This window comes from Serratia sp. T13T92 (assembly GCF_047530105.1).
In the GTDB taxonomy this organism is placed as follows: domain Bacteria; phylum Pseudomonadota; class Gammaproteobacteria; order Enterobacterales; family Enterobacteriaceae; genus Chania; species Chania fonticola.
Map to the genome: position 1 here is coordinate 1 of NZ_JBLJAK010000035.1, position 49,475 is coordinate 49,475.

At 53.4% G+C, this 49,475-nt stretch carries 46 protein-coding genes; 17 read left to right on the plus strand and 29 right to left on the minus strand.

The genetic code is table 11. From position 1 onward, the window contains the following. Nucleotides 1-708: 708 nt before the first annotated feature. Entirely contained in the window at nucleotides 709-1,053 is a 345-nt protein-coding gene (locus ACMV5I_RS22600; protein ID WP_021805874.1) for a YejG family protein, read from the plus strand. Between the two features lie 9 nt (nucleotides 1,054-1,062). Here the strand turns inward: ACMV5I_RS22600 and yejF are convergent, their stop codons facing one another. The 8 genes from yejF to ACMV5I_RS22640 all read right to left on the minus strand — a co-directional run bounded on the left by yejF (nucleotide 1,063) and on the right by ACMV5I_RS22640 (nucleotide 11,371). Then, nucleotides 1,063-2,658, minus strand: a complete 1,596-nt coding sequence (yejF, locus tag ACMV5I_RS22605) for a microcin C ABC transporter ATP-binding protein YejF (protein WP_414825303.1) — start codon at nucleotides 2,656-2,658, stop codon at nucleotides 1,063-1,065. A gap of 1 nt (nucleotide 2,659) precedes the next feature. Beyond that, nucleotides 2,660-3,685, minus strand: coding sequence for an ABC transporter permease (locus ACMV5I_RS22610; RefSeq protein WP_121607326.1), 1,026 nt, complete (start codon nucleotides 3,683-3,685; stop codon nucleotides 2,660-2,662). After that, on the minus strand, nucleotides 3,682-4,776 hold the full coding sequence (locus ACMV5I_RS22615; RefSeq protein WP_141132568.1) for a microcin C ABC transporter permease YejB: 1,095 nt from the start codon (nucleotides 4,774-4,776) through the stop codon (nucleotides 3,682-3,684). The genes ACMV5I_RS22610 and ACMV5I_RS22615 overlap by 4 nt, the downstream gene beginning before the upstream one ends. A gap of 10 nt (nucleotides 4,777-4,786) precedes the next feature. Beyond that, nucleotides 4,787-6,595 carry an extracellular solute-binding protein gene (locus ACMV5I_RS22620; RefSeq protein WP_024484954.1) on the minus strand — a complete coding sequence of 603 codons (1,809 nt, stop codon included), beginning with the start codon at nucleotides 6,593-6,595 and terminating at the stop codon, nucleotides 4,787-4,789. A 134-nt stretch (nucleotides 6,596-6,729) separates the two neighbouring features. Beyond that, nucleotides 6,730-8,319 carry a cyclic di-GMP phosphodiesterase gene (locus ACMV5I_RS22625; RefSeq protein ID WP_202809857.1) on the minus strand — a complete coding sequence of 530 codons (1,590 nt, stop codon included), beginning with the start codon at nucleotides 8,317-8,319 and terminating at the stop codon, nucleotides 6,730-6,732. A 331-nt stretch (nucleotides 8,320-8,650) separates the two neighbouring features. After that, nucleotides 8,651-9,232, minus strand: coding sequence for a bifunctional murein DD-endopeptidase/murein LD-carboxypeptidase (mepS, locus tag ACMV5I_RS22630; RefSeq protein ID WP_414825304.1), 582 nt, complete (start codon nucleotides 9,230-9,232; stop codon nucleotides 8,651-8,653). Nucleotides 9,233-9,646: 414 nt separating this feature from the next. Beyond that, nucleotides 9,647-10,351, minus strand: coding sequence for a phosphatase PAP2 family protein (locus tag ACMV5I_RS22635; RefSeq protein WP_202809858.1), 705 nt, complete (start codon nucleotides 10,349-10,351; stop codon nucleotides 9,647-9,649). Nucleotides 10,352-10,396: 45 nt separating this feature from the next. Further along, nucleotides 10,397-11,371 (minus strand): CobW family GTP-binding protein, encoded by a 975-nt coding sequence (locus ACMV5I_RS22640; protein ID WP_121607323.1) that lies wholly within the window; start codon nucleotides 11,369-11,371, stop codon nucleotides 10,397-10,399. A gap of 315 nt (nucleotides 11,372-11,686) precedes the next feature. Here ACMV5I_RS22640 and ACMV5I_RS22645 point away from each other — a divergent pair, with 315 nt between their 5' ends. Then, nucleotides 11,687-11,995 (plus strand): type 1 fimbrial protein, encoded by a 309-nt coding sequence (locus ACMV5I_RS22645; protein ID WP_024528050.1) that lies wholly within the window; start codon nucleotides 11,687-11,689, stop codon nucleotides 11,993-11,995. A 319-nt stretch (nucleotides 11,996-12,314) separates the two neighbouring features. After that, the gene (locus ACMV5I_RS22650; protein ID WP_121607322.1) at nucleotides 12,315-12,626 is read left to right on the plus strand and encodes a type 1 fimbrial protein; all 312 of its coding nucleotides are present in this window, start codon (nucleotides 12,315-12,317) and stop codon (nucleotides 12,624-12,626) included. 61 nt (nucleotides 12,627-12,687) lie between these two features. Here ACMV5I_RS22650 and ACMV5I_RS22655 read toward each other — a convergent pair whose 3' ends face one another. After that, nucleotides 12,688-14,169, minus strand: a complete 1,482-nt coding sequence (locus tag ACMV5I_RS22655) for a mannitol dehydrogenase family protein (protein ID WP_202809860.1) — start codon at nucleotides 14,167-14,169, stop codon at nucleotides 12,688-12,690. Nucleotides 14,170-14,510: 341 nt separating this feature from the next. Here ACMV5I_RS22655 and uxuA point away from each other — a divergent pair, with 341 nt between their 5' ends. Then, nucleotides 14,511-15,701 (plus strand): mannonate dehydratase, encoded by a 1,191-nt coding sequence (gene uxuA, locus ACMV5I_RS22660; RefSeq protein WP_024484962.1) that lies wholly within the window; start codon nucleotides 14,511-14,513, stop codon nucleotides 15,699-15,701. Nucleotides 15,702-15,739: 38 nt separating this feature from the next. On the opposite strand, the gene yeiP is transcribed toward uxuA, so the two are convergent. The 7 genes from yeiP to ACMV5I_RS22695 all read right to left on the minus strand — a co-directional run bounded on the left by yeiP (nucleotide 15,740) and on the right by ACMV5I_RS22695 (nucleotide 20,941). Next, nucleotides 15,740-16,312, minus strand: coding sequence for an elongation factor P-like protein YeiP (gene yeiP, locus ACMV5I_RS22665; RefSeq protein ID WP_021805861.1), 573 nt, complete (start codon nucleotides 16,310-16,312; stop codon nucleotides 15,740-15,742). 122 nt (nucleotides 16,313-16,434) lie between these two features. Next, complete coding sequence (gene mtr / locus ACMV5I_RS22670; RefSeq protein ID WP_414825305.1) at nucleotides 16,435-17,679, minus strand: tryptophan permease; 1,245 nt, start codon at nucleotides 17,677-17,679, stop codon at nucleotides 16,435-16,437. 526 nt (nucleotides 17,680-18,205) lie between these two features. Further along, nucleotides 18,206-18,502, minus strand: a complete 297-nt coding sequence (locus ACMV5I_RS22675) for a DUF1240 domain-containing protein (RefSeq protein ID WP_414825311.1) — start codon at nucleotides 18,500-18,502, stop codon at nucleotides 18,206-18,208. 123 nt (nucleotides 18,503-18,625) lie between these two features. Further along, complete coding sequence (locus ACMV5I_RS22680; protein ID WP_349775020.1) at nucleotides 18,626-19,195, minus strand: DUF1240 domain-containing protein; 570 nt, start codon at nucleotides 19,193-19,195, stop codon at nucleotides 18,626-18,628. Continuing rightward, nucleotides 19,086-19,565, minus strand: coding sequence for an Hcp family type VI secretion system effector (locus tag ACMV5I_RS22685; protein WP_024484964.1), 480 nt, complete (start codon nucleotides 19,563-19,565; stop codon nucleotides 19,086-19,088). Before ACMV5I_RS22685 ends, ACMV5I_RS22680 begins: the two co-directional genes overlap by 110 nt. A gap of 25 nt (nucleotides 19,566-19,590) precedes the next feature. Next, on the minus strand, nucleotides 19,591-19,986 hold the full coding sequence (locus ACMV5I_RS22690) for a DUF1240 domain-containing protein (RefSeq protein WP_284121298.1): 396 nt from the start codon (nucleotides 19,984-19,986) through the stop codon (nucleotides 19,591-19,593). A gap of 1 nt (nucleotide 19,987) precedes the next feature. Next, nucleotides 19,988-20,941 carry a hypothetical protein gene (locus ACMV5I_RS22695; RefSeq protein ID WP_284121299.1) on the minus strand — a complete coding sequence of 318 codons (954 nt, stop codon included), beginning with the start codon at nucleotides 20,939-20,941 and terminating at the stop codon, nucleotides 19,988-19,990. A gap of 144 nt (nucleotides 20,942-21,085) precedes the next feature. Between ACMV5I_RS22695 and ACMV5I_RS22700 the strand changes: the two genes are divergently transcribed. Then, complete coding sequence (locus tag ACMV5I_RS22700) at nucleotides 21,086-21,340, plus strand: YkgJ family cysteine cluster protein (protein WP_024484966.1); 255 nt, start codon at nucleotides 21,086-21,088, stop codon at nucleotides 21,338-21,340. Here the strand turns inward: ACMV5I_RS22700 and ACMV5I_RS22705 are convergent. From ACMV5I_RS22705 to ACMV5I_RS22720, 4 genes are all read right to left on the minus strand, one after another. After that, entirely contained in the window at nucleotides 21,304-22,515 is a 1,212-nt protein-coding gene (locus ACMV5I_RS22705; RefSeq protein ID WP_024484967.1) for a sugar efflux transporter, read from the minus strand. The genes ACMV5I_RS22700 and ACMV5I_RS22705 overlap by 37 nt on opposite strands. A gap of 161 nt (nucleotides 22,516-22,676) precedes the next feature. Then, entirely contained in the window at nucleotides 22,677-25,157 is a 2,481-nt protein-coding gene (torA, locus tag ACMV5I_RS22710; protein WP_024484968.1) for a trimethylamine-N-oxide reductase TorA, read from the minus strand. Nucleotides 25,158-25,169: 12 nt separating this feature from the next. Further along, nucleotides 25,170-26,330, minus strand: coding sequence for a NapC/NirT family cytochrome c (locus tag ACMV5I_RS22715; protein ID WP_414825306.1), 1,161 nt, complete (start codon nucleotides 26,328-26,330; stop codon nucleotides 25,170-25,172). 227 nt (nucleotides 26,331-26,557) lie between these two features. Then, entirely contained in the window at nucleotides 26,558-27,019 is a 462-nt protein-coding gene (locus ACMV5I_RS22720) for a nucleotide triphosphate diphosphatase NUDT15 (RefSeq protein WP_390900796.1), read from the minus strand. 209 nt (nucleotides 27,020-27,228) lie between these two features. Between ACMV5I_RS22720 and fruB the strand changes: the two genes are divergently transcribed. From fruB to fruA, 3 genes are read left to right on the plus strand one after another with little or no spacing between them, the layout of a single operon-like run. Next, nucleotides 27,229-28,362 carry a fused PTS fructose transporter subunit IIA/HPr protein gene (fruB, locus tag ACMV5I_RS22725; protein WP_024484971.1) on the plus strand — a complete coding sequence of 378 codons (1,134 nt, stop codon included), beginning with the start codon at nucleotides 27,229-27,231 and terminating at the stop codon, nucleotides 28,360-28,362. Then, entirely contained in the window at nucleotides 28,359-29,297 is a 939-nt protein-coding gene (gene fruK, locus ACMV5I_RS22730; protein WP_414825307.1) for a 1-phosphofructokinase, read from the plus strand. The genes fruB and fruK overlap by 4 nt, the downstream gene beginning before the upstream one ends. A gap of 14 nt (nucleotides 29,298-29,311) precedes the next feature. Continuing rightward, nucleotides 29,312-31,000, plus strand: a complete 1,689-nt coding sequence (fruA, locus tag ACMV5I_RS22735) for a PTS fructose transporter subunit IIBC (protein ID WP_121607316.1) — start codon at nucleotides 29,312-29,314, stop codon at nucleotides 30,998-31,000. Between the two features lie 61 nt (nucleotides 31,001-31,061). Here the strand turns inward: fruA and nfo are convergent, their stop codons facing one another. Then, nucleotides 31,062-31,901 (minus strand): deoxyribonuclease IV, encoded by an 840-nt coding sequence (gene nfo, locus ACMV5I_RS22740; RefSeq protein WP_024484973.1) that lies wholly within the window; start codon nucleotides 31,899-31,901, stop codon nucleotides 31,062-31,064. A 107-nt stretch (nucleotides 31,902-32,008) separates the two neighbouring features. Then, the gene (locus ACMV5I_RS22745) at nucleotides 32,009-33,088 is read right to left on the minus strand and encodes a YeiH family protein (RefSeq protein WP_121607315.1); all 1,080 of its coding nucleotides are present in this window, start codon (nucleotides 33,086-33,088) and stop codon (nucleotides 32,009-32,011) included. 259 nt (nucleotides 33,089-33,347) lie between these two features. Between ACMV5I_RS22745 and yieE the strand changes: the two genes are divergently transcribed. From yieE to ACMV5I_RS22760, 3 genes are all read left to right on the plus strand, one after another. Beyond that, nucleotides 33,348-34,235, plus strand: coding sequence for a DNA-binding transcriptional regulator YeiE (yieE, locus tag ACMV5I_RS22750; protein WP_024484975.1), 888 nt, complete (start codon nucleotides 33,348-33,350; stop codon nucleotides 34,233-34,235). 134 nt (nucleotides 34,236-34,369) lie between these two features. Next, nucleotides 34,370-35,851, plus strand: a complete 1,482-nt coding sequence (locus ACMV5I_RS22755; RefSeq protein WP_414825308.1) for an amino acid permease — start codon at nucleotides 34,370-34,372, stop codon at nucleotides 35,849-35,851. 392 nt (nucleotides 35,852-36,243) lie between these two features. Next, nucleotides 36,244-37,419 (plus strand): IS4 family transposase, encoded by a 1,176-nt coding sequence (locus tag ACMV5I_RS22760; protein ID WP_414825309.1) that lies wholly within the window; start codon nucleotides 36,244-36,246, stop codon nucleotides 37,417-37,419. A 98-nt stretch (nucleotides 37,420-37,517) separates the two neighbouring features. Here the strand turns inward: ACMV5I_RS22760 and ACMV5I_RS22765 are convergent, their stop codons facing one another. The 7 genes from ACMV5I_RS22765 to ACMV5I_RS22795 form a co-directional block, all read right to left on the minus strand. Next, nucleotides 37,518-38,762 (minus strand): vWA domain-containing protein, encoded by a 1,245-nt coding sequence (locus ACMV5I_RS22765; RefSeq protein ID WP_414825310.1) that lies wholly within the window; start codon nucleotides 38,760-38,762, stop codon nucleotides 37,518-37,520. Nucleotides 38,763-38,955: 193 nt separating this feature from the next. Next, a complete protein-coding gene (locus ACMV5I_RS22770) occupies nucleotides 38,956-39,531 on the minus strand; it encodes a TerD family protein (protein ID WP_021807716.1) in 576 nt (191 codons plus the stop codon). 72 nt (nucleotides 39,532-39,603) lie between these two features. Continuing rightward, the gene (gene terD / locus ACMV5I_RS22775; protein ID WP_021807715.1) at nucleotides 39,604-40,182 is read right to left on the minus strand and encodes a tellurium resistance membrane protein TerD; all 579 of its coding nucleotides are present in this window, start codon (nucleotides 40,180-40,182) and stop codon (nucleotides 39,604-39,606) included. A gap of 57 nt (nucleotides 40,183-40,239) precedes the next feature. Continuing rightward, nucleotides 40,240-41,283 (minus strand): TerC/Alx family metal homeostasis membrane protein, encoded by a 1,044-nt coding sequence (locus ACMV5I_RS22780; RefSeq protein ID WP_121608142.1) that lies wholly within the window; start codon nucleotides 41,281-41,283, stop codon nucleotides 40,240-40,242. 23 nt (nucleotides 41,284-41,306) lie between these two features. Further along, nucleotides 41,307-41,762 (minus strand): tellurite resistance TerB family protein, encoded by a 456-nt coding sequence (locus ACMV5I_RS22785; RefSeq protein ID WP_202671624.1) that lies wholly within the window; start codon nucleotides 41,760-41,762, stop codon nucleotides 41,307-41,309. A 23-nt stretch (nucleotides 41,763-41,785) separates the two neighbouring features. Beyond that, on the minus strand, nucleotides 41,786-42,952 hold the full coding sequence (locus ACMV5I_RS22790; protein WP_121608144.1) for a TerD family protein: 1,167 nt from the start codon (nucleotides 42,950-42,952) through the stop codon (nucleotides 41,786-41,788). Continuing rightward, entirely contained in the window at nucleotides 42,952-43,539 is a 588-nt protein-coding gene (locus ACMV5I_RS22795; protein WP_021181601.1) for a TerD family protein, read from the minus strand. The genes ACMV5I_RS22790 and ACMV5I_RS22795 overlap by 1 nt, the downstream gene beginning before the upstream one ends. Nucleotides 43,540-43,864: 325 nt before the next feature. Between ACMV5I_RS22795 and ACMV5I_RS22800 the strand changes: the two genes are divergently transcribed. The 6 genes from ACMV5I_RS22800 to ACMV5I_RS22825 are packed head-to-tail and all read left to right on the plus strand — an operon-like array spanning nucleotide 43,865 to nucleotide 49,342. Further along, nucleotides 43,865-44,929: an ATP-grasp domain-containing protein gene (locus tag ACMV5I_RS22800; RefSeq protein WP_202811430.1), complete on the plus strand. Its 1,065-nt coding sequence runs from the start codon at nucleotides 43,865-43,867 to the stop codon at nucleotides 44,927-44,929. Nucleotides 44,930-44,932: 3 nt separating this feature from the next. Then, nucleotides 44,933-46,063: a phosphoribosyltransferase domain-containing protein gene (locus ACMV5I_RS22805; protein ID WP_024485076.1), complete on the plus strand. Its 1,131-nt coding sequence runs from the start codon at nucleotides 44,933-44,935 to the stop codon at nucleotides 46,061-46,063. After that, on the plus strand, nucleotides 46,056-46,829 hold the full coding sequence (locus tag ACMV5I_RS22810; protein WP_024485077.1) for a hypothetical protein: 774 nt from the start codon (nucleotides 46,056-46,058) through the stop codon (nucleotides 46,827-46,829). Before ACMV5I_RS22805 ends, ACMV5I_RS22810 begins: the two co-directional genes overlap by 8 nt. A 1-nt stretch (nucleotide 46,830) precedes the next feature. After that, entirely contained in the window at nucleotides 46,831-47,910 is a 1,080-nt protein-coding gene (locus tag ACMV5I_RS22815; RefSeq protein WP_024485078.1) for a cysteine protease StiP family protein, read from the plus strand. Further along, entirely contained in the window at nucleotides 47,910-48,866 is a 957-nt protein-coding gene (locus ACMV5I_RS22820) for an HpcH/HpaI aldolase/citrate lyase family protein (RefSeq protein WP_024485079.1), read from the plus strand. Before ACMV5I_RS22815 ends, ACMV5I_RS22820 begins: the two co-directional genes overlap by 1 nt. Nucleotides 48,867-48,868: 2 nt before the next feature. After that, nucleotides 48,869-49,342: an HTH domain-containing protein gene (locus ACMV5I_RS22825; RefSeq protein ID WP_024485080.1), complete on the plus strand. Its 474-nt coding sequence runs from the start codon at nucleotides 48,869-48,871 to the stop codon at nucleotides 49,340-49,342. Nucleotides 49,343-49,475 lie beyond the last annotated feature (133 nt).

A 49,475-nucleotide genomic window follows, 5' to 3' on the forward strand; every position in this document is an offset into this window, starting at 1 on the left:
TGGCCGTAATTTGAGAAACATAGCAGGCTGATTTTAAAGAGAATTTTTCCGAGTGCCCTATTGATTCGCTTGAAATAATTCCCATAAAAAACAGTAAGATGCCGAGTTGTGTATAAGAGACAGCTCCTTGGGGAGAGGGTTAGGGTGAGGGAGATCAAATGCAATTAGACCCCAATCTACCTGCTTGCAAGTTTAAGTTTGTTGCTAAATATATGCAGGCTAACTAAACGGCAATCAAACGAACTGTAGTTTTTTTGTTAAATATGGCAGAGTTATTTTCCCAGGTGGCCAGAGGTGCAACCCGCTGGCTAACAGGGCGTTTCCTTGGCGGTTAATCGGGCTAATATTGTTTTAAATCAAAATATTATTGATTTAACCTGCCTCAGGTGTTTGAGCGAGATGTATGCACAATGTAAAATTATACCGATTGTAAAGTAACCGCATTGCAAGAAAAAAATGTTGAGATCGCGGCGGGAAAGGGTTACATATAACGCAAAAATGCGAGCTGAGTCGCAAAACGCCGTGAGAGAACCTTCTACGGTGGAGAAAAACTGAGTGATATCAGCAAGCCCAGGATGTGGTTAATTGTTTGTTGCAAATTTTACTTTAAAATAACATTTGTGGGCGGCAAAGTCGGATGATCCCGGCTATAACTAAGACATCCTGTGATGTAAAAAGTGTTTCATCTTTTCATACTAGGGATTTCATGTGGATAGTTTCCAGCTTTCGGTAGTGCATCGCTTGCCGCAAAGTTATCGTTGGCTATCAGGTTTTACCGGCAGCAAGGTTGAACCGATTCCGCTTAGCGGCATAGACGAAGATAACGATCTGATCGGCCTCAAGCTGCTCAGCCATGACGGGCGCGAAGCCTGGCGGGTCATGCAGCAGCTCAACCTGTCTCTGCAAGAGATCCAGGTCAACTGTTCCATCGTTGAATGGGAAGGCGAGCCTTGCCTGTTCGTTCATCAATGTGATGAAAGTGCCGCTATGTGCCGCTTGAAAAACGTCGGCGCGGCGATTGCCGAGCAGCTCAGCGCGCAGTACCCCTTCTGAATGATGCCGCTAATCAACCAACTGCAATAACTGCTGCGTATAGGCAGCAGCAGGTGTGTTGAAAATCATCTGGCAGTCACCCTGCTCCACGACTTCTCCCTGACGCAGTACGATCACCTGATGGCACAACGATCGTACCACCTGCAAATCATGGCTGATAAACAGATAGGCCAGCCGGTGACGAAGCTGAAGCGACTTCAGCAGCGTCAGGATCTGCGCCTGCACTGATTTATCCAACGAGGACGTCGGTTCATCTAGGATCAACAGCTGTGGTTGCAGGATCAGTGCGCGGGCAATAGCGATACGCTGGCGCTGCCCACCCGAAAACTCCGTGGGATAACGATAGCGCAGGGCCGGATCCAATCCGACTTCCTCCAACGCCTCAATCACCCGCTGTTCGCGTTGCTCGGCGGTCAGTTGCTGATGGATCTCCAGACCTTCGGCGATGATTTGCAGCACGTTCAGGCGTGGATTCAGCGCGGAATAGGGGTCCTGGAACACGATCTGCATCCGGCTGCGGTAAGGCAGCATCTGCTGGTTATTGAACTGATGCAGCGGTTGGCCATCAAACCAGATCGCACCTTTGGAGCTCAACAGGCGCAGTAGTGCCAGGCCAGTCGTGCTCTTGCCTGAACCCGATTCACCCACCAGCCCCACACTTTCCCCAGGCTGTATTTCGAAGCTCAGATCTTTCAGCGCGTAGTTCTGATCGACAATGCGCCGTAACAGGCCACGTTTGATCGGGAAGCTGACCTGCAGGTGTTCCACTTTCAGCAGCGGCATGGGCTTATCGCTGGCCGGTAGCGGCAGAGGCTTGCCCACGTCTTCCGCAGCCAATAGCTGACGGGTATAGGCGTGCTGTGGGGCGCTAAACAGGCCGTCACGGCTATTTTGCTCTACGCACAACCCTTGGCGCATTACCGCCACGTTATCCGCCAACCGGCGCACGATGTTCAGGTTGTGGGTGATGAACAGCAATCCCATCCCCAGCTCCTGCTTTAACTCTTTCAGCAGCATCAGGATCTGCGCTTGAATGGTCACGTCTAGCGCGGTGGTCGGCTCATCGGCAATCAACAGCTTGGGCTTGGTCAACACCGCCATGGCGATCATTACTCGCTGACGTTCTCCGCCGGAGAGTTGATGGGGATAGTCCTTCAGGCGCCCTTTGGCGTTACGTATTCCCACCCGATCCAGGCACTGAATAATTTCGGCGCGGGCGCTGTCACGGCGCATACCCATGTGGAGCATCAGCACTTCGGCCAGTTGCTTTTCGATGGTGTGCAGCGGGTTGAGCGACACCATCGGCTCCTGGAAAATCATCGAGATCTGGTTGCCACGTACTTTGCGCAGTTCGGCTTCCGATGCATGTAACAGTGAGTTGCCGTTAAACAGAATATCCCCACCGGGATACACCACCGGCGGGGAGGGCAACAGCCGCAGCACGGAGAGCGCGGTGACGCTTTTGCCTGAGCCTGATTCACCCACCAACGCCAGCGTTTCCCCTTGTTCCACCTGTAACGAGACGCCGTTGACCACCTGATTCAAGCTGCCTCCCTGGCGGAAGGCGATGCTGAGATCCTGAATAGCGAGCAGAGGAGTGGTCATATTAATGCGCCTTGCTTGGGTCGAAGGCGTCGCGCACCGCTTCGCCGATAAAGATTAACAGTGAGAGCAGCACCGCCAGTACCAGGAAGGCGGTAATGCCCAACCACGGAGCTTGCAGGTTGTTTTTGCCCTGTAAAAGGAGCTCACCCAACGAAGGCGAACCGAGCGGCAAGCCGAAGCCGAGGAAATCGAGAGAGGTGAGGGTGGTGATCGAACCGCAAAGAATAAACGGCAGGAAGGTCAGCGTGGCCACCATGGCGTTAGGCAGCATATGGCGATACATAATCACGCGATCCGGCACGCCCATCGCTCTGGCGGCACGAATGTAGTCGTAATTGCGGGTACGCAGGAATTCGGCACGTACTACGCCCACCAGGCTCATCCAACCAAACAGGATGGTGATGCCTAACAGCCACCAGAAATTGGGTTGGATGATGCTGGACAACAGGATGATCAGGAACAGCGTCGGCATCCCCGACCAGACCTCGATCAGCCGTTGCCCCCAAAGATCGAATCGGCCGCCGTAATAGCCCTGCGTCGCTCCCGCACAGATACCAATCACGCTGGAACACAGCGTTAGTGCCAACCCAAACAGCATTGAGATACGGAAACCGTACAGCACCCGGGCCAGCACATCGCTGCCATTACTGTCGGTGCCGAGTAGGTTCTGGCGTGACGGTGGGGACGGGAAGGGCACTTCAGTGGCAAAGTTGATGGTGTTGTAGCTAAAGCGGATCGGGGCCCAGATGGCCCAGCCGTGTTGCTCAATCTGCTTGATAACAAAGGGATCCTGAAAATCGGTAGTGGTATTCAGCTCCCCGCCGAAGGTCTTTTCGCTATAGTTGACCATAAAGGGTACATACAGCCGGCCTTCATAGCGCACCAGCAACGGCCGGTCGTTGGCGATCAGGTTGGCGGCCAGGCTGAGCGCAAAGGCAGCCAGAAAAATCCACAGCGACCAGTAACCACGGCGGTTGCTGCGAAAACGTGCCCAGCGGGCCTGATTGATGGGGCTTAAGCGGCTCATTGACGGCCCTCGAAATCAATGCGCGGATCGACCAGGGTATAGGTGATATCGCTGACGATATTCAACAGCAGGCCGATCAGGGTAAATATGTAGAGCGTTCCGAACATCACCGGATAGTCGCGTTGCAGGGTAGCATCGTAGCCCAGCAGACCAAGGCCGTTGAGCGAGAACATCACTTCGATCAACAACGAACCGGTGAAAAACATGCTGATAAAGGTGGCCGGGAAACCGGCGATCACCAGCAGCATGGCGTTACGGAACACGTGGCGGTAAAGGATCTTCTTCTCGTCCAGCCCTTTGGCGCGGGCGGTGACCACGTACTGTTTGCGGATCTCATCAAGAAACGAGTTTTTGGTCAGCATGGTCAGGGCGGCAAAGCCACCGATCACCGTTGCCAGCACAGGCAGGGTAATGTGCCACAGATAATCGGTGATTTTACCGTACCACGGCAGCGTGTCGAAGTTGCTGGAAACCAGCCCGCGCAGCGGGAACCAGTCCAGATAGCTGCCACCGGCGAATAGCACGATCATCAGGATGGCGAACAGGAATGCCGGAATGGCGTAGCCGATGATAATCAGCGTGCTGCTCCAGGTGTCAAAGGCGCTGCCGTTGTGGATGGCTTTGCGGATCCCCAGTGGGATCGACACCAGATAGATGATCAGCGTACTCCACAGCCCCAGGGATGCGGAGACTGGCAGGCTCTGGCCGATCAGTTGCATGACCGAGGCACCGCGGAACAGGCTATCGCCGAAATCGAGGCGCATATAGTTCCACAGCATGGTGAAATAGCGTTCGTGCAGCGGCTTGTCGAAGCCGTAACGCTTGGTGATCTCGGCGATCACCTCGGGATCCAGGCCGCGTGAGCCACGGTATTGGCCTTCGGCCACGTTGCCCGCGCCAGCCTTCATATGCCCAAGGCCTTCACCCGCGCCACCGCCGCCAAATCCGCTGGTTTGCCCCATCTCAATGGAGGCAATGGCCTGATCGACCGGCCCACCGGGGGCGATTTGCACAATGAAAAAGTTAATGGTGATGATCGCCCACAGCGTGGGGATCACCAGCAGTAATCTGCGTATCAGATAAGCGGCCACCTGAGGCTCCTTATTGCCGTTGCGCCGGCAAGCGTGCCGCCTTGTTGACGTCGAACCACCAGTTGTCGAACCCGATCGAATAGGCCGGGCGTACCGCTGGCGAAGAGAATTTGTCCCAATAGGCGTAACGGTCGTGATTGGAGTACCACATCGGCAGCATATACATGTTCCAGGTCAACACCCGATCCAGTGCGCGGCCAAGGGACAGCAACGCTTTTTCATCCCCTTGATGCTTCATGATCTGCTCTATCAGGGCATCGACGGCTGGATCGCTGACGCCAGGGCTGTTGTAGCTGGAATTCAGATATTCTGTGGCCCAGTAGATCTGCAGGTTGGAGTTGGGGAACGGCATAGCGGGGTAGACCCTCGGCATCATATCAAAATCACGCTCGCGCATACGGCGGGTGAATTGGCTGATGTCGATCTCACGGATCTGCATATCGATACCCAACCGCTTCAGGTTGTGCTGGAAAGGCAGTACATATTGGAAATTGCTGCCACTCGGCAACATCAGTTCAAAGGTAAAGGGTTTACCGGTTTGACTGTTAACCAACTGCTGGTTTTTCACTTCCCAACCGGCCTGTTTAAGCAACTCGGTGGCTTTCAGCAGGTTAGCCCGGTCATTGCCGCTGCCGTCGGATGTTGGAGGCTGATAGATCGAGGTAAACACTTCTGCTGGCACTTTGCCTTTCAGCGGGGCCAGCCAGGCCAGTTCCGCAGCGTCTGGGTAACCGGTGGCCGCGTATTCGGTATTCTGGAAATAGCTGTTGGCGCGCTGATAGGCATCGTAATACAGCGCCTTGTTCATCCAGTCGAAGTCGAAGGCCAGGGTAATGGCTTCCCGAACCCGGCGATCGGCGAAAATTGGGCGCTGGATATTGAACGCTAACCAGCGGGCATTCTGTGCCGCCTGATTGGTTTCATCCTGTTTGATGATGAAGTTGCGAGCGAAGTTGCCGCCCTGATACTGGGTGGCCCAGCTTTTTGGCGAGCCTTCGACGCGGAAATCGTAAGCCCCGGCTTTAAAGGCTTCCAGCGCCACCTTATCGTCCAGGTAATAGTCGTAACGCAGCGTATCGAAGTTATAGCGCCCACGATTCACCGGCAGATTGGCGGCCCAATAGTCACGTACGCGCTCATAGGTAATATATTGGCCCAATCGGTAGCTGCTGATTTTATAAGGGCCACTGCTTAGTGGGGGAACAGTCAGTGGCTCATTCAGTTTATGGTCTTTCCAGAAGCTTTCTGGCATCACCGGCAGGCTTAAAAGGCCGAGTAGCTGATCTCTATCCGGTTTGGGAAGTTCTATGCGAACAGTCAGACGGGAGATGGCCTTGACCGTGACGCCTTTATAAGACGAACGGAATTGCGGCACCCCTTCGGTCATAAATTTGTTGAAGGTGAAAGCCACGTCGGCGGCGGTGATCGGGCTGCCATCATGGAAGCGCGCGCGTGGGTTGATATCCAGCTCCATCCAACGCATATCTGCCGGGTAACGAGCCGATTCCGCAATCAGCGGATAATAGCTGGAAGGTTCATCGTCCGAGCTGGTGAACAGCGTATCGTAGAGTTCCCCGGTTCTTTCACCGGGTACACCGCGCAAGGCGAAACGGTTGAAGTTATCATAGGTGCCGATGGCTGCCAGCCGAACGTCGCCGCCCTTGGGGGCCGCTGGGTTCACGTAGTCAAAATGGCTAAAGTCGGTGGAATATTTCGGTTCACCGAGCGTGGCGAAAGCGTAGCTTTCATTAAGGGTTTCGGCCTGCATGCTAAAACTGAGTGCCGAAAGCACCAAGGCAGCAAAAATGCGTACGGACATCTCTACGGTAAGCTCCTGCTAGCTATACCCGTCGCCTTTCAAGCCATGGCTTGAAATACGTCGGATATAAGTCAATTAATCCAGCCGGTAGCATAGCATTTCAGGCTGGTTTTCTGAGTAAAGAAGTTTAAATATCAGGGATTAACTGCGGCCCGATAATCAAAAACGGCCTTATTCTGGCAAAAGGCCACAAACTCCTCAATACCCAGTGGCTTACTGAAATAATAGCCCTGCATAAAATTAACGTCGCGTTCTTGCAGAAAATTCACCTGTTCGGCGGTTTCAACGCCTTCCGCCACGGTCAGCATTTTCAGTTTTTTAGACAGCGAGATCACAGCGTCCAGGACGGGAGCGGTCGCCGTATCCTGGCCGATGGTATTGACGAAACCGCGGTCGATCTTGAGGTAATCCAGGGTAAAGCGTTGTAGATAGATTAAGGCGCTGTGGCCGGTACCAAAGTCATCTACTGCGATTTCAACCCCTTGGCGATGTAGCCAATCAAACTCTTCCAAGGCGTTTTGTTCTTCCACCATACCGCGCTCGGTGATTTCAAACACCACGGTGAAATAGTCGGCCGGCAACTTAGCCAGCAGCTCGGTGATATCGTCATGGAACGAAGGCGCATTAAGGTGGGAAGGGGCAAGATTGATGCCCAGTTTTGCTCCCCGTGGCAGAGCTTGCACCAATTGCGGGATATCGGCCACGATCCTACGGAACAGGTGGCGGGTCAGCGCTACGATCAACCCTTCGCTTTCGGCATAGGGGATAAACAGATCGGGTGGAATGCGCCCCTCTGTGGGATGTTGCCAGCGGATCAATGCCTCAAGGCCGGCGATGGTGTTGGTTGCGGAGTGGAACACCGGTTGATATTCAACAAAGATCTCATTGTGTTTGATGCCTCTCATCAGCGCGCGTTCGGGGCTTTGACGCAGTATCTGCATGTAGTAATACAGCACGCCCACCATCAGGGAAAGCACCAGGCTACCCAGTACGGTCAAACGGATATCGTTAGCCGTCAGGGATTGGTGATAGAAGATCATACTCAGTGGATAGCCCGGGACGGCTAGCTGGTTGGCGTGGCTTTTAGGTAATTGCGCCAGTGGCAGCATATTCGAACTGAAGGTGGTTACCGCATGCCCTCCAATCACGATGGCAAATCCGGGAGTATCTCTATCACGTGAACTGAGCAGCAGGTAGGGGGCCAGGGTGAGATCCAGCGTGGCTAATATGCCGGTATTGCCTGGCCCTGGTTGGCGCAGCCACACGGCAATCGCCGGTTTTCCGGGCACCATCGGCGTGCCTTGTTGTAATGCCATATCCAGTGGTTTATGCCAGTCGATCTCGGAATAAATATGGCTCATCCGCAGCATCATGTTACCGGTTGCCGAGGAGCAATAGGCAAAACCGTCTTTTACCAGAACAAAGGTGCGTACACCGGCGGTAAAAGCGGCACGGTAGGTCAGATCGGACTGGGCCTGTTCGCAGGGTTTACCGGTAAGCGGCATGATTTGTTGCATCATTTCTTGCAGATGATCGAGGTAATTAACGGCAAATTTTTGCGTACGGTTTTCGATTTTATGCTGATATTGCGAGCGTTGATGATTGATCAGAAATAAAGTAACAGAGGTAAACACAATGAAGAAAACGACCGCGACAATAGCGCTTTTAGTCAGGCTACGCCGTGTGTTGGACGCATGGCGTGCAAATGCTCCCTTCAATCCCATTACTCGCCCCCTGAGCGCAGCATAAAAATATTATTGTTATATTGCTGGTGATTAATATATCCCACCGATCCTGCCTGCGTCATTATTCGTTTGGCTCGCACTGAGGCTGTCTGTTTAGACATAGCGTAAATAGCGCGTTACGAAATGGCATGTCACTTGACGATAATAGGCTATTTTTTCAACCGTTGCGTGGTTTATGGCACTGTGATAATCGAAAATAGCGATGCGGGTTTGTTCGGCGCCAGCGTTACAGTGAAAAAAAACGCTGCCCTGGGGCAGCGTTCTCGTCTCGTTTGTTTGGCTTTCAGGACCAGATTCAGATACTACGCCGTTAGCTGGAACTTTTACCCAGTAACCGGCGGCCTTCACGATAACGTTTATCCCAATAGTTATCCGAAAGGCTAGAGATTGTCACACCACTGCTGGTAGAGGCATGAACGAATTTGTCGTTACCCAGATAGATGCCGACGTGGCGGCCAGTAGAACCGGCGCGGAACAGCACTAAATCACCTGGGCGCAGTTTAGCTCGCTGGATTTGCTTGCCCATATCTTCTTGCTGATAGGTTGAGCGGGGCAAATCCATACCAAACTGTTCGCGGAAGGTACGTTGCACAAACGCCGAGCAATCAATGCCTCGCTTGCTTTCACCGCCTAAACGGTAGCGGACGCCTTTCCAGTCAGCATACTGGTCCATAATCTTTGACTTGACGTCAACGTTACGCACCATCGCTTCGAATTCATCCTGAGAGGCTTGCAGTAAAAGACCGTTTTTGTCATTAACTGCATGCATCTCAGTTTGTGATCTATCTAACTTCGAAGTGTTTGTTGAGCTACAGGCGGAGAGCACCAAGGCTGCCGCAATTGCAGGTAATACCCGCAAAAAATATCTCAGAAAAGGTTGAGATTTGACCATTGTAATTGTTTTCCCTTGAAGTCCTTAACGACGCAAGTCGTTATCTGAAAAATACCAAACGAAACGAGACTAGTTGGCACCGGCAGGAAGGACAATCAGTTAGCATCGGAAATGTGCAGGAACGCACAGTTTTCGGATTTTTACTAACGAGCCAAGCTAAACCAGGCACAAACGCATCCGAGAGTACCGGAATGACGTGAGGATTGCGAGCCTTTTCCCGACATTCTTTATATGAAATTGTGATGTAACATAATGTAAATCTTCATATAAAAAATCGCGGTTCGGCGGTTATGTTGGATTGACGTTAATTAATGGGGTAGGCATGTTAACGGTGTGGTTGTTGAGTAAACAAGATGCGACAGGTAAATAACCGAGAGGCGCGGGCCTCCCGGCTATCATAATCTAAAGTTATGGCTACGTTGGACGATACTTACCGGGTAGTTTGCAGTTCAACCAGTGGATCACAACATCGCTGGCCGGTGTCATCAGCCACCAACTGGTACCGACCATCACCACCGACAGCGAGCCGACGGCAATATCGGTGAACCAATGTGCGCCGATCATGATGCGTGGCAGGCAGAAGACCAGGGTGATCAGCAACGCGATGGCAAATGCCGTGCGGTTAAAGTAGCGCAGCATAAAGCAGGAGAAAATCATCAGCATCATGCCATGATCGCCAGGGAAGCTGTCGCTGGAGGCGTCTTTGGTGGGGATGCCGGTGAGTTCGCTGACCCGGTTGATATTGTCAAAGGTCAGGGTGGGGCTGGCGTGTTTTACCGGCAGCAGGTGACCAAACTGGTTGAGCACCACCCCCGTTAACAACATCACGACGCCGGTAACGATCAGACGGCGGCGGCCAAAGGCATCCTGCTTGAGGTAGAAGTAAAGGTACAGCAGCCCCATGGCGATGAGCGAAATGACGTCGAATATCCGATTGTTGGTGATCGCCACCATTCTCAGAAACCAGGCATCGCTGGCCAGATGTTGGTTGAAGAAGAAAAAGATTGCTGAGTCAATCTTGAACCAGAACCCGTGATCCGTGGGTAAATACCAGGAAAGAAATAGCACGATGCCCAAGACGTTGAGCATGAGGATGAAGGGTAAATTGCGGCGTGTCATGGCTAACCTGTAAAAAATCAAAAAATAATGCCAACGTTAAAAGCATTAACTTAAACGGATGTTAAACAAGGCCGATTGCAAAGCATTCCAGTTGGCCTCGTCGCTGTGGATCAATTCGATACGGCTGTCGAGCGGAGCTGCGGGGCGCGTCTCGATACTGAGATCCTGCCCTTGGCGGTTGATCAGCAAACTGCCTTCGGCAATGCGAACCACCGCCTTGGCCCGATCAACCGGTGCTAACCTGATCCATTCCATCATGCCGACGGTATCAAAGACGGTTTCCCCATCGAAAATCCAGCCGCAGCTGGTGAATCCTTGGCCTTGATTAAGGGCGCGGCGCCAGCGGGAGTTTTCAGGCAAACGCAACGCTGCCAATCCTTGGGTCTTGGCGTGGCTATGATGATGCTGTGCGTCCGGCAATTCTGTGCAATTGGTGCGTGGCCGATCCAACAGCTTGATATCCATGCGCCCTTGCTCGATGGAAAAGACCGGCCGCTGCTGGCCATGCAGCGTTTGCCAGGCTTCCAATGCCTGGACATCTTGCGGCTGCCAGGTATCCATTTTATTGGCGATGATGACGTCGGCTGCGGCCAGCTGATCGCGGAAATTTTCATTTTCGCTATAGCGAGATTCGTTGAGTTGGCGGGGATCAAGCACACAGATCGTTGCCAGCAAATCGATCCATCCGCCATAGGTTTCCTGGGTCAACAGCGCCAGGATCTGCTTAGGGTGACCTAATCCAGTGGGTTCAATCAGTAACCGATCGGGTTTGGCCTGTTGCAGCAACATATTCAACCCTACCTGCATAGGTAGTCCGTTAACGCAACACATGCAGCCACCGGGGATCTCTTTCAATATCGCTCCGCTGTCGGCCAGCAGGGCGCCATCGATACCAATCTCGCCAAACTCGTTGACCAGCACGGCCCAACGCTCATTTTCCGGCTTATTGGCCAACAGGTGTCGAATAGTGGTGGTTTTCCCGCTACCGAGAAAGCCGGTGATCAGATTGGTTTTTGTCATTTGGAAATTCCCGTTAATGATGTTTTCAATTGATTAAAAGTGGGCAATTATTTGCTTTTTTATCGCTATTGGCCAATAGGAGGGGCAGATCACAAATTTAAACATGAAAACCGCCCATTTTTGGCGTTTTTTTTTCGCTAAAAAGTTAGGACTTTTCCCATAAAAAACGTGGCATTAACAAAGTCAATTGTACCGTACCGTATTGTTTCCACGACCTTAATGTACCGATTAGCCATGAAAAAAACCGCCTATCCTTGCGATTATTCCTAAAAAAATAACCTATCTTTAAAGTGGCTTAACAAAAGTGAGGTTGCCATGAATAGCTTACGGTTAATTATGATCGCAGGAGCGTTGTTTTCATGGATGGCAGCAAGTCATGCGGGTTCCACAGGTGGTGTTATCAACTTCGTGGGTGCCATTGTCGAAGGGCCTTGTACGGTAGATGTTAGTAACTCAACGGCGAATACCCAATGCTATCGTAACGGGCATAACTACACAGGCACGCAAAGGCTGGCAAGTTTTGATGCCAGCAGTAAAGAACTTCCGCTGAATATCGGTACCACCGAAATGCGGTGGGTAGATCAGCAAAAAAAACTCGCAATAATGACGGTAATTTATCGTTAAGTCCTCTAGTCATGCCGAGTGGGGCTCGGCATGACTTCCCCAGATCCCGCATGTTGATTCGTTTTCTCCACACCTTTCATAGCCTAACCGACTGACCAGGATTGCGCACGTCAAGCCGTCTTCACAGCAGGCCGTTGCTGGATATCAAATTAAGATTTTTCCGGCTTGAAATCTGTATTTTGCAGCAATAAATTATGCGCCGCCAGAGAGGTGGTGTTTCATCTAACTAGATGATAAATAGATAAAACCTCTCTAACTTGCGTTTAATCCAAGAACTTTTTTTCAGGTTTATATTGGTTTAATAACAAGTGAGGTGACCATGAAAAGCTTACGGTTGTTTTTGATCGCAGGAATGTTGTTTTCATGGCTGGCAGCAGGCGTGGCCAATGCAGCTACCGGTGGCGTGATCCACTTCTATGGCGCCATTGTCGAAGGCCCTTGCACGGTGGAAGTCGCTGACTCAACGGCGCAAACGCAATGCCATCGCGATGGGCAAAACTACACCAGCAAACATCAGTTAGCGAGCCTGGAGAGCGGTAGCAAAGAGCTGCCAATGAATCTCGGCAAGAGCGAGATCAAGTGGTTGGATCAGCAGAAAAAACTCGGAATAATGACGCTGGAATACCGTTAATCTAAATTCAAACGTCAGGTGGCCGTCATGCCTGGCAGATTGGCATGGCGGCCGATAGGGATCAATTCAACTGGGTGTTTACCCAATCTTTTACCGTCTGGCGTGCCCCTCGATCGCGCAATGACAGATAGGCCTGTGTGACCTCCGCCACAAACGCACTATCCGCTGGCAACTGCTCGCCAAACACGCTTTTCAACGCCAGCAACGCGGCCACGCGGGGTTCACCGTCCTGTGAGCTGCTAACGGCCTGCTGCAACGTGGCCAGCATTGGGTCGCGGATATCAATCGGTTGCCCGGCGTCATCAATCCCTCCGACATAACGCATCCAGCCCGCTACGCCAAGCGCAAGCCCCGCATGGCTGCCGCCATATTGCCGATGCCAACGGATCGACTCCAGCAGGCGCTGAGGCAACTTTTGCGTGCCATCCATAGCGATCTGCCAAGTGCGGTGTTGCAGTGCCGGGTTGCTGTAACGTTCGATCAACTGCTCCGCGTAGGCGGCCAGATCGATGCCAGCGACCTGCAGCGTTGGAGCCTGCTCGTTCAACATCAAATGGTGCGCGGCGCGGCGATAATTCTCATCCGCCATGCAGTCAACAATGTATTGGTAACCCGCCAGATAGCCGAGGTAGGCCAGGAAGGAGTGGCTGCCGTTGAGCATCCGCAGTTTCATCTGCTCGAACGGCAGAACATCGTCCACCAGTTGCACACCGGCATCCTCCCAGCGTGGGCGGCCAGCAACAAAATTATCTTCCACCACCCATTGAATGAAGGGTTCACAGGCGATAGCGCATTCATCACGCACGCCACCCAGGGCTGTAGCAATTTCATCCAGCGTTTCTGGCGTAGCGGCCGGAACGATGCGATCGACCATGGTGCTGGGGAAGGTGACGTGTTGAGCGATCCACTCGGCCAGCTGTGGATCGCGCGCTTTGGCCAGCCCGGTCACCGCATTGCGCACCACGTGCCCATTCTCTGGAATGTTGTCGCAGGACAGCACGCTAAAGGCAGGTAGATGGCGCTCTCGACGTCGGCGCAGTGCTTCCACCAGGATCCCCGGCACCGTGGTGGGGTGGATCGGATTAGCCAAATCGGCTTTGATCGCGTCGTGTTGCAGGTCCAATTGGCCGCTACCCGGTTCGATGCAGTAGCCTTTCTCCGTTATGGTCATAGAGACTATCGCTACCTGCGGCTCGGCCAGCTTTTCCAGTACGGCGTCGATGCCTTCCAATTTGCGATGTACGCTTTCGTGAACGGCCCCCACCACGATGGCCTGATCGCCCGCCGCGCCCTTTTCCAACACGGTGTAAAGATGATCCTGATCGCGCAGGGTCTGGAAAAGTTTATCTCCGCCGAACAGGCTGATCTCACAAATCCCCCAATCGCCGCCGTTACGGTTGAGTACCCTGTCGGTCAGCAATGCCTGGTGAGCGCGGTGAAAAGCCCCAAAACCCAGGTGAACAATTCGGCTGCGCAGGCTCTGGCGATCGTACTGGGGCAGTTGTGTCTTGGCGGGCAACGGTGAGTTGGCGATAGTTTTCATTAATGGCTCCATGACGAGAGCAAGGGCAGGTTGATCGCTTGCATAAAGCTATCAGACCAGTTAGCTGCAGGTGTATGCCCGGCTCTCGCGTATCTGTTAACAACCGCCAGTGTAGAGCGGTAGAGAGGTGAATAAAATTGGTCAGTCCAAAATATCCCAGGATCGTGAGTTGGATCAATCAATCGACGTTTCTGTTTTGACAGCATGCCGCTAATCAGTAAGGTTAAAGATGAATGATATCTACTGCAATGTGGTATAACAGGATTGATTTGATTTTGCGATCTACCTCACCACTGATACCGCTTCAACGATGACAGAGCGACTTTTACAAGGATAAATCAATGGAACAAACATGGCGTTGGTATGGGCCGAACGATCCGGTTTCGCTGGATGATGTGCGTCAGGCAGGTGCGACCGGCGTAGTGACCGCGTTACACCATATCCCAAATGGCGAAGTGTGGCCGGTTGAACAGATCAAGGCGCGTCAGGCTCTGTTGGCGGAAAAAGGGCTGGTGTGGTCGGTGGTGGAAAGTATTCCGGTGCATGAGGAAATTAAAACCCACAGCGGCAACTACCAACGTCATATCGCCAACTATCAACAATCGCTGCGCAATCTGGCGGAATGTGGCATTGATACCGTGTGCTACAACTTTATGCCGATCCTCGACTGGACGCGTACCGATCTGGAATACCAACTGCCAGATGGGTCCAAGGCCTTACGCTTTGATCAGATCGCCTTTGCGGCCTTCGATCTGCATATCTTGTGCCGTAGCGGGGCGGAAAAAGATTACACCGACGAAGAGCAAGCCCAGGCACAACGCTATTTCAAGGCGATGAGTACGGCAGATATTGCCAAGCTGACCGGTAACATCATTGCCGGCTTACCTGGGGCGGAAGAGGGATACACGCTCGATCAGTTCCGTGCCCGGCTGGCGGAGTACGATCATATCAATAAGGCGCAACTGCGTGAAAATATGGCCGTCTTCCTGCGCGCTATCGTGCCGGTAGCGGAAGAGGTGGGTGTCAGGTTGGCAGTGCATCCCGATGATCCACCTCGTCCAATCCTTGGCTTGCCACGTATTGTTTCCACCATCGAAGATATGCAGTGGCTGAAAGAGACGGTAGATAGCATCTATAACGGCTTCACCATGTGTACCGGTTCTTACGGCGTGCGCGCGGATAACGATCTGGTGCGGATGATTGAAACCTTTGGCGATCGCATTCACTTTACCCACCTGCGCGCTACCTGCCGCGAGCAAAACCCTAAAACCTTCCATGAAGGGGCGCACTTACAAGGGGATGTGGATATGGTAGCGGTGGTTGAAGCTATTCTGACTGAAGAACAGCGCCGTCATAAAGCGGGTGATCTGCGGCCTATCCCAATGCGACCAGACCATGGTCATCAGATGCTGGACGATCTGAAGAAGAAAACCAATCCGGGCTATTCGGCCATCGGTCGGTTGAAAGGTTTGGCGGAGGTTCGTGGGGTCGAGTTGGCGTTGAAGCGGCGGTTTTTCCCGGAATTACTCTAGCAAAGCAGGGCGCACTCAGGTTGCGCCCCCACCGTTGACTAATCTGCGCGGCTCATATAGCGGCGTTCTGCAATATGAATGCGGATTTTATCACCGCTGCTCAGGTACTCAGGTACCAGAATGGTCAGGCCGGTCGCCATGGTGGCCGGTTTGTTACGCGCACTGGCAGAAGCCCCTTTGATGCCCGGAGCGGTTTCAACAATTTCCATATCCACGGTCTGCGGCAGTTCCAACGCCAGCACCTGGCCATCCAGCGTCAGTACCTGCATACCCGGCAAGCCCGCTTCAGGGATGAACAGCAGCTCATCTTCGATCTGATCTTTCTTGAAGATATAAGGGGTGTAGTCTTCATCGTCCATGAACACATACTCTTCGCCGTCAATATAGGAGAAGTTTACCTTGCGGCGGGACAGGCTGATGGTGTCCAGAATATCATCACCTTTAAAACGCTCTTCTACCTTCAGCCCGGTACGGACATCGGAGAAGCGCATTTTATACAGCGTGCTGGCACCACGGGCGCTTGGGCTCTGGACATCGATGTCCTTTACCAGCAGCAGTTTGCCGTTGTAATTGATTGCCATACCGCGCTTGATTTCGTTCGCTCTTGCCATTGGAATACCCTGTCAACATAGATTTTAGGAAGTTGCGACAAGTTACTCGCGCCGTGCTTTTCAGGCAAGAGCCGCGCGCAAAAAGAGTGGGGAAAACGGGCGGCCGTGGCCGCCCCTGAGGCTTATTTGAACACCGGCAGCAGATCCAATAGCGTTAGCACGTGGGCCACGGCGTTAATCGCCCCAAACAGGATGATGAACAGGATCATGCCTTGGCCACCGGGAGCACGGTAGCTGGCCTGTGGGAAACGGCGGCGGCTGGCGCGTGCCATCATGGCAGGAACGATCACAGCCCAAATGGTGGCGGCCAGCCCAGCAAAGCCGATGGCGTACAGGAAACCGTTCGGGAACAGTAACGCGGCCAGGGTTGGCGGCACGAAGGTCACCAGTGCCGATTTGGTGCGGCCTGCCTGGTTATCCTTGAACTTGAAGAAGTCGGCGAGGAAATCAAACAGCCCCAGCGACACCCCCAGGAACGAACTGGCCAGCGCCATATAAGAGAAGGCGTTAAGCAGTTGGCCTACCGCATAGCTACTGGAAACGTTACCCATCTGCTTGAGCAGGCTGCCGATGTTGCCCCCTTCGGCGATCACCTGCTTGAAGGCATCACGGGCGATATTGCCCTGGATCACATACTGCCACAGGATATAAATCGCCAGTGCCAGTAAGGTACCGTATACCAGGCTGCGCACCACGGCACCGCTGTCTTTCTGATAATACTTCACCAGGCCGGGCACGTTGCCGTGGTAGCCGAACGAGGTCAGCAGGTAAGGCAATGCCGCCAGTGCATAGGGCAGGTAGTTGGCGTCGCTGCCACCCTGGTTGAACAACACGGCAGGCTGCACGTGGGTGAACATATCACCGACGGACAACACAAAGGTGATCACCATACCGCCGATCAGAATGGTGCTCAGGCGATCCACGGCACGGGTGGATAACCAGACGATAAAGGCCACGACGATGGCAAACACCAATCCAGACAAGGTTTGGTTGGACCCAAAGACACCTTCCAGCGTATGGGCGATGATCGAGCCGCCCGCCGAGATATAGGCATAGGTCAGAATATAGAGTACGAAGGTGATCGACAGGCCGTTAAGGGTATTCCAGCCTTTACCGAGCAGATCTTTGACCACGGTGTGGAAGCTGGCGCCCGCCGGATAATTCATGGTGGCTTCCAGGATCATCAGCCCGGAGATCAGCATACAGAACCAGGTATAAATCAGCAGCGCCACGGAGCCGCTGAACCAGACGCCAGAAGTTACGATAGGAATAGAGAACATACCTGCACCTACGGCGGTGCCGGCAATGATCATCGCGCCACCGAGTACGGAAGGGCGGGAAAGCTTCTGGATGGTGTCCGCAGACATTATTGCTCCTGATTGGCCGTTGGCCTTGAGTTCTTTTGTACTAGCTCAATGGTACGTGCGCGATATGTGCATGTAAAGCGGATATTTGGGGGGATTGGTGCAATCTTCAGCGGTTAGGAGCGCTATTTTGGTGGTTTTTCCCTTCACCCCAGCCCTCTCCCACAGGGAGAAAGGGCTGTAATAGCGTTGTGGTCAGGAGCAGAAGTCTGTCTGTGGCAGGTTCAACATTCCGATATGCAAGATGGCGTTATTGCACCTCCGAGCTCGATTCACGCTTTACCCCTATCCCGAAGAGCGAGGAATTGGTACGGCGTTTTGTTCAGGTGCGGGAGTCAGCTTGTGGCATGTTAAAATTTGTCCCATGCAAGATGGAGCTTTTGCGGTGCCGAGGCCAGTTGCTGACGTTAGTTTGTAGCACATTCAGTCCCCTCTCCCTGTGGGAGAGGGCTAGGGTGAGGGGCATCACTTTACATATCGTGATGTATTTCTTTGCTTAATTGGCGGGTATAGCGGGAAATGCCACTCATCAACAAAGTGATAAATCTTTCACATAAGTCGTTGGTGACATCCAAGAGATTTTATCGCATGTGAAATAGCCATCATGTATGAGTTTGTAGTTTACATACAGAGATATAGGAATACTAAAAATTAATGATGCGAACGCTATCATGATTAAATACTTGCTGATTATTGTATTATATTTAGGCTGCCTGTCAAAAATAAAGAAAAAAACAGAGCAAGAAAAAGTATAGAGTATCAAAGGCGTTGCAAAAAAGCAGATTAATACAGAGGCTGAAAATGTTATTTCATCCTCCATCAACATCAATGAAATAATGTAACTGTAAATCAATAGCGATAAGCATATGAATATTGCCAGCAATGCTAATGCCCCTAATATTTTCCAGTATCTGTTTTTCACACGACTATCCTTAGCTTATCGAAAACATCACTGGCAAAGTGATCGATTGGTGACATAAGTTGTTGGTGATTGCCATGATATCCTGTCACATGTTAAATAACCGGTATGCTTTAGTTTATAATCAACATATAAAGCAATGGGTAAGCTGATAACAAATGAGGTAAACATTAGATAAACCAAATATCGAGTGATTCCTTTGTCGTATTTTGGGCGCTTATTGAAAATAAAAAAATATATACCGCTAAGCATGGCATATATTAGCAGTGGGCTGGAAAGGAAAACCATAAGAACAGATGCGGAAAATGTTATCTCATCTTCCATGAATACTAATGATACTACATATTGATAGGTTAGTAATGCTGCGAATGAACATAGTATAAAGAGCACTGTTGCTAGCAATATTTTAACGTATTTATTATTCATAGTAGTCTTAATGTTGATATGTTCAATAAGTAGCCACCAGAAAATCTGCTGGCTATTCACTAAATCAATAAACTCTCTCATCCCATATACTATAGCCCGATGTGCCTGAAATATTATGCTGCCAATCAATGCTTGTGTAGGATAATGAAATGATCTCGTAGGGCTGACCATCATTTTGTGTAAGTGCATTTGGGCAGTGCTGGGTGATGTCTGAGATATAGGCATCCTTAAGCTTTATAGTATAAAAAACTTCTAGAGTCCCAGCAGGATTGACACGGTACATGTATAATGCAATTTGTAATTTTTCATTATTTGATATTGCCATTCCAAGCAAGGGCGATGATTTGTCAATCGGCTTGGTTATTCTGACTGGCTGGTGGGATACATTTTGCATTCTGGATATATTGTGATCGAAAGCAAGAATGTAAACTTGATCCTCATGTCCTTTTTGACATCGATTGCCAATGGAGTCAAGAGTCGAGCAACCAGCGGATATCAAGCCTTGCTTAATACCGTTGATACTTGCATAAATCAAATTAGCCATAAATCCCTCTATGTTATAGTAAACATCATTTGCAAAGTGATAAATCTTTTACATAAGTCGTCGGTGACATCCAAGAAATTCTGTCACAGGTCAAGTAGCCATCATGTTTAAGTTTGTAGTTTACATACAAGGAAACCGGTAAACTAAAAAGGATTGATGCCAGTGTTAGCTTAGTCAAATAGTTGATCGTTATCTTATTATGCTTAGGTAATCTATCAAAAACAAAAAAATAAACAGAACCAGATAAAACATAGATTAACAAAGGTGAAGAAAAGAAAACAATAAATACAGATGAGGAGAATTTTATTTCACTCTTCATTAATATTAACGAAATTACGTAACTGCATATAAATAAAGATATGCCAGTAAATATCACCAGTAATACTATTGTGCCGAATATTTTCCAATATTTATTTTTCATGTTACCTCCCTAAACTATTAAGGATGTGTTGGAAGTTTGCTTCAGGTGTTCGTGGCTTCACTTTCATTCTTTCTTTCAGTAACGCTATAATTTTATTACTTAGGCCATAATGTTCATCTATATTGTCTAAAGTTAAAACTATTGCAAAGCTAATGGCGAACAATACTGCTGCAATCACAATAATGCTTCCACCTACAATTGCTGTTGCAGTCAATGCTACACCTAGAGCATAAGATGCAACAGTGGTAATGGCGAGTTTAGCCATATCCACAGTTATATTTCCGATAAAGTCGGCCATAGTATATTCATCTTTGAAAATACTTTCTAAAATGCGATATCCCACAGAGAAAAGGATACAAAAGCGTGCGCCTCTTACTATCCCTGTATTAATGCCTTGCTGCCCAATACCCATCGCTAACATTTGTGGGTGGTTGGCCGCATACCGTGTGCCAGTAATGGTTCGTCTAAGGCCAGCATAACCTGAAATATGAATAAGGTTCACGCCATTTGCCCCTGTGAACAGCGTGGCCGTTATGCCTATTCTCTTGAACTCGATGATGACATCATATAACCCACGCGCATCATAGATATTACCGGCATAAGTAGAAATAGGATCTGTCACTTTAAAGACAGAGGAGACGACATTTTTGGGTTCAATACCTCTGGCGAAGGCATCGCCAGGACTGGTACTCTGGTGCTCAAATCCTCTGGCGAACGCCTCTCCACGACCCAGGCTTGGGCTTTTTGGGCGGCGAGAGTCGAGGTCTTCAAGGAGTCCTTTTGCCTCAGTGAGGGTGAGAACGACGTGATATTGCGTGTTATCGCTTAATGCTTTCTCTAAGCCGATAGAATCAAGGAACTCATGCTGGGGTTTTAGCTGGTTGATCCCGACATTACCCTTCAGGAAGTCCCCCATGTAGCCTTCCCAACTTGGGTTGAAATTTTTATCTGACATGATCTCACTCCATTGATAGTTCTAAGCTTTCCACTCCTTGAAAAATAAACTCTAGCACTATTGGTAAGAATTGTGAATGAGTATAACTTAATGCGGCGTTCTGCTATTGTCTCAACCACATAATCAGCCCCCATAGGATCGCAGATGGACTGCCGTGCCGACTGTGGTGCCTGCTGTATCGCACCTTCGATTTCCAGCCCGATCCCTGGTATGCCCAACGGCAAACCGGCCAATACCCGTTGCATCCATCTGGACCAGCAACTGCGCTGTGGAATATTTCATTCGCCGCTGCGGCCCAAAGTCTGCGGCAGCCTGCAGGCCAGCCGTGAAATGTGCCACGACCGCCGTGATGAGGCGCTGATCTATCTTGCCAAGTTGGAGGCGGATACCGCGCCTTGAGTGTCCTTCAGCCGCCACATACATAGCACTGCACCCAGCACCATCGCCAACGCAAAGTAAAATACCGCGTGATAACTCCACATTTCAGCCACGACTCCGGCGATCGAACCGGCAATAATCCAACCAACGCGGGTGGTATTGGTAAACAGTGTGGTGGCCGCCCCGGCTTGGCCGGGCATCAAATCCTGGAAATAGAGCATACCAATTCCCGCCAGCACCCCGATAAACAGCGCGTTCAGTAGTTGCAGGGCGATCAGTTGCCAAGTACCTGTTATAAACAGTAGCCCGGCATAAAACAGCACCCCGGCAATCACCGCGCAGCGCATCAGGAAACGCTTGCCAAAGCGTTGGGCCACCATGCCAGCTAGTAACATGGTCGGGATTTCCAGCCCGGCAGCGGTGCCCATCAATATTCCCGCCAATTTTTCCGGTAATTGTAATTCTTGCACCATATACAGCGGCATATTGATCAAATACATGCTGTTGGCCGTCCACATTAGCGTGCAGGCCATAAACAGCAATAACGTATCACGGCGGTTCTGCCGTGGTGCTTCCAGCGTAGCTCCGCCGGTGCTCTGCACTTTTGGCATGGAGGGCAACATCTTCCATACCAACGCTCCACAGAGAATAAAGGCAGCGGCGGCGGCCAGATACATCACCTTAAAACCAAACCCCAAGGCCAGCGCAAAGGCGATCGGCGGGCCAATCACCCAGGCCAGCGAAACCTGAGCACGCAGGATAGAACTGAACATCACCGTTCCCCGGCCGGTGTGCTCGGCATGTTCCCGTGCCAGGGCAAACATTTGTGGGTTGGCGGTCGAGCCAAAGCTGCTCAGTAGCACGCCGACGAACAGCAGCAGGTAATAGTTACGGTTCCAGGCGAACAGCGCACAAGCCAAGGCACCTAACATACAGCAGAGAAAGATCAGTGATTTGCGATCGCCCCTCTTGTCTGAGCGGCTGGCCAGAAACTGGCTGACCAAAATGCCGATCACCGCGCTGCCGGTAAAGAACAGCCCGACCATCGTTGGCCGTACGTTCACTTCGGTGGAGAGGAACAGACTCAGCGTGGGCGTCTGTAGGGCACCAGCAATCCCGGTGAGAAAGGCCACGACCAGAAATGCCAACGAAGTTAAATCGGGCAAACGTCGTGTCGCCGCAGTTGAAGTACGCATAAGCTGAATGACTAGCCAAAGAGAAGGGAGACGCGCGCATGATACGCTCGTTTAAAAAAAACAAAAACCGGTTTCAATCAAGGAAAGGGTAAATAGAGTGTATCTGTCGGCAGGAAAAGAGCAGGGCGATGTCACCATCACCCTGCGCTGGTGGCTAGCGGTTATGCGCCAGCAGGAACGTCGTGCGCGGTATTCTTCAGCACTTCGCCCTGATATTTCTCAATTTCCAACTGTGCCATCTGGCCACAGTTGCCCTGTGCCAGGTTGGATGAGCCAATATCGAAAGTCAGGCAGTTGACGTTGCCGTTCTTACAGATCGACCCCGGCGTTGACGGATCGGCCGGATCGTACCAGGCACCTTCGCTGATCCGCACCGCACCTGGGCGCACATCTTCACTGACAATAGCGCCAACCAGGATCTGCCCACGGTCGTTAAACGCCCGCACCAGGTCGCCGTTGGTGATGTTGCGCGACTTGGCATCCTCTGGATGGATCAAGATCGCTTCACGGTCGGCCACCGCATACTTCTTACGCAGCGGCGTGTTGTCGAGCTGTGAGTGCAGGCGGTTGGTCGGGTGCGCGGTATTCAGTGACAGCGGGTATTTGGCTGCCTCTGGGCCACGGTACCATTCATGCGGCGGCATCCAGGTAGGAATACCTTTGCAATCCAGATACTCCATCTTCGAGATGGCATCGGAATAGATCTCAATCTTGCCGGACGGAGTCCCCAACGGATTCAGCAGCGGGTTTTCACGGTAATCGGCGAAACGTACCCACTGTTTGTTTTCCTGCGGGATCGGGAAACGAATGTAGTTGTTCGACTCCCAGAACATGTCAAACGGCGGCAGGGCAACGCGGGCGGCGCGGGCCTGCAACTTCATGTCGTCGTACATGCCTTTCAGCCACTGGGTTTCGTCTTTGCCTTCGGTAAAGGCATCCAGCACGCCAAGCTTGGCGGCCAGAGCGGCGAAGATATCGAAGTCGTTGCGTGACTCATGCTGCGGCGGTACGCACTGATGCATCGGGAAGACGTACAGCTGTGAGTAGTCGCCGCCCATCTCCAGATCGTTACGCTCATAGCTGGTGGTCGCAGGTAGCACGATATCCGCATGCTTGGCGGTGGCCGTCCAATACGGTTCGTTAACCACGATGGTTTCCGGCCGCTGCCAGGCTTTGACCAGATTGTTGGTGTCCTGATGCTGGTGGAAGGTATTACCACCGGCCACGTACACCATCTTCACGTCTGGGTAGGTGACATCGGTCCCATTGAAGTGAATGGTCTTGCCTGGGTTGGTCAGGCACTCGGCGATACGAGCCACCGGGATTGGCGTTGGTGAATTCTTCGGTGCATTCCCCGCAGAGATACCGGAGAGGATGCCGCCTTTAGCCGTCGGGCTACCACCGGAAGAGTAGTGATAGCTGAAGCCAAAGCCGCCGCCTGGCAGGCCGATCTGGCCAAGCATGGCCGCCACGGTCACCAGCAACCAGTGCTGCTGCTCACCGTGATGCTGACGCTGGATCCCCCAGCCGCCCATGATCATGGTGCGTTGTTTCGCCATATCACGTGCCAACTGGCGCAACACTTCGGCATCGACGCCGCTGATATCGGCTGCCCACTCGGCAGTTTTCGGCGTACCGTCGGTTTCACCCAGCAGATAGGCCTGGAACTTATCGAAGCCTACGGTGTAGGTTTTCAGGAAGTCCGGGTTATGCAGCTTTTCGGTCAACAGGGTGTGGGCGATACCGATCAGCATCGCGCTGTCGGTGTACGGACGCGGAGCGATCCACTGTGCGCCGACATATTTGGCACTGTCACTGTGCACCGGATCGATGCTGATTATGCGGGTGCCTTTCTTCTTCAGCGCCTCAAAGCCGGTCTGGCCGACATGGTCTGGCACGTTCCAGCTGTTTTTCAGCGTAACCATCGGGTTACAGCCCCACAGGATCACCAGTTGGCTGTTGTCGATGACGTTTGGCCAGGCGGTTTGCTGTTCGTAAACCTCCATTGACCCCATCACGTGCGACATGATCACCTGTGCGGCACCGGTAGAATAGTCACCGGCATAGCCAAGGAAGCCACCGCTCAGGTTCATCAGGCGTTGCAGCAGGGTACGGCTGTTGTGCAGCATGCCCACGCTTTTCCAGCCGTAAGAACCGGCATAAATCGACTGCGGGCCGTGATCTTTTTGCAAACGGACGATTTCGTTACCGACCAGATCGATCGCTTTTTCCCAGCTGACGCGCACCCATTCATCGTTGCCGCGCAGTTCGGTACGGCTGCCAGGGCCGCCTTCCAACCAGCTTTTACGTACCATTGGGTACTTGATACGGTTTTCCGCATGGACCTGGTGGGGAGCCATGGTGATCAGATCGTTCGGGTAAGGATCGTCTTTGACCGGCAACACGCCGACCATTTTTCCGTCTTGCACGATGGCTTCAAATGCGCCCCAGTGCGCGCCGGTCAGAATGCCTTTTTGTGCCTGGCGTAAGGCCACAAACTGTGGCAATGCCTGGCTGATGGCTTCCGCCAATGCTGATTTAGGCCACAGACCCGCAAATAGAGGCACGGCGGCCAGGGCGCTGGCACCGGTCAGGAAACGACGGCGGCTCATGGCCAATGGTTGTTGTTGGTACTTGCTCATTTCGCTTCTCCCTTAACTTTTGGCCGGTGTGGCAGGTTGCATATCGCTGGCATGTTTCTGAACGTACTGCGTCAGAACGCGCAGTTGTTCTTGCGACAGCGAGGTGCGAGTAGCCATACCTTTAATCACGCCGATCCACTGGTTGGCGTTGAAGCGATCAAGGGCGGTCAGGCCGTGGCAGCCGGTACAGTTAGCGGACATCATATCGGCAGTGTAACGCCAGATTTTCTGCTCATCGTCGATCAGTTGCTTACGTGGCAACCAGACCTGCAGTGAAACCTGATGCCAGACCAGGCCGGTTTCGGCATCGGTCATGGTGCTGCCGGTTTTCAGCAGTTTGCGCGCGTCTTCGCCCAGCAGGACGCTGAGGATACGTTTACCTTGCGCGGCGTAGAATACTTCGCTGACGCCATCCTGTTGCCAGCCGCTGACATCTACCAGCACCTTGTCACCTTCCTGTTTCACAACGTGAACTTCGGTTGAAGGCATCAGGTTACCGGCATTATGCGTATCGTCGGCTTTCAGGAAGAACGGTTCGGTGGCGATGGTGAACAGCGTGGTTGCTGTTGGAGAGGTTTCCGCCGCGGCTTTCGCCAGTTCGGCAGCGCCCGCCTGTGCAGCACCGCTCATATCCGGCAGGATATGCGCAACGCCCTTATGGCAGTCGATACAGGTTTCGCCTTGCTTGATGGCCACCGGGTGCTGAATACGAGCTTCAGGACGTTGGGCGGTGATATCCATGGCATCGAAGCTATGGCAAGAACGGCAGGTGGCCGAATCGTTTTCTTTCAGCGTTTTCCACACCGATTGTGCCATGGCCAGCTTATGGGCTTCGTATTTTTCCGGGGTGTCGATTTTGCCGGTCATTTCGCCGTAAATGTCTTTCACCGCGCGGATCTTGGTCCACAGGTAATCGAGCGGCTCATGAGGGACGTGGCAATCGGCACATTCAGCGCGGATCCCCTTGGCGTTCTGGAAGTGGACACTGCCTTGATATTCGGCCAGAGGTTGTTGCATGGTGTGGCAGGAGACACAGAAGGCGGTATCGCTGGTTTTATGGAAGACCGTTGCGGTCCCTGCCAGCAGTGCGGCGCCGAGAATAATCCCGATCACCAAAATCCAAAGCCATCCCCACCGGCGTCGCTTTTCAAAGCCAGCTTGTTTTTTGCTCATATTGAACCCACTTATAGTTATGAAATACCAAGGAAAAACTTGCCAAAAAGGTTTCGACACCAGGTCAAAAACACCTGGATAAGTATAGGTATTTTCGCAAAAGAAACCTAATACCTTAGGGGTATTTACAGTGAAAAGTAGAGTGATTGAGCAATAAAATAGCGTTATATTCCGTGTTATATATCGCTATGCTTTGATGAACAGAGGAGAAATTGGAGGGAACAACGTCAAAATACAGGCAGATATGCCTGTTGGTTCAACCATAGGTGGATCGCCGTTCTGCTCGCTTCAAAATGGGGCTCCGGCAGGTCGTGCGGGGAACACCAGCGCCATTCGGCACATTTTTCCGGCTCTTTCAGCTCGGCTTCTCCTCCTGGATGCTGAACCAGCATGCAGATCGACACCGTATGTTTTCCCTCTGCGCGCCAGGTTTGCAGATTATTGCTGACGCCAATAAAGGTTGGCGGAGCTATCTGCAACCCGGTCTCTTCGGCGATTTCGCGTTGAGCGCACTGTTCAAAGGTTTCCCCCGCATCCAGATGCCCTCCGGGGATCGACCAAAAAGGGGCATGTGTACTGCAGCGTTTCCCCAGCAGGATTTGCCCTTGAGCGTTAACGATAATGACCCCGATACCGGTGGCAACCATGTTGTTATCTTCCTTCAGCACTGTTTCAGCACAGTATGCCATTTTCCCCTGTGGATGGGGGCTTTAGCCAGAAAAGTGTGCGTAAGGTCAAAAAACTATCACGTCGAGATCGAGAAAACTTGCTTTCGATGATAGCTGCTCACACACTCATTGAAACGTTTCAGCGTCATCGATGGCCTGGTTAGGCGATGGGTAACGCTCCTTTTTCTTAACTTGGCTGAAACGATTCAATTCAGCAGGAGAGGAGAACCATGTTCCAGTTGTCACAGCAAGATATTCACCTGGGAGCTGCCGCTAGCGGCAAACAGGAAGCCATCCGGCAGGTAGCGGCAGCGCTTACCTCCGCCGGATGCGTCAGCGCCGCCTATGTCGACGGCATGCTGCAGCGTGAGCTGCAAACCTCCACTTATCTGGGCAACGGCATCGCCATTCCACATGGCACTACAGATACCCGCGATCTGGTGCTGAACACCGGTGTTCAGGTATTCCAGTTTCCACAGGGTATCGAGTGGGGCGAAGGCCAGACAGCCTATGTAGTGATCGGTATTGCCGCGCGTTCCGATGAACACCTGGCGCTACTGCGTCAGCTCACACACGTGCTCAGTGATGACAGCGTCGCTGAACAGTTGGCAAAAACGACTTCAGCCGAAGAACTGCGCAGTTTGCTGATGGGCGAGAAGCTGGCGGCTGAATTCAAGTTTGATGCTTCACTGATTGCTCTTGACGTGGCCGCCGATTCGCTGATGACGCTGCAAGCTTTGAACGCGGGCCGTCTGCAAAAAATCGGTGCGGTTAACGCCCAGTTTGTCAGTGATGTGATCACCCGCAAGCCGCTGAATCTGGGGCAGGGGATCTGGTTGAGCGACAGCACCGAAGGCAACCTGACCAGCGCAGCCACCGTCAGCCGCCCGGCACAGGCGTTTGATGAGGAAGGTGAAAAGGTCGCACTGTTGCTGACCGTCGCCGTCGCCGATCAACAACCGCTGACGGTGCTGAACTACTTAAGCGATCTGTTAGTGAGCCAAAAAGCTGAACGCTTGCTGAACGCCGATGCGGTGGGCGTGCTGGCGTTACTGACCAGCGAAGTTGCCGAAGAGAGCGCGGTTCTGAGTGCGGAATACGTGGTGCGCAACGAGCATGGCCTGCATGCCCGCCCAGGCACTGCGCTGGTCAACGTAATCAAACAGTTCTCGAGTGAAATTACCGTCACCAATCTCGACGGCAGCGGTAAACCGGCTAACGGCCGCAGCCTGATGAAGGTTGTGGCACTGGGAGTGAAAAAAGGTCATCACCTGCGCTTTACCGCCAGTGGTGACGATGCTGAAGCGGCGCTGAAAGCCATCGGCGAAGCCATCAGTGAAGGTCTTGGCGAGGGTGCAGCATGAGCAGAAGAGTAGCAACCATAACCCTGAATCCGGCTTACGATCTGGTGGGCTTTTGCCCGGAGATCGAACGGGGTGAGGTTAACCTGGTAAGAACCGCCGGTCTCCATGCGGCGGGTAAAGGGATCAACGTTGCCAAGGTACTGAAAGATTTAGGTATCGACGTCACCGTTGGCGGTTTCCTTGGTAAAGACAACCAGGATGGTTTCCAACTGCTGTTCAGCGATTTGGGGATTGCCAACCGCTTTCAGGTGGTCCCTGGGCGTACGCGTATCAACGTTAAGCTGACGGAAAAAGACGGTGAAGTGACCGACTTCAACTTCTCCGGTTTTGAAGTGACGCCGCAGGATTGGGAACGCTTTGTGGTGGATTCCCTGAGTTGGCTGGGCCAGTTCGACATGGTGGCGGTCAGCGGTAGCCTACCTGCCGGGGTTGCGCCGGAAGCCTTCACCGAGTGGATGACCCGCCTGCGCGCGCAGTGTCCGTGCATCATTTTTGACAGCAGCCGTGAAGCTCTGGTGGCCGGGCTGAAAGCCTCGCCGTGGTTGGTAAAACCTAACCGTCGTGAGCTGGAAATCTGGGCAGGCAAACCCTTGCCGAAGTTGGGAGATGTGGTGGAAGCCGCTCACGCCCTGCGTGAACAGGGCATTGCCCACGTGGTGATCTCACTGGGTGCCGAAGGCGCGCTGTGGGTTAACGCCTCTGGTGCCTGGATCGCCAAACCGCCAGCCTGTGAGGTGGTTAGCACCGTGGGTGCTGGTGATTCCATGGTCGGCGGCCTGATCTACGGCCTGCTGATGCGTGAATCCAGCGAACATACCTTGCGCTTGGCCACTGCCGTGGCTGCCTTGGCAGTGAGCCAGAGCAACGTTGGCATCACCGATCGCCCGCAGTTGGCCGCGATGATGGCGCGCGTCGATCTGAAACCCTTTAATTAATCGCAGGAGTCAGAATGAAAACGCTGCTGATGATAGACAGTTCGCTCGGGCAGGCTCGTAGCCACCTGGCGAAACGCATGCTTGAGGCCGCTGCGGCCAAAACCGGCCTGACGCTGGTTAACACGGCCAACGAGGCCGAACTGGTGGTGGTAGCGGGTGTTGCTGCACCTGCTGACGCTGAGCTGAACGGCAAACAGGTTTATATTGGTGATGTGGAACACGCGGTGCGTGAACCTGAAGCCTTCCTGGCCACGGCACAGGCGCAAGCCAAACCGTATCAGGCTCCAGCCCAGACGGTAGCACCGGCAAAATCTGCCGGTCCGAAACGCATTGTTGCCATTACTGCTTGCCCGACCGGCGTTGCGCATACCTTTATGGCGGCCGAAGCCATCGAGAGCGAAGCCAAGAAACGTGGCTGGTGGGTGAAAGTGGAAACCCGTGGCTCCGTCGGTGCCGGGAATGCGATCACTCCAGAAGAAGTGGCGGCGGCCGATCTGGTCATTGTCGCGGCAGATATCGAAGTGGATCTGGACAAGTTTGCCGGTAAGCCGATGTACCGCACCTCAACCGGTTTGGCGTTGAAGAAAACCGCGCAGGAACTGGATAAGGCACAGGTAGAAGCCGAGATCTTCCAGCCGCAAAAAAGTGGCAGCACCGCGAGCTCAGGCAAGAAGAAAGAGAGCGCAGGGCCTTATCGCCACCTGCTGACCGGCGTGTCTTACATGCTGCCGATGGTGGTGGCGGGCGGTCTGTGTATCGCGCTGTCGTTCGTGTTTGGTATCAAGGCGTTTGAAGTAAAAGGTACGCTGGCTGCGGCGCTGATGCAGATCGGTGGTGGTTCGGCCTTTGCGCTGATGGTGCCGGTTCTGGCGGGTTACATCGCGTTCTCCATTGCGGATCGTCCTGGCCTGACGCCGGGCCTGATCGGCGGTATGTTGGCGGTTAGCACCGGTGCGGGTTTCCTTGGCGGTATCATTGCCGGTTTCCTGGCGGGTTACGTGGCCAAGGCCATCAGCGGTAAGCTGCGTTTGCCACCGAGTATGGAAGCGCTCAAGCCGATCCTGATTATTCCGCTGGTTGCCAGCCTGATCACCGGTTTGATCATGATTTACGTGGTGGGTACGCCAGTCGCCAAGATCATGGTCGGCCTGACCAACTGGCTGCAATCGCTGGGCACCGCTAACGCGGTACTGCTGGGTGCAATCCTCGGTGCGATGATGTGTACCGATATGGGCGGCCCGGTTAACAAGGCGGCCTATGCCTTTGGTGTAGCGCTGTTGAGTTCTTCGGTCTACGCACCTATGGCGGCGATTATGGCGGCAGGTATGGTGCCACCGCTGGCGATGGGGCTGGCTACAATTCTGGCTCGTCGCAAGTTCGAGAAGTCTGAGCAGGAAGGGGGCAAAGCCGCGTTGGTGTTGGGCCTGTGCTTTATCACTGAAGGGGCCATTCCGTTTGCCGCCCGTGACCCGATGCGCGTTCTGCCGTGCTGTATCGCTGGTGGAGCCCTGACCGGTGCGCTGTCGATGGCCTTCGGTGCAAAACTGATGGCACCACACGGTGGTCTGTTCGTGCTGTTGATCCCTGGTGCTATCTCGCCGGTGCTGCTGTATCTGCTGGCGATTGTGGCGGGTACCCTGCTGGCGGGCGTGGCCTATGCGGTCCTCAAACGCTCTGAAGCGCCGGTAGCCACGGTGGCGTAACGGTAACCATAATAAAAAGCCGGCATCTGAAAAATGCCGGCTTTTTTATGTCCGCAGAAAATTACTGCTGCGCCTTCAGCCAGGCAATCTCCTCGGCCCAGATATCCGGGTTCACCGTCTCCAGGATCAGCGGGATGTTATCAAAGCGCTCGTCGCGCATGATATAGCTGAACACGGTCTTACCGATATTACCTTCACCCAGGCTGTGGTGGCGGTCAACGCGGCTGCCAAACTCGCTCTTGGCATCGTTAAGATGCATACCGCGCAGATAGTTAAAGCCCACCACGTCACCCAGCTCTTTAAACGTCTTCTGGCAATCCTCTTCGGTACGCAGGTCGTAACCGGCGGCGAAAGCGTGGCAGGTATCAATACAGACACCGACGCGGCTCTTGTCTTCTACACCGTCGATGATCGCCGCCAGATGTTCAAATTTGAACCCCAGATTACTGCCTTGCCCGGCGGTATTCTCGATCACTGCGGTGACGCCTTGGGTTTTATCCAGCACGATGTTGATCGACTCAGCGATCCTTGCCAGGCATTTATCCTCATCGATCTGCATCAGGTGGCTGCCCGGGTGGAAGTTCAGCAGCGTCAGCCCCAGTTGCTCGCAGCGTTGCACCTCATCAAGAAACGCCTCGCGGGACTTCTCCAGCGCCTCCGTTACCGGATGGCCAAGGTTAATCAGATAGCTGTCGTGCGGCAGGATTTGCCCTGGGCCATAGCCGTACTGTGCGCAGGCACTTTTAAACTTGTCTATCACGTCGGCAGGCAGCGGGGCAGCCTTCCATTGACGCTGATTTTTAGTGAACAGGGCGAATGCGGTCGCCTCTAATTCGTGTGCGCGGATCACGGCCTGATCTACGCCGCCAGAAGCGCTGACGTGTGCACCGACAAACTTCATTTTCATTCTCCTGTGTTATCGGCTCCATTATGGCATTGATAAGCGAAGGATTGAATGGCAGGGGGTAAAACAAGCAGGCCCGAAAGCTCGGGCCTGAAGAAGGGGGATTACAACAGATGCTGCACCAACAGGTTGATTGCACCGCCGCCGATAATCAGCCAGACGAACAGCAGCGTCGCCAGCAAGATGGGTTTCACACCAGCCTGACGTACCGCGCTAATGTGGGTGGTCAAACCTAAAGCGGCCATGGCCATGGCCAGCATCCAGGTGTCGATGGTGATCAGATGCTGTACCAGCGTGGCCGGGATCAGGTTGAACGAGTTCAGCCCGGCAACGGCGATAAACAACACGGCGAACCACGGAATGGTGATGGCCGATTTTTCACTCTTGCTGCCGTTACCGGCCCGGCGGCTGATATAGCCAGACAGCAACAGCAGGAACGGGGCTAACATCATGACGCGGATCATCTTGGAGATCACCGCCGCGTTTTCCGCATCCGGGCCGATGGCATGGCCAGCAGCAACCACCTGAGCCACTTCATGGATTGTCGAACCCGCGTAGATGCCGAAGGTTTCCTGCGTCAACGGTAGCCACTGGAAGTGCTCATTCAGCTGATACAGCCACGGATAGGCAAAGATCGCCAGCGTACCAAACACCACGACGGTAGAGACAGCGACGGCAACCTTGCTGGAGTCTGCCTTCAACACCGGCTCGGTGGCCATCACGGCTGCGGCACCGCAGATGCTGCTACCGGCACCGATCAGCATGGTGGTTTGGCTGTCGAGGCCGAACACTTTTTTACCCAACCAGCAGGCCAGCAAGAAAGTGCTGCTCAGGGTCAGGGCATCGATAATGATCCCGCTGGCCCCCACGTCGGCAATTTGCTGGAAGGTTAAACGAAAGCCATAAAGAATGATCCCCAGGCGCAGCAGCCGCTGTTTGGCCAGCTGTACGCCGGTATGGCAGCTAGGCTGCAACCAGGGATAAAGAGTGTTGCCGACCAGGATGCCGCACAGGATCGCCAGCGTCAGGGCGCCTAATCCCAACCCGGCAACCCAGGGAACATCGCCCGCCCAGACCGAAAACGCGGTCAGCGCGCCGGTCAGCAGTAAGCCTGGTATCAGCCGTGGTAGTCCAAACAGGGGAAAACGCTGTTCGGGATAGGGTTGAGTGCTGTGACTCGCCATGATTATTCTGTCCTCTGCTAAATTCCTGAGTGCAATGATAAAAGCAGGTGACCTAAAAGAGAAATTGATTATATATTTATAACTTATCGGAATAAGTGGTTGATCACCTGGACGGGTCGGCTACTCCGCCAAGCCTAATTCTGTAAACGTGATAACCTTATAAGGCAGGGCGGTGAGCTTACCGACGCCGTGTGACTGATTTTTTGGTGTTTTTATTTAAATGGTTTTGTCTGACCATTCTCTTTATGTCGAGGCTGTTATGCATATCACTTTGCGCCAACTGGAAGTTTTTACCGAGGTGCTGAAAAGCGGATCCACCACTCAGGCCTCAGTGGTATTGGCTTTATCACAATCGGCGGTCAGCGCGGCGCTGGCCGATTTGGAAGGGCAACTGAAGGTGTTGTTGTTCGATCGCGTGGGTAAACGCCTGGTGATCAACGAACATGGCCGCTTGCTATACCCCAAAGCGCTGGCTCTGCTGGAGCAGGCTGGGGAAATTGAACAACTGTTCCTGCATGATAGTGGCGCGTTACGCATCGCCGCCAGCAGCACCATCGGCAACTATATGCTGCCAGAGATGATCGCCCACTATCGCAAAGATTTTCCTGCGACCCCGTTGGAACTGAACGTGGGCAATAGTCAGGAGGTGATTGTTGCGGTAGCCGATTTTCGTGTCGATTTGGGGTTGATAGAAGGGCCGTGCCACATGCCTGAGTTGGTCACTCAGCCGTGGCTTGAAGATGAGCTGGTGGTGTTTGCCGCGCCGGATAACCCATTGCTACAGCAACCGGTGACCCTGGCAACGCTGGCCAGCGCCCCTTGGATCCTGCGGGAGCGTGGATCTGGCACGCGGGAAGTGCTGGATCATCTGCTGCTGGCGCACCTGCCAAACTTCCAGTTGGTGATGGAGTTGGGCAACTCGGAAGCGATCAAGCACGCGGTCCGCCACGGTATCGGCATTAGTTGCCTGTCACGTCGCGTAGTGGAAGAACAGCTGGCTAGCGGGGTGTTGGTGGAACTGAGTATCCCTCTGCCACCATTGATGCGCACGCTGTATCTGATCCATCACCGGCAAAAACACATTTCTAATGCGCTACAGCGTTTCTTGAGTTATTGCGTTGGGCAAAAACCGATCAAGATCGCATAAAGTCATCATTAGGACCGCTGCTAATAATTGGCCGCGGATTATGAAGCTATCTTATATCAGGGCAATGTTACTAGTTCGCTGGCGGGTATTTGTTACAATCCGGCCCTCATTTTTGACGAGCAGATAGGGTAAGAATGGCTCAGCAGGATATAAAAACAGCGGGGCAGCAAGCACCCGGATTACGCCGCGAGCTGAAAGCGCGGCATTTAACCATGATTGCCATTGGCGGTTCCATCGGTACCGGCCTGTTTGTTGCCTCTGGCGCAACGGTTTCCCAGGCAGGCCCAGGCGGCGCGTTACTCTCCTATGCATTGATTGGTCTGATGGTGTATTTCCTGATGACCAGCCTGGGTGAGCTGGCGGCGTTTATGCCGGTTTCAGGTTCGTTTTCCACCTATGGTGCCAAGTATGTTGAAGAGGGCTTCGGCTTTGCGCTGGGCTGGAACTACTGGTACAACTGGGCGGTGACCATTGCGGTCGACCTGGTGGCGTCACAGTTGGTGATGAACTACTGGTTCCCAGACACGCCGGGCTGGATCTGGAGCGCCCTGTTCCTTGGCCTGATGTTCTTGCTTAACTACATCTCGGTCAAAGGCTTCGGTGAAGCGGAATACTGGTTCTCGCTGATCAAGGTGAGCACGGTAATTATCTTTATCGGCCTTGGCGTACTGATGATTTTCGGTATTCTGAAGGGCGGTGAAAATGCCGGTTGGCATAACTGGACGATCGGCGATGCGCCGTTTGCCGGTGGCTTCTCGGCCATGATTGGCGTAGCGATGATCGTTGGCTTCTCGTTCCAGGGCACCGAACTGATCGGCATTGCGGCGGGCGAGTCGGAAGATCCGGGCAAGAACATTCCACGCGCAGTGCGTCAGGTGTTCTGGCGTATTCTGCTGTTCTATATCTTCGCGATCCTGATCATCAGCCTGATCATTCCTTATACCGATCCAAGCCTGTTGAGCAATGACGTGAAAGACATCAGCGTCAGCCCGTTCACGCTGGTATTCGAACATGCTGGCCTGCTCTCTGCGGCGGCGGTGATGAACGCGGTGATCCTGACGGCGGTACTCTCTGCGGGTAACTCCGGGATGTATGCCTCAACCCGTATGCTGTTCACGCTGGCTTCGGAAGGTAAGGCACCACGCATTTTCGCCAAGCTGTCAAAAGGCGGTGTGCCGCGTAATGCGCTGTATGCCACCACCGTCGTAGCGGCACTGTGCTTCCTGAGCTCGATGTTTGGTAATCAGTCCGTTTATCTGTGGCTGCTCAATACCTCGGGCATGACCGGCTTTATCGCCTGGTTGGGGATCGCCATCAGCCACTACCGTTTCCGCCGTGGCTATGTGATGCAAGGGCACAGCCTGAGCGATCTGCCATATCAATCCGGTTTCTTCCCGTTGGGGCCAATGTTTGCCTTCGTGCTGTGCTTGATCATCACGCTGGGGCAGAACTATCAAGCCTTCCTGGCGGATCGTATCGACTGGTACGGTGTGACGGCAACCTACATCGGTATTCCACTGTTCCTGATTATCTGGTTCGGTTATAAGCTGACGCGCGGCACCAAAGTGGTGAAGTACAGCGAAATGGAATTCCCGAAGTGGAACCCTGATAAGTAAGCGATTAGCTCTAGACGCGGCGGATTACCGCCGCGTTATCCTCTCTCCTTGAAATCCCCAGTTAAATTCCCAACCAAAATAATGCCTGCACACGATAGCAATCAATAATGATGATTGAGCATCTGGCTGCCCCTCACCCCAACCCTCTCCCATAGGGAGAGGGAGCCGATCGGCGTTGTTATTAGATATGGGAGTACAGCTTTGGCACCTTACGCTGGGCAGGGAGTTGGTACGGAGTTGTGGTGAGGTACAGGGCTGATGTGGAGGATGTCATTGAGTTGTAGCACGGACAGTCCCCTCTCCCTGTGGGCTGAGGAATCCCCACAAAAAAATGAAAGGCACGATGAAGTGTGATCTACTGGTTGCGCTAACAAAACAGAAGAGACCTCATCGTGCCTTTACAAACAGTTTGCCAGAAATTTTTCTCCGCGTCTTTACGTGGTATCCATTCCTTTCGGATCAATGTACTTATCTCTATGACCATTGCACTTTGCAACGGCGCTGACTTGACGCTGACCAGTCTCGGCCGTTCGCTTCCAGGCAGGGCTCACGTCAAAAATAAAATTAAGCGTGTTGATCGAGCACTCGGTAATACCGCTATTCATCACGAGCTTCCCCTTATTCAACAGATGCTTACCCGGTCTATCACCTCACTGATGCCGTTCTGCGTTATTGCTGTCGACTGGAGCGGATGGCATGACAAAAACTGGCATCTGTTGCGGGCAAGCCTAGTCTGTAATGGCCGTTCCCTCCCTCTGATGAGCGAAGTGGTGCCCGCCCGGCTGGCACAAAACAGCCAGGTTCAGTGCGCCTTCCTTGACCGTCTCCACGCGGCCATTCCCGACGGAAAACCCGTCACAATAATCACGGATGCGGGCTTCAGAACTGACTGGTTCAGGCACATAAGCCAACTGGGCTGGTGTTTTACGGGCAGGGTCAGAGGGCTCGTCTGCTTCCAGTTGGAAGGAAGCACCCGCTGGATGAAAATCAGTGACTTGCAGGCGGAGAGCACCCCCATAAAAGTCGGTTACGGTGTACTTGCTCGTAAGCCGAGGGTGCCTTGTTACGGTAGCTTTTATCTGCAAAAGCGCCCATCGGCGGGACGTCACGGAAAAGGCAGACGGTCAAAAACGGAGAAAGAGCATCGAAGTAGCGCTCAGGAACCGTGGTTGCTGTTCAGTAATGTTGAAGGCCTGGAGCCTCATCAGATAATGACCCTCTACAGTCGTCGGATGCAGATAGAGCAGAACTTCCGCGACGAAAAAAGTCCGCGCTTCGGATATGGGCTGAGACTAAGCCGCAGCCAGGGCTGGGGTCGCCTGGCGGTTCTGAGTGTAGTGGCAGCGATGGCCAGCCTGGTGATGTGGCTGACGGGATATATGGCGGAAAAGAAACAACTTCATCGGCATTATCAGGCAAATAGTGAGAAAGGGAGGCGGATCCTGTCGTATCTGAGGCTTGCTGGTGAGGTCCTGAGAGACAGACCGGGAATAGTGAGACGGATGAATATAGTTAATATGCTGAAAAAGTTAGGGAATGAGTACAGTAATATGGTCATGGGATGCTGACCATATTACTGGGGATCACTCAGCCCTGTGGGAGAGGGTTAGGGTGAGGGGTCATCACCGCACGCTAGTCTTTTGCTTAACTAACTAGAATTGCCAAGTTAAACAATAATCCGGTCCGCCTTGGCGGCGTCATACCACTCTTTAAACTCTTCCAGCAGCAGATCGTACAAACGGTCTTCTTTCATCGTGGCAAAATCGTCAATCGCAAAGAAGTTGGTGTTATCCACCCGGCGATCGGTGAAGGTATCCAGCTTTTCCAGCACGCCGTAGTTCGAGCCACCCAGGCCGACAAACTTCCAGAAAATCGGATAGTTGGCCGAGCGCTTGATCGCCTCTTTGATCTGGCGCGTTTTGCTGATGCCACCGTCGGTAATAAACACCACGTATACCGGCATATCGCTATGCTTAAACGTATCGATCAGCTCCTCCATCACCGGCGGCTCATTATTGGTGCCGCCCAGCTTTGGCAGGATCTCCCACATTGAGCGCTTGCCGCTGCCCTGGATCGCCTTGATATAGCCATCAAGATTATCCAGCGTCACATCGGGATATTTGGCGTGTTTTTCGGCAAAGCCCCAGACGTCCATCGAGCCGTCATCATCAAACTGCACGGCCAGCACGGCGATGCGATCCAGTACCGCCTGCACATTGCCCTTTTTGAACTGCCCGGTCATCGATCCTGAAGCATCCAGCACGAACGCAACCTTGGCCTTTACCGACTGCAGATTGAATTTAGCCAGGCTGACGGTGACGTTCTTCGCCAGGCTCACCAAATGCGGTGCTTTATCCTGCAGTTTTTTCTCCAGGCTGACGGTCGGCGGCGGAGTAGCAGGCGCCGCTGGCTGAGCCACATCAACGCCATAGTTTAACGCCAGCGGCTCCAGGCCACCGTTAAACCCTTGCCCCAACGCGCGCAGCTTCCAGTTACCAGCATGGCGATAAATTTCGGCCACAATCAGCGCCTTCTCCTGACGACCCGGAGTTTCTACGCTGTATTGGGCAACGTTCTGCGCATCCATTTTCAAGTGTTGCAGCCCAGAGATCGCGTCCAAACCATCAATCACCAAAGTGATGGCAATCTTGCTGACATCGGAGTCAATTTTACTGAGATCTAACGAGAGAGAGCTGCTTTGGTGGGTGGTTTGTAAAACGACGCTGCGGTTGGGGGTAGCGGTTTGATTGAAGAAGATAAAATCGGCATCGCCACGGACTTTGCCCTCGGCATTCAGCAGGAATACTGCGGTATCAGGCTCACTCTTAAAACCAGGGTTGGCGGGGTACTGCAGGGTCAGGTTGAGCTGGGTGCCATTGACCACCAGATTCTGGCCGGACTGTAAAATCATCAGGATAACCTCCTGTTAAAATAGCTTTTCCATAACGGGGATATTGGCGGGTAGGCCCCTCACCCCAACCCTCTCCCACAGGGAGAGGGAGCTGAAAGCCCCTGCTCTGCGGGAAGAAAGAAGATCATCTCAGCAAAACTTGAGCGCCCCCTCATCCAAAGTGAGCGCGAAGCGAGGGGGCTAATTCAGTGTCTTAGATATTCACGCCATGCTGCGAGGCCAGCGCGGACAGGCCACCGGCAAAGCCTTGACCTACTGCCTTGAACTTCCACTCGGCACCGTTGCGATACAGCTCGCCGAATACCATCGCGGTTTCGGTAGAAGCATCTTCAGACAGGTCAAAGCGGGCGATTTCGGTGCCGTTATCGTTGTTGAAGATACGCATGTAGCTGTTGCTGACCATGCCGAAATTCTGTTTACGCGCTTCGGCATCATAGATGGTGACGGCGAAAACCAGTTTCTTGACTTCCGCAGGCACTTTGCTCAGCTCAATTTTGACCTGCTCATCATCGCCATCGCCTTCACCGGTGCGGTTGTCGCCCTGGTGCTCAACGGAACCACAGGCACTCTTCTTGTTGTTGAAGAAGATAAAGCTGCTGTCGCCCAGCACCTTACCGTCATCACCAACCATAAATACGGAGGCGTCCAGGTCAAACCCTTGGCCATCGGTGACACGTGCATCCCAACCTAAGCCAGCCATGGCAATGTTCATGGTTGGTGCTTCTTTGGTCAGGGATACGTTACCGCCTTTTACGAGAGAAACTGCCATTTTAAAGCTCCTGCTTTGTAGGGGATGATACGGGCAGTGGTGTACTGCCCGTCATATTAACCAGCTTGTCGATCAGGACGCGTTGATGCCGTACTGAGCACACACGGAAGCCAAGCCACCGGCATAACCCTGACCTACCGCGCGGAATTTCCACTCGGCGTTGTTGCGATACAGCTCACCAAACAGCATGGCGGTTTCGGTGGACGCATCTTCTGTCAGGTCGTAACGGGCCACTTCAGTCTGGTTGTCATCGTTCACCAAACGGATAAAGGCACCGGATACCTGGCCAAAGCTCTGACGACGAGCCTGCGCATCGTGGATAGTGACCACAAACACGATTTTGTCGACATCAGCTGGGATCATATCCAGTTTGATTTTCAGAGATTCGTCATCGCCGTCGCCTTCACCCGTACGGTTGTCACCGGTATGGGTAACGGAACCGTCAGAAGAAGTCAGGTTGTTATAAAAAATGAAGTCAGCATCACCGCGCACTTTCCCGTTTGCGGCCAGCAGGAATGCAGAGGCATCCAGGTCAAAGTCTTGACCATCGGTGGAGCGTGCGTCCCAACCCAGACCAATCAACACATTCTTCATGGTTGGGGCTGCTTTACTCAGGGAAACATTACCGCCTTTAGATAAAGAAACACTCATTGTTCTAACCTCTCAAAAAATTAAACTTATGCGAATTGATTTCAGCTGGATAGGAGATCAGCTCTCCTTTTTCTCCTCAGCGTCGGGTTTGCCTGGAAACATGACGCTCGCGATAATACCCACCGCAAGAACGCCCAGCACGACAAACAGGCTCGCCGTGGCTGAAATGCTGTACCCATGATGCCAGATGTGGTCGGTGGCATTAAGACCCAGTTTCACCGCAATGAAGAACAGCAACACAATAACGGCTTTTTCCAGATGCGTCAGGTACTGCTTCAGGGCTTCCAGCACAAAATACAACGTACGCAGGCCGAGGATGGCGAACATCATGGCGCTGTAGACAATCAGCGGCTCACGGCTCACGGCGATGATGGCCGGTACCGAGTCAAACGCAAACATCACGTCGGACAGCTCAACCACGGCCACACACAGCATCAGCGGTGTCGCATAGCGCCAGGCTTTGGCACCACGGCCAATGGTCACATCCTTGTTTTCCGGTTTAGCCAACTCTTCATCAACTTCTTTCTGGCTTAACAGGAAATCGTGGCCCCGCAGTTTCGGCCAAATCGGGAAGAACCGTTTAACCATGCGGTACGCCAGGTGTTGCGAGTAGTCTTCGATCTCATCACCGTCATCGCCGCTGCGCAACATCATCACCGCCGTCCAGGCCACGATCAGCGCAAAGACAATTTCAACGTATGGCCCGAGGCTGAGCAAACCGGTACCGATGGCAACGAAGATGCCGCGGAACACGATAGCCCCGATAATGCCCCAGTAGAGCACGCGGTGACGATAGCGATCCGGCACGGCGAACCAGGAGAAGATCGCCATCATGACAAACAGGTTATCAACCGACAGCACTTTCTCTAAGGCATAACCGGTGACAAACAGGCTGGCCACTTCGGCACCGTGGTGGATATACAGGAAACCGGCAAAGGCCATCGCAATGGCAACCCAGAACACAGACCATAGGGCTGCGCTCTTCAGCGAAATAGGCTTGTCATCGCGGTGCATAAACAAGTCGATAAAAATGGCCCCGACAGCCAATACAATGAAAACAATGACGGTTTCGGTCGGGAAGCCGATGTGCGTGGATACCATATTAACCTTCTGAAGATATTACATTAAAGACCGAATTCGGCCGCATCAAAGCCCAGAGCAGCCACGATTTCACGTACCGCTTTTTGCTCATCCTGGTCGAAGTCACCGTCGCTTTTGGCTACGGCGATACCCACACGGATGGCCAGTTGGGCCGCTTCCGGCTGATCTTTCAGCGCCAGGATGTACTTCATGGTTTCGCCCTTGCCGATTTCGACATCGAACTCAAAGCTGGCGATCAGTTTGTTAAAGAATTCGATGACTTCAGAAGTCTCGAACACTTTCAGCTCATCAGATGCCTGGAGGAACCCAATCATCTTCTGTTTTTCATCAGAGCTGACGCCGTCGCTGGCCACGGCGATACGTGCGCACACGGCCACGGTACCCTGCATGAACTTTTTGTTCTTGAAACGACCGACCTGCTTGGTCAGCTCGTCGCGGCTGGCATTGAATGCCCCTTTAACCTTGTTGAAAAAACTCATGGTGGAATCCTCTGTGAAATTGATTACTTTGACCCTGCTCTCCAGCTGAAACCCCAGCCGAAAGCCTGATCCATGTCACTGTGACCGTTAAAGAAGCGGTTAACACGCTCAACCTTGATGCTACCGTTCTCGTTAACCAGACGCGCAATGGCACACATGTTGCGATTGTTCTGGCCTTCCGACATGCGGGTTTCAATCGGTGGCTGGTCTGGCACGTGCAACGTCACCACGCCATCCGTCTTATCCCAGCTCGCGACCCCTTCGTAGATAAAGGCAAACACCAGCACTTCGCGAATATGTTTCCATTCGCGCCCGTTGATATGCAGCCATTCGCCATCCGAGATATCACCGGTGCGGTCATCGCCTTGCAGTTGGACAAACGGCTCGCGGTTGTAGTCACCAAAACGCTTACCGAGCGCCTGGATCACCGTTTTTTCCCCGTTGGCCATTTCAACAAACGCCCCGAGATCGAGATCGACGCCCTTGTTCGAACTGAACATCGCCCGTAAACCCGTCGGGCCGCTGCCGCGATGCCAGTTCAGGTTGATACGGATTTCCCCAAAGTTATCCCGCTTGGTCAGGCTGATAGCCGGTTTTTCTTTGGTTAACGACACTTTGCTCAGGCTGATTTTGGCTGGCTCCGGTGTTGGGGCCGGTGCAGGCGTTGGCGCAGGAGCCGCTGCCGGGGCAGGAGCATCCGACACATCCACACCAAAATGCTCAGCCAGCGGTTTCAGCCCGCCGTTGAAGCCCTGAGCGATAAAGCGGAACTTCCATTCGCTGTTGCGACGATAGAGCTCACCCAGGATCAAGGCGGCTTCCTGGCGGCCATTCAGCTCAACGGTGCCCACCAGCAGCACTTCGTTATCCGCTTCAATCTGGACCAGCAAACGTTGCAGGCCAGCGACGGTTTGAGCCCCTTCACAGGTCACCGTAAAGGCGACTTTCTGCACGTCTGGGTGCAAGCGGCTGACGTCAACCGCGAAGTTGGAGTTATGACCTTCTTGGGTCAGGGCAACCGTGGCGTCATCGCTCTTGGGCTGACCATAAAAGATCATGTCCGCGTCGCCCTTCACTTTGCCATCGGCATACAGACGGAAAGCGGAGGCATCGACCGATGCGCCGGACAGCACGCGCACCGTTAATAATTTAGATGGAACTGGGGCATTGGCCCCCGGAGTCATATTCATTAGCGCACCACGGTAGCTTTGATGTCTGCATGCATGTCATCAATGGTTCTGCCGCTGCAGGCTTTGCCATGCGCGGTAAAATCCCATTGGCCATTGTTACGACGAAGTGAAGCAATCACGATGCCGGTATGAGCGCCCTGCTCTTTCAGCTCATAACGCGCCAGTTCCTTTTTGGCCTGATCGACCACGCGGCAAAACGCGTTTTCCACATCGTTGAACGACTGCCCACGGAAGCTGTTGACGGTAAAGGCCAGGTATTCCACCTGAGCAGGCAGTTTTGCCAGCTCGACCAGGATGACTTCGTCATCGCCATCGCCTTCACCGGTCAGGTTGTCGCCGCTGTGCACCACTGCGCCGCAGCGAGACTTAAGCTGGCGGAACCAGATGGTGTCGAGGGTATTGCCATCTTTGTCCAACAATACGCAGCCAGCATCGAGATCGATGGCATCACTGCCGCCGCCGAACATTTTGCTCAGCAGACCGCCTTTCTTCTTGATCGGATCCCACCCCAGGCCGAAGTGCAGCTGGTTGATGGCAGATGACTGCTTGCTGAGCGAAACGGTCTGGTTCTTGGTTAATGACACCATGGTTTAAGTTCCTTCAAGTTGGTATTGAAAACAGTGATTTTTTTACACCAAATTCCATGAGTAGAAAATCATATCATGATGGTGTTCACGCACAACCCCATTTTTGCTTATCATCGAGCTTACATTAGTTAAGCCTATATTTTTAATGAATTTATTTTTTATCACACAGGGTAACTTTTTGGCTACAAAATTCATTTTACGCCACTTTTCAACGTATCTTTTCACTTCTAGACTGACATCATGTTATGATTGACATCGCCATCGGGTGGCCTCAACCCACAGCGATCCTTTTAACCATCAAGCCTTGAACGGTAAAAATCAAAAAATGACACTCAAAATGTGGCTTATGGAAGGTTTATCTTCCCAGCGGGATATTATTCAGGGCATCGTTTCATTGGTGAAAGCCAAGCAAACTGCCGTGACGGTGGTTGCCTCACACCGTAATGAACGTAACGAGATCCTCTCCCAGGCAGACGTCGCCTTGTTCGAACCGAAAGAAGACGAACAGCGGCTACCCTTCATTCTGTCTACGGTGGAAAAGTGCGGCATCAATGCCATCCATACGGGCCGTAACACGCAGTGGTTCGAAGCTCATCGCCAACAGATCGAGGCTGCCGGTGTCACACTGACCACGGGTGCCACCAGCCAGGCCATGTTTGAGCTGGCCGACGACAAAGTGGCATTTGCCCAGGCCATGGAGCGGCATGGGTTGCCGGTCGTCCCCTCTCTGCGCATTGAGTCGGTGGCCGAGCTGCGCGATCTGATTAGCCGTTCCCCTTTCTCTGGCGCGCAGCTGTGCGTCAAACCGGTGAAGGGTATTTATGGCATGGGATTTTGGCGTTTTGATGAAAGCGTGGGCCCGATGGCCGCCTTTACCCATCCGGAAAACCGCAAAGTGAACCCACAGCGCTACCTCAGTGCTTTGGCGGACGCTGGCGAGTTTGAGCCGCTGGTGCTAATGCCTTACCTGCCTGGCCCTGAATACTCCGTCGACATGTTGGTTGATCGGGGCACCGTGCTGGCTGCCGTCGCACGTAGAAAAGAAGGGGCGCTGCAATATCTGGAAAACCACGGCGAAGCGTTTGAACTGGCTATTGCCTGTGCCACCGCGATGCAGGCCGATGGCCTGGTCAACGTGCAAACCCGCAACGACACCAGCGGGCGTCCGGTGCTGCTGGAAATCAACCTGCGCCCGTCTGGCGGTATCGGCTATACCCGTTTCAGCGGCGTCAATCTGCCGGGCCTGTTTGCCCTGTATAAGCTTGGCGTAATGAGCCAGCAGGAAGTGATTGATGAGGCTAAATCTGCATTCTCCCCAGCGATCGTCCGTTCTATTACCGATGTCGTCAGATATCACCCCGAGCTCGACAACCTGCTGGTGAAGGACTAACCCATGCTAAATACCTATTCCCGCACGCTGTCCTGCGGCACGCTGAAAGTAACCCCAACGGGCGGCACGATCGCGCTGGATGATCTGTTTGACGTAGCCGAAAGGCGCAACCCGAAACGCGCGTTTCTATTCGTCAGCAAGGTGCTGGGCCGCCATATTCCGGTGAAGCCGAGCGTCATGCGCGCCGTCTATCAGCAATTGGCCGCGCTGTTCCCGGCCTGTGATCAAGGCCCGGTGCTGTTTATCGGCATGGCGGAAACCGCCGTCGGCTTCGGTGCTGGCGTGTTTGACGAAGTCCGGGGCAGCGTTAGCGACCCGGTATACCTAACCTCCACCCGTCACCCGGTAGAAGGGGGCGAGCTGCTGTGTGAATTCAAAGAAAATCACAGCCACGCCACCGACCACCTGCTTTATCTGCCCCAGGATGCCGAGCTGCGCCGACGCGTACTGGAAGCTAAAACCGTCGTGCTGATCGACGATGAGGCCACCACCGGCAACACCTTCATCAACCTGCTCCAGGCGTTACAGCAGGATGCCGGGTTACACAACATTGCCCGCGCCATCACCGTTACGCTGACCGACTGGAGCGGCGACGCCCTCGCCCAACGCAGCCCAATCCCTATCCAGTATGTGTCACTGGTTCAGGGTGACTGGCACTGGGAAAAAAATCCCGATGCTCCGGTGCCGGTGATGCCAGCCGTCAACGTTACCGCCACCGGCAGCGTGCCGATCACCGGTAAACAAAGCTGGGGCCGTTTGGGCATCTCATCGCCAAGTGCGGATCTGGGGCGCGATATTCAGACGCATCCAGGGGAGAAATTGCTGGTGCTGGGCAGCAGCGAGTTTGTCTGGGAGCCCTTCCTGCTGGCTGAACGCCTGGAAAAACAGGGGGCCGAAGTTAAATTCAGCTCCACCACCCGTTCGCCAATCGCCACCGGGTTCGCTATCCAGTCCGCCATCGCCTTTGGCGATAACTATGGGCTGGGCATCCCCAACTTTGTCTACAACGTGGCCCACCAGCAGTTTGACCGTATCCTGTTGTGCATCGAAACCCCCGCGGCAAGCGTTGATCCCGCGTTAATTGAGGCGTTAAAACAGGTCGCCCCTAGCGTTGAGGTCGTAAGCTATGAATAAGCCGGTCATTTTCTCCGATCTGGACGACACCCTGTTCCAGACACGCCGCAAGATGGTCGATGAACTCGACCTGGCCCCGTATCGCACCGGCGCCTTGGATCGTAGCCTTGAGCCACGCAGCTTTATGACCGAAGAGCAGTCGATGCTGGTGGACTGGATGCTGGAACATGCGGAGCTAATCCCGGTAACCGCACGTGGCACCGAAGAAATTGCCCGGGTGAGTATCCCGTTCAAGTCATGGGCGGTTACCACGCACGGTGCGGTGATCCTCAACCCACAAGGGCAAGCGGACGCGGCATGGCAAGCGTTGATGCTGGAAAAACTGCAACCTTATGCTGCTAACCTGCTGGCGATGCAACGCAAGATCACCGAGCTGATGGCCGAACGCAACATCAATGGCTGGGCGCGTATCAACTATGAATACGGCGACACGCCGGTCTATCTGGTGATGAAACACCGCGATAGCACCCGCTTGGACGAGCTTTACGCCATCGCCGATGAGATTGAGCAGCTATTCCCCACTGAAGGCTATTACGTCCACCGTAACAGCAACAACGTTGCCTGGTTGCCGACCGTGGTAGAAAAAGGGCTGGCCGTGACCTTCCTGCTGGAAAAACTGCGCCTTGAACGCGGCGTGTTCCCGGTTATCGGGTTAGGCGACAGCCTCAGCGATCATCGTTTTATGAAGCTTTGCACCTGGTTTGGCCTGCCGCGCCAGAGCCAGTTTGCCGAAGCGATCTCCCGCCATATTTTCGGAGAGCAGTAATATGTCTGATTTTGTGCCCTTTTCCGGCTCATACCTGCCCGAGGACGTTCACTTTCTGCTGCAACCGGTAGAAATGGAAATGACGCCGGTCGATCAGAAAGAACAGCTGATCCAGTCCGGTGCCCGTCACTACTCGGAAATGTTGAGCCAGGAACCGGAGCCGACCCCTTCACACCTCGACCTGTTTGCCCGCGCACTCGATCAGGGTGCAGGACGCCTGGCAAAAGAAGTCTCGATGCTGGCCCTTGCGCTGATTGAACGGTTCGGCGATACGCCGATAGTTCTGGCCAGCCTGGTGCGTGCCGGTGTCCCACTGGGAGTGATGCTCCAGCAAACGCTGCGGGCCATGGGTAAAGAGTCTTATCACTACGGCATCAGCATCATTCGTGACCGGGGCATCGACTCGGTGGCACTCGACTGGATCGAGGCACGCCACGGTACCGAAGGAATAGTGTTTGTCGATGGCTGGACGGGTAAGGGAGCCATTACCGGCGAACTGATCCGCTCCCTCAACAACCGGCCTGGCTATCCTGCCCAGCCCCGCCTGGTAGTGCTTGCCGATCCCTGTGGGTGTTCGTGGCTGGCAGCCAGCGACGACGACTGGCTGATCCCGTTTGGCATTATGGGCGCGCCGGTTTCCGGCATGATCTCACGCTCCATCTGGTCAAATGAAGGCCTGCACGGCTGTGTACAATGCGATCATCTCGCCCAGTTTGAATGCAGCCGTCTGCTGGTGGATACCGTGGCACAGTATCGCGCCACGCTAGACACAGCGGCGCTTGAGCCCTGCACACAGGATGCAGAGAGAAAGGCTTACCTGAAACAACAAAGTGAGCAGGTGGTTAACCACCTCGCCGAAAAATATCAGGTTGCCAGCATTAACCGAATTAAACCAGGGATCGCAGAGGCTACGCGCGCTGTGCTACGCAGAGTACCGGATCACGTCTTGGTCCGTGCGGTAGACGATCCCGACGTCGCGCTGCTGGTCTATCTGGCACGCGAAAAGGGGCTGACCATTACCGAAGTCGGTGATGAGATCGGGCAGTACCGTGCGGTAACCATTATCAAGAAGGTGCTCTAATGAACCAACGACTTTCCCCTTGGCGGCTGGGTGCTTCACTCTATATGCCCGCCACCAGAACCGATATCGCCGATACGATCCTCAATAACAAGATCGCCGGTTTACGCTCGCTGATCGTCTGCCTGGAAGACGCGGTCAGCGACGAAGATATTCCCCAGGCGCTGGACAACCTGCGCGAACTCACCCAGACGTTGGCCCAGGCCAAGGCCGCGGAGGGCAATGACCACTGGCCGCTGGTGTTCGTACGGCCTCGCCATAAAGAAATGGGTAAACAGCTGCTGGCGAGCATGGATTTCAGCGCGGTGGACGGCTTTGTGCTGCCCAAATTCACCCTGGCTTCGCTGCCTTACTGGTGGAACATGATGCAGGACTCGCACCTGTGCATGATGCCCACGCTCGAGACAGAAGAAGTGTTTGATGTGGTTCAAATGCGTGAGTTAGCCAATACCCTGCATCACCACCCGTGCTATCGGCGCATCATCGCCCTGCGTATCGGTGGCAACGATCTGATGAACGTGGTTGCGCTCAGAAGGCCGCGCAACCTGACGCTGTATGACGGCCCGATGGGCTACGTGATCAAAATGTTGGTTGCCGTGTTTTCCCCACGTGACTTTGCCCTGACGGCACCGGTTTGCGAGCATATTGACGATCATCAGATTATGGATAAGGAATTGGCGCTCGATATCGCCCATGGGCTGGTCGGCAAGACGGCGATCCACCCGAATCAGATCGGCAAGATCGAAAAGGCGTTGATGGTGCAGGCCAACGATCATACCGATGCGCTGCGGATCCTCAACTCCTCGCAGGCGGTGTTTAAATCGCAAGGAACCATGTGCGAACCCGCAACCCATCGCCGCTGGGCGTCAGAAATCCTGGCGCGCGCTCAGGTATATGGAATTGCCAACGAGTCATCTCAGGAAAGCCACCGGTTTAGCATCAACGCAGGCAGTCATTAATCATGCAACTCAATACGCGACAGGCACGGATCTATAAGCTGGCCATTTTACTCAGTGCGGGTAAACCCGTATCCGCAGACAAGATCATCACTGAGTTAGACTGCTCGGGGCCAACCCTGACACGCGTGCTTAAGGAATTGAGGGAATCCTACGAGGCGGAGATCAAATACCGCAAGGCCACTCACTCCTATCAGTTGACTGCATCTGGGCATTTAGACAAGAAAACGTTTCGCCGTATGCAAGATGCGCTGGCGGCTAACTCTGAGCTGAAGACCAGCGAAACCGTCAGCCGGGTCTATCTGGATAAAGAGAAGAAGAAAGCCGTGTCGCTGTCATTGAAAATGTCGGTGCTACGCAAAATCGATCGCTTATCCAGAGTGACGGAAACGACCCGCAGCGAAGCGGTGGATATGGTTGTTGAGCGCTGTATCGATGACCTGGTGCGCAGCATTCAGGCCAGCAAGCAGAAGCCGTAATACCGTCCCCTCACCCTAACCCTTATGTCTTGATCTTCTCCGCCTTAGCGGAGAAGATCCCCGACTGATCATCGGGAGATAGCCGGTGAGCTCCCCCTAACCCTAGTGCCTATGAGCCCGTGGGAGAGATTGT

Excerpts from the sequence above, each read along its gene's own strand:
- ACMV5I_RS22640 (WP_121607323.1), bottom strand. The coding sequence starts at position 11,371 with ATGACAAAAACCAATCTGATCACCGGCTTTCTCGGTAGCGGGAAAACC.
- ACMV5I_RS22655 (WP_202809860.1), bottom strand. The coding sequence starts at position 14,169 with ATGAAAACTATCGCCAACTCACCGTTGCCCGCCAAGACACAACTGCCC.
- ACMV5I_RS22705 (WP_024484967.1), bottom strand. The coding sequence starts at position 22,515 with ATGCGTACTTCAACTGCGGCGACACGACGTTTGCCCGATTTAACTTCG.
- ACMV5I_RS22810 (WP_024485077.1), top strand. The coding sequence starts at position 46,056 with ATGAATAAGCCGGTCATTTTCTCCGATCTGGACGACACCCTGTTCCAG.
- ACMV5I_RS22720 (WP_390900796.1), bottom strand. The coding sequence starts at position 27,019 with ATGGCATACTGTGCTGAAACAGTGCTGAAGGAAGATAACAACATGGTT.
- ACMV5I_RS22745 (WP_121607315.1), bottom strand. The coding sequence starts at position 33,088 with ATGGCGAGTCACAGCACTCAACCCTATCCCGAACAGCGTTTTCCCCTG.
- ACMV5I_RS22805 (WP_024485076.1), top strand. The coding sequence starts at position 44,933 with ATGCTAAATACCTATTCCCGCACGCTGTCCTGCGGCACGCTGAAAGTA.
- nfo (WP_024484973.1), bottom strand. The coding sequence starts at position 31,901 with ATGAAGTTTGTCGGTGCACACGTCAGCGCTTCTGGCGGCGTAGATCAG.
- ACMV5I_RS22715 (WP_414825306.1), bottom strand. The coding sequence starts at position 26,330 with ATGAGCAAAAAACAAGCTGGCTTTGAAAAGCGACGCCGGTGGGGATGG.
- ACMV5I_RS22820 (WP_024485079.1), top strand. The coding sequence starts at position 47,910 with ATGAACCAACGACTTTCCCCTTGGCGGCTGGGTGCTTCACTCTATATG.
- ACMV5I_RS22765 (WP_414825310.1), bottom strand. The coding sequence starts at position 38,762 with ATGATTTTACAGTCCGGCCAGAATCTGGTGGTCAATGGCACCCAGCTC.
- ACMV5I_RS22645 (WP_024528050.1), top strand. The coding sequence starts at position 11,687 with ATGAATAGCTTACGGTTAATTATGATCGCAGGAGCGTTGTTTTCATGG.
- ACMV5I_RS22795 (WP_021181601.1), bottom strand. The coding sequence starts at position 43,539 with ATGGTGTCATTAACCAAGAACCAGACCGTTTCGCTCAGCAAGCAGTCA.
- uxuA (WP_024484962.1), top strand. The coding sequence starts at position 14,511 with ATGGAACAAACATGGCGTTGGTATGGGCCGAACGATCCGGTTTCGCTG.
- ACMV5I_RS22690 (WP_284121298.1), bottom strand. The coding sequence starts at position 19,986 with ATGAAAAATAAATATTGGAAAATATTCGGCACAATAGTATTACTGGTG.
- torA (WP_024484968.1), bottom strand. The coding sequence starts at position 25,157 with ATGAGCAAGTACCAACAACAACCATTGGCCATGAGCCGCCGTCGTTTC.
- yeiP (WP_021805861.1), bottom strand. The coding sequence starts at position 16,312 with ATGGCAAGAGCGAACGAAATCAAGCGCGGTATGGCAATCAATTACAAC.
- ACMV5I_RS22780 (WP_121608142.1), bottom strand. The coding sequence starts at position 41,283 with ATGGTATCCACGCACATCGGCTTCCCGACCGAAACCGTCATTGTTTTC.
- ACMV5I_RS22680 (WP_349775020.1), bottom strand. The coding sequence starts at position 19,195 with ATGATGGTCAGCCCTACGAGATCATTTCATTATCCTACACAAGCATTG.
- mtr (WP_414825305.1), bottom strand. The coding sequence starts at position 17,679 with ATGTCTGCGGACACCATCCAGAAGCTTTCCCGCCCTTCCGTACTCGGT.
- ACMV5I_RS22635 (WP_202809858.1), bottom strand. The coding sequence starts at position 10,351 with ATGACACGCCGCAATTTACCCTTCATCCTCATGCTCAACGTCTTGGGC.
- ACMV5I_RS22755 (WP_414825308.1), top strand. The coding sequence starts at position 34,370 with ATGGCTCAGCAGGATATAAAAACAGCGGGGCAGCAAGCACCCGGATTA.
- ACMV5I_RS22785 (WP_202671624.1), bottom strand. The coding sequence starts at position 41,762 with ATGAGTTTTTTCAACAAGGTTAAAGGGGCATTCAATGCCAGCCGCGAC.
- ACMV5I_RS22790 (WP_121608144.1), bottom strand. The coding sequence starts at position 42,952 with ATGAATATGACTCCGGGGGCCAATGCCCCAGTTCCATCTAAATTATTA.
- ACMV5I_RS22815 (WP_024485078.1), top strand. The coding sequence starts at position 46,831 with ATGTCTGATTTTGTGCCCTTTTCCGGCTCATACCTGCCCGAGGACGTT.
- ACMV5I_RS22770 (WP_021807716.1), bottom strand. The coding sequence starts at position 39,531 with ATGGCAGTTTCTCTCGTAAAAGGCGGTAACGTATCCCTGACCAAAGAA.
- yejF (WP_414825303.1), bottom strand. The coding sequence starts at position 2,658 with ATGACCACTCCTCTGCTCGCTATTCAGGATCTCAGCATCGCCTTCCGC.
- fruB (WP_024484971.1), top strand. The coding sequence starts at position 27,229 with ATGTTCCAGTTGTCACAGCAAGATATTCACCTGGGAGCTGCCGCTAGC.
- ACMV5I_RS22695 (WP_284121299.1), bottom strand. The coding sequence starts at position 20,941 with ATGTCAGATAAAAATTTCAACCCAAGTTGGGAAGGCTACATGGGGGAC.
- fruA (WP_121607316.1), top strand. The coding sequence starts at position 29,312 with ATGAAAACGCTGCTGATGATAGACAGTTCGCTCGGGCAGGCTCGTAGC.
- ACMV5I_RS22825 (WP_024485080.1), top strand. The coding sequence starts at position 48,869 with ATGCAACTCAATACGCGACAGGCACGGATCTATAAGCTGGCCATTTTA.
- ACMV5I_RS22650 (WP_121607322.1), top strand. The coding sequence starts at position 12,315 with ATGAAAAGCTTACGGTTGTTTTTGATCGCAGGAATGTTGTTTTCATGG.
- ACMV5I_RS22625 (WP_202809857.1), bottom strand. The coding sequence starts at position 8,319 with ATGGGATTGAAGGGAGCATTTGCACGCCATGCGTCCAACACACGGCGT.
- terD (WP_021807715.1), bottom strand. The coding sequence starts at position 40,182 with ATGAGTGTTTCTTTATCTAAAGGCGGTAATGTTTCCCTGAGTAAAGCA.
- ACMV5I_RS22620 (WP_024484954.1), bottom strand. The coding sequence starts at position 6,595 with ATGTCCGTACGCATTTTTGCTGCCTTGGTGCTTTCGGCACTCAGTTTT.
- ACMV5I_RS22610 (WP_121607326.1), bottom strand. The coding sequence starts at position 3,685 with ATGAGCCGCTTAAGCCCCATCAATCAGGCCCGCTGGGCACGTTTTCGC.
- ACMV5I_RS22675 (WP_414825311.1), bottom strand. The coding sequence starts at position 18,502 with ATGTTGATGGAGGATGAAATAACATTTTCAGCCTCTGTATTAATCTGC.
- mepS (WP_414825304.1), bottom strand. The coding sequence starts at position 9,232 with ATGGTCAAATCTCAACCTTTTCTGAGATATTTTTTGCGGGTATTACCT.
- ACMV5I_RS22685 (WP_024484964.1), bottom strand. The coding sequence starts at position 19,565 with ATGGCTAATTTGATTTATGCAAGTATCAACGGTATTAAGCAAGGCTTG.
- yieE (WP_024484975.1), top strand. The coding sequence starts at position 33,348 with ATGCATATCACTTTGCGCCAACTGGAAGTTTTTACCGAGGTGCTGAAA.
- ACMV5I_RS22700 (WP_024484966.1), top strand. The coding sequence starts at position 21,086 with ATGGACTGCCGTGCCGACTGTGGTGCCTGCTGTATCGCACCTTCGATT.
- ACMV5I_RS22800 (WP_202811430.1), top strand. The coding sequence starts at position 43,865 with ATGACACTCAAAATGTGGCTTATGGAAGGTTTATCTTCCCAGCGGGAT.
- fruK (WP_414825307.1), top strand. The coding sequence starts at position 28,359 with ATGAGCAGAAGAGTAGCAACCATAACCCTGAATCCGGCTTACGATCTG.